At 43.0% G+C, this 47,543-nt stretch carries 32 protein-coding genes (1 of these 32 only partly in view); 12 read left to right on the forward strand and 20 right to left on the reverse strand.

Features of this window, described 5'->3' with window-relative positions:
• Together AC1XUD_RS19405 and AC1XUD_RS19410 are read left to right on the forward strand one after the other, a co-directional pair.
• Positions 1 to 1,027: the 3' portion of a glycoside hydrolase family 43 protein gene (locus AC1XUD_RS19405; RefSeq protein ID WP_483362702.1), read on the forward strand. Its footprint begins 548 nt before the window's first position; only the last 1,027 of its 1,575 coding nucleotides appear in the window; the start codon falls outside the window, past its left edge; the stop codon is at positions 1,025 to 1,027.
• Positions 1,028 to 1,042: 15 nt separating this feature from the next.
• Positions 1,043 to 1,957: a ThuA domain-containing protein gene (locus AC1XUD_RS19410; RefSeq protein ID WP_483362703.1), complete on the forward strand. Its 915-nt coding sequence runs from the start codon at positions 1,043 to 1,045 to the stop codon at positions 1,955 to 1,957.
• A 158-nt stretch (positions 1,958 to 2,115) separates the two neighbouring features.
• On the opposite strand, the gene hmpA is transcribed toward AC1XUD_RS19410, so the two are convergent.
• On the reverse strand, positions 2,116 to 3,327 hold the full coding sequence (hmpA, locus tag AC1XUD_RS19415; protein WP_483362704.1) for an NO-inducible flavohemoprotein: 1,212 nt from the start codon (positions 3,325 to 3,327) through the stop codon (positions 2,116 to 2,118).
• Between the two features lie 397 nt (positions 3,328 to 3,724).
• On the opposite strand from hmpA, the gene AC1XUD_RS19420 reads away from it, so the two are divergent.
• Entirely contained in the window at positions 3,725 to 4,162 is a 438-nt protein-coding gene (locus AC1XUD_RS19420; protein ID WP_483362705.1) for an RrF2 family transcriptional regulator, read from the forward strand.
• A gap of 262 nt (positions 4,163 to 4,424) precedes the next feature.
• On the opposite strand, the gene AC1XUD_RS19425 is transcribed toward AC1XUD_RS19420, so the two are convergent.
• The 4 genes from AC1XUD_RS19425 to AC1XUD_RS19440 form a co-directional block, all read right to left on the reverse strand.
• A complete protein-coding gene (locus tag AC1XUD_RS19425) occupies positions 4,425 to 5,390 on the reverse strand; it encodes an NAD(P)-dependent oxidoreductase (RefSeq protein WP_483362706.1) in 966 nt (321 codons plus the stop codon).
• Between the two features lie 84 nt (positions 5,391 to 5,474).
• A complete protein-coding gene (locus tag AC1XUD_RS19430) occupies positions 5,475 to 6,524 on the reverse strand; it encodes a response regulator (RefSeq protein ID WP_483362707.1) in 1,050 nt (349 codons plus the stop codon).
• Positions 6,517 to 7,710 (reverse strand): PAS domain-containing sensor histidine kinase, encoded by a 1,194-nt coding sequence (locus tag AC1XUD_RS19435; protein ID WP_483362708.1) that lies wholly within the window; start codon positions 7,708 to 7,710, stop codon positions 6,517 to 6,519. Before AC1XUD_RS19435 ends, AC1XUD_RS19430 begins: the two co-directional genes overlap by 8 nt.
• 217 nt (positions 7,711 to 7,927) lie before the next feature.
• Positions 7,928 to 8,203: a YtxH domain-containing protein gene (locus AC1XUD_RS19440; protein ID WP_483362709.1), complete on the reverse strand. Its 276-nt coding sequence runs from the start codon at positions 8,201 to 8,203 to the stop codon at positions 7,928 to 7,930.
• Between the two features lie 569 nt (positions 8,204 to 8,772).
• Between AC1XUD_RS19440 and AC1XUD_RS19445 the strand changes: the two genes are divergently transcribed.
• The 3 genes from AC1XUD_RS19445 (at position 8,773) to AC1XUD_RS19455 (ending at position 10,760) form a co-directional block, all read left to right on the forward strand.
• Complete coding sequence (locus AC1XUD_RS19445; RefSeq protein WP_483362710.1) at positions 8,773 to 9,351, forward strand: porin family protein; 579 nt, start codon at positions 8,773 to 8,775, stop codon at positions 9,349 to 9,351.
• Positions 9,352 to 9,499: 148 nt separating this feature from the next.
• The gene (locus tag AC1XUD_RS19450) at positions 9,500 to 10,174 is read left to right on the forward strand and encodes a BON domain-containing protein (RefSeq protein WP_483362711.1); all 675 of its coding nucleotides are present in this window, start codon (positions 9,500 to 9,502) and stop codon (positions 10,172 to 10,174) included.
• Between the two features lie 70 nt (positions 10,175 to 10,244).
• Positions 10,245 to 10,760, forward strand: coding sequence for a hypothetical protein (locus tag AC1XUD_RS19455; protein WP_483362712.1), 516 nt, complete (start codon positions 10,245 to 10,247; stop codon positions 10,758 to 10,760).
• A 34-nt stretch (positions 10,761 to 10,794) separates the two neighbouring features.
• Here AC1XUD_RS19455 and AC1XUD_RS19460 read toward each other — a convergent pair whose 3' ends face one another.
• From AC1XUD_RS19460 to AC1XUD_RS19500, 9 genes are all read right to left on the reverse strand, one after another.
• Positions 10,795 to 13,281: a cation-translocating P-type ATPase gene (locus AC1XUD_RS19460; RefSeq protein WP_483362713.1), complete on the reverse strand. Its 2,487-nt coding sequence runs from the start codon at positions 13,279 to 13,281 to the stop codon at positions 10,795 to 10,797.
• Positions 13,281 to 14,114 carry a universal stress protein gene (locus AC1XUD_RS19465; protein WP_483362714.1) on the reverse strand — a complete coding sequence of 278 codons (834 nt, stop codon included), beginning with the start codon at positions 14,112 to 14,114 and terminating at the stop codon, positions 13,281 to 13,283. Before AC1XUD_RS19465 ends, AC1XUD_RS19460 begins: the two co-directional genes overlap by 1 nt.
• Positions 14,115 to 14,122: 8 nt before the next feature.
• Positions 14,123 to 16,528 carry a phosphoketolase family protein gene (locus AC1XUD_RS19470; protein WP_483362715.1) on the reverse strand — a complete coding sequence of 802 codons (2,406 nt, stop codon included), beginning with the start codon at positions 16,526 to 16,528 and terminating at the stop codon, positions 14,123 to 14,125.
• A 12-nt stretch (positions 16,529 to 16,540) separates the two neighbouring features.
• Positions 16,541 to 17,731: an acetate/propionate family kinase gene (locus tag AC1XUD_RS19475; protein ID WP_483362716.1), complete on the reverse strand. Its 1,191-nt coding sequence runs from the start codon at positions 17,729 to 17,731 to the stop codon at positions 16,541 to 16,543.
• Between the two features lie 78 nt (positions 17,732 to 17,809).
• Positions 17,810 to 18,247, reverse strand: a complete 438-nt coding sequence (locus tag AC1XUD_RS19480) for a response regulator (RefSeq protein WP_483362717.1) — start codon at positions 18,245 to 18,247, stop codon at positions 17,810 to 17,812.
• 204 nt (positions 18,248 to 18,451) lie between these two features.
• Positions 18,452 to 21,124 (reverse strand): cation-translocating P-type ATPase, encoded by a 2,673-nt coding sequence (locus tag AC1XUD_RS19485; RefSeq protein ID WP_483362718.1) that lies wholly within the window; start codon positions 21,122 to 21,124, stop codon positions 18,452 to 18,454.
• A gap of 268 nt (positions 21,125 to 21,392) precedes the next feature.
• A complete protein-coding gene (locus tag AC1XUD_RS19490) occupies positions 21,393 to 22,832 on the reverse strand; it encodes a porin family protein (protein ID WP_483362719.1) in 1,440 nt (479 codons plus the stop codon).
• Between the two features lie 415 nt (positions 22,833 to 23,247).
• Positions 23,248 to 23,844 (reverse strand): alpha-ketoglutarate-dependent dioxygenase AlkB family protein, encoded by a 597-nt coding sequence (locus AC1XUD_RS19495; RefSeq protein WP_483362720.1) that lies wholly within the window; start codon positions 23,842 to 23,844, stop codon positions 23,248 to 23,250.
• A 15-nt stretch (positions 23,845 to 23,859) separates the two neighbouring features.
• Positions 23,860 to 24,663: an XRE family transcriptional regulator gene (locus tag AC1XUD_RS19500; RefSeq protein ID WP_483362721.1), complete on the reverse strand. Its 804-nt coding sequence runs from the start codon at positions 24,661 to 24,663 to the stop codon at positions 23,860 to 23,862.
• 97 nt (positions 24,664 to 24,760) lie between these two features.
• Between AC1XUD_RS19500 and AC1XUD_RS19505 the strand changes: the two genes are divergently transcribed.
• Positions 24,761 to 25,477, forward strand: a complete 717-nt coding sequence (locus tag AC1XUD_RS19505) for an ImuA family protein (RefSeq protein WP_483362722.1) — start codon at positions 24,761 to 24,763, stop codon at positions 25,475 to 25,477.
• A gap of 297 nt (positions 25,478 to 25,774) precedes the next feature.
• On the opposite strand, the gene AC1XUD_RS19510 is transcribed toward AC1XUD_RS19505, so the two are convergent.
• Entirely contained in the window at positions 25,775 to 27,166 is a 1,392-nt protein-coding gene (locus AC1XUD_RS19510; protein ID WP_483362723.1) for an SNIPE associated domain-containing protein, read from the reverse strand.
• A 296-nt stretch (positions 27,167 to 27,462) separates the two neighbouring features.
• Between AC1XUD_RS19510 and AC1XUD_RS19515 the strand changes: the two genes are divergently transcribed.
• From AC1XUD_RS19515 to AC1XUD_RS19530, 4 genes are all read left to right on the forward strand, one after another.
• Entirely contained in the window at positions 27,463 to 28,962 is a 1,500-nt protein-coding gene (locus AC1XUD_RS19515; protein WP_483362724.1) for a Y-family DNA polymerase, read from the forward strand.
• 310 nt (positions 28,963 to 29,272) lie between these two features.
• Complete coding sequence (locus AC1XUD_RS19520; RefSeq protein WP_483362725.1) at positions 29,273 to 32,500, forward strand: error-prone DNA polymerase; 3,228 nt, start codon at positions 29,273 to 29,275, stop codon at positions 32,498 to 32,500.
• Between the two features lie 273 nt (positions 32,501 to 32,773).
• Positions 32,774 to 33,949 (forward strand): PQQ-dependent sugar dehydrogenase, encoded by a 1,176-nt coding sequence (locus tag AC1XUD_RS19525; RefSeq protein ID WP_483362726.1) that lies wholly within the window; start codon positions 32,774 to 32,776, stop codon positions 33,947 to 33,949.
• A 358-nt stretch (positions 33,950 to 34,307) separates the two neighbouring features.
• Positions 34,308 to 35,273: an erythromycin esterase family protein gene (locus tag AC1XUD_RS19530; RefSeq protein WP_483362727.1), complete on the forward strand. Its 966-nt coding sequence runs from the start codon at positions 34,308 to 34,310 to the stop codon at positions 35,271 to 35,273.
• Positions 35,274 to 35,355: 82 nt separating this feature from the next.
• On the opposite strand, the gene AC1XUD_RS19535 is transcribed toward AC1XUD_RS19530, so the two are convergent.
• The 4 genes from AC1XUD_RS19535 to AC1XUD_RS19550 form a co-directional block, all read right to left on the reverse strand.
• Positions 35,356 to 37,119, reverse strand: coding sequence for a RagB/SusD family nutrient uptake outer membrane protein (locus tag AC1XUD_RS19535; protein ID WP_483362728.1), 1,764 nt, complete (start codon positions 37,117 to 37,119; stop codon positions 35,356 to 35,358).
• An 11-nt stretch (positions 37,120 to 37,130) separates the two neighbouring features.
• Complete coding sequence (locus AC1XUD_RS19540) at positions 37,131 to 40,733, reverse strand: TonB-dependent receptor (RefSeq protein ID WP_483362729.1); 3,603 nt, start codon at positions 40,731 to 40,733, stop codon at positions 37,131 to 37,133.
• 205 nt (positions 40,734 to 40,938) lie between these two features.
• Positions 40,939 to 42,138 (reverse strand): FecR family protein, encoded by a 1,200-nt coding sequence (locus AC1XUD_RS19545; RefSeq protein ID WP_483362730.1) that lies wholly within the window; start codon positions 42,136 to 42,138, stop codon positions 40,939 to 40,941.
• Between the two features lie 155 nt (positions 42,139 to 42,293).
• Positions 42,294 to 42,878, reverse strand: a complete 585-nt coding sequence (locus AC1XUD_RS19550) for an RNA polymerase sigma factor (protein ID WP_483362731.1) — start codon at positions 42,876 to 42,878, stop codon at positions 42,294 to 42,296.
• A gap of 546 nt (positions 42,879 to 43,424) precedes the next feature.
• On the opposite strand from AC1XUD_RS19550, the gene AC1XUD_RS19555 reads away from it, so the two are divergent.
• Positions 43,425 to 45,713, forward strand: coding sequence for an ABC transporter permease (locus tag AC1XUD_RS19555; protein ID WP_483362735.1), 2,289 nt, complete (start codon positions 43,425 to 43,427; stop codon positions 45,711 to 45,713).
• A 939-nt stretch (positions 45,714 to 46,652) separates the two neighbouring features.
• Here AC1XUD_RS19555 and AC1XUD_RS19560 read toward each other — a convergent pair.
• Positions 46,653 to 47,543 (reverse strand): hypothetical protein (locus AC1XUD_RS19560; protein ID WP_483362732.1); only part of this gene is annotated, 891 nt, incomplete at its 5' end.

Here is a 47,543-nt window from a genome sequence, read left to right on the forward strand (position 1 = left end):
CGCAGTTGAACAGGTTATTATAGAAAATGCAAATTTACCTTCTGGCACAGGAGGGGGATTGCCAGCTGAGGGTTCCCAGCTTTTTAAGGTTAATGGTAAATATTATTTATTTAATATCTCCTGGCCAAAAGGCGGGATGCGTACCGTTCTCGTCCATAGGGCAGATAAAATTACAGGTTCTTATGAAGGGCGCATTGCTTTACAGGATCTGGGGGTAGCACAAGGCGGACTGATCGACACTCCGGACGGGAAATGGTATGCCTATCTTTTCAGGGATTATGGTGCCGTTGGTCGTATTCCTTACCTGGTTCCCGTAAATTGGGAAGATGGATGGCCAGTATTGGGCAATCAGGGAAAAGTGCCGGAAACACTTGAGCTGCCTGCCAACAGAGGTTTAATCCCTGGAATTGTTGCTTCCGATGAGTTTTCCCGCAAGAAAGGAGAGGCCTCCTTGCCGCTGGTTTGGCAATGGAATCATAATCCGGATAATCAACTCTGGTCGATTTCGGAACGGAAGGGATTTCTCCGTCTCAAAACAGGGCGGATTGATACATCCTTTGTGAGTGCAAGAAATACGCTGACCCAGCGTACATTTGGGCCGGAGTCCTCAGCAATTGTTTCCATTGACGTTTCGCATATGAAATATGGAGACTTTGCAGGTTTGGGACTTTTACAAAAAAATTATGGTACTGTGGGCGTCAAAGTTGGCAGTGATGGTTCATCCATCGTTATGGTCAATTCAGTTTCGGGCAAGGCTGAGGAAGTTGAAAGTGTCCCATTCAATAAAAATATAGTCTTTTTCAAGGTGGATTGTGATTTCATGGAAAGAAAAGACGTAGCCAGCTTCTCTTATAGCTTGGATGGAAAGTCGTGGCTCCCCATTGGGAAGTCCATAAAAATGTCTTACACCATTCCTCATTTTATGGGATATCGGTATGGATTGTTCAACTATGCAAGTAAAAACGCGGGGGGGTATGCCGATTTTGATTTCTTCCGGCTGGGAGACAAGATTGAAAGACAAAATTAATTAAATGATACGGTTATGCTTAAAACTTGTGTTGCCTTCGCAGTTTGCGCTTTAGTCTCATTGAGTATTTTCGCACAGAAAAAGAAACCTGTCTCTGTCCTGATCGTCGACGGGTTCAGTAACCATGACTGGAAACAAACCACAGCCGTGACCAAATGGATACTGGAAGAAAGCGGACATTTTTTAGTAGATGTAAGCACGATTCCGGCAGATAGTATCGAGCGAAATAAGTGGAACCCAAATTTCAGCAAATATGCCGTTATTATTCAAAACACCAACAACATCCAAAATTCCAGATTGCGATGGTCAAAACAGGCCGAAAAGCAATTAGAAGAATATGTAAGAAACGGCGGTGGTTTGTATATACTTCATTCTGCCAACAATGCATTTTCGCACTGGAAGGAATATGACAAAATGATCGGACTTGGCTGGCGGCGGGCTGCCGAAGGCTATGCTTTGGAAATTGATTCACTAAAAAACATCACCAGAATTCAGCCGGGGATAGGGCAAGGAACCGGCCATGGCGAAAGATTTAACGCGTTGATCCAGGTGCTGACGCCACATCCTATAAACAAAGGATATCCCAATGATTGGCAAACTGCCAATACAGAGGTTTACTATTTTCCGCGCGGACCGGCAGAAAACATTACAGTACTTTCCTACGCCTATGATAGTACAAGTACCAAAAGAACCTGGCCGGTGGAATGGGTTGTGAGATATGGAAAGGGCCGGGTATACAATTCAAGTCTCGGACATCTTTGGAAGGGCGAGAGCTATCCACCCGCTTATCGATGCGTGGGTTATCAGACAACGGTTGTCAGAGCGGCGGAGTGGCTCGCGACAGGGAAGGTGACTTTTCCTGTACCAGCGAATTTCCCGACAGCTGGTAAGCAGAGCCTAAGGCCGGAAGACTCTTTCAAAATGCCTTAAACTACATGACGATCCATCTTGCCTAACAAAACAAATACCGTCGAGCTATATATCAGGCGTATTGAGGTTGGTACCTAGATTATGCTTGAGTTTATCAGACGGGAGTCACGGCTGACTCCCGTCTGATAAATTCAGGTCTCGTTTTAACTAAACTCTGATTATAACACTAATGTTTGCGGGCCAAATTCTTCGAAATAAATCGCTTCCTTTTTGATACCTCTGTCCAACAACTCCTTATAGTGCTTGGAAATAAACGCACCAGGCCCACAGATGTAATATTCTGCATTTTCAGATAGTACGTCGGGGGATATTAAATTTAGGTCAACCCAGCCCTGGTACATATTTTCAGAGGCTGATCGCTCATCGACCTGGTCATAAAATATGTGCTTTTTTATTTCTTCCTTTTCACCTGCCCAGTAATCAATGAAATCTTTGAAAGCGTGCACGCTTTCGTCACGGCATCCGTGAATCCAGGTTTTGTGTTTTTTGCTTCCTTCATTAATCAGGTTTTCAAGCATGCTGATCAACGGAGTTTGTCCAACACCACCGCTGATGAAAACAACCGGACTATCATTTTTAATATTGAGTGTGAAGTTTCCCGCAGGCGCTGAAACCTCAATGATATCACCTGTATTGACAAAATCGTGAAGCCGGTTACTGATAATCCCATCGGGATTAAGATTCGCTGAAACTTCTTTTTTTACAGAAATACGGTAGAATTCGCCATTTGGCGCGCTTGAAATACTGTATTGTCGGGGTTGAAATAAATTGAGTTCCGGTATGAAAAGACGAACGCTGATGTATTGCCCCGGCGTGAAGTCAGCAACCGGACCGTTGTCGGCCGGATATAAATGGAATGAAGTGATTTCGCTTGACTCAATAATTTTCTCTTTCACCACAAAAGGTTTCCAGCCCGACCAGCCGCCTTGTTTTTGAACCTGTTTGCTGTACAGTTTTTGCTCATGCCCGGACATGATCTGGGCAAGTTGGTTGTAGGCGACCTCCCAGGCATCCAGGATAAGTGGTGTTGCGGCCTCGCCCAATACTTCGGCGATGGAAGCGATCAGGTGTTTTCCTACTATCAGATAATGCTCTGGCCGAATATCCAGGCTGATGTGTTTTTGCCCAATCCCATCAATTGCCGGCATTAGAACCGCCGGATTTTCAATATTTTCCGCGTAGGCCAGAATGGCCATGGCGAGTGCTGTTTGTTGTCTGCTGTTTTGCTGATTGCCCATGTTGAAAACGTTTTTCAGCTCTGGATTGTGTTTGAACATCCGTTTGTAAAAATGGTCGGTCAATAGCAAACCGTTTTCCTTTAAAACTGGTACAGTGGCCTTTATGAGGCTTTTTTGATCTGTCGTCATCATATTTTGTTTGATCTAAATACTAAAAATTACAATTGGTTTCCGAAATGCCTATGCCTTTATGAGAATTCATTGGCTGTCTGCATTGGTTGTCTGAAATAAGTGTTCATGTTTGCTTATAAACGCTAATTAAAATATATAAACACCTTTTTGTCTTTTATTTGTATCCATTGAGCTTCACGATTGTTTCGTGCTGCAAAGGTAGTGACAAAACTCAATAATAAAAGACTTTTTTATCTTTTATTATTGAGCCGATCGGGTGAAGAATTATCCATATAAGCCTAATAAGGATATATAAGACTAACCCTGAACCGAATGCAAGCGGGCTAACGTTTCAAAAAAGAGTTTTATATCTTTATTTGAACGGATTCGTTACTTTTGCATTTAACTAAAATGAAAGATGGTTTTCTCCAAGACGTGTGAATATGCGATTAGGGCGGTAATTTTCATCGCTCAGAAATCGGAAAACGGGGCCAAAATTGGTATACGGGATATCGCTGCAGGTATTGATTCGCCGGTTCATTTCATTGCAAAAATTCTTCAGGATCTCAGCAAAAGAGGGCTTATACAGTCGGTCAAAGGGCCAAACGGCGGATTTTATATCGACAAAACTGCTCAAAAAAGAACCCTGGCCGACGTTGTAAAGGCAATTGACGGAGATAATATATTTATCGGATGTGGCCTGGGGCTCAAGAATTGCTCCGAAACAAAACCGTGTCCGCTGCATAACGAATTTAAAATTATCAGGTCCAAAATTCAAATTACCCTAAGCTCTGCTACGATTGGTGATTTTAATGAAAGTCTTAACCTTGGATTGAGCTTCATAAAAGAAAGATAGAAAACCGTTCTATTTGGGGCGGTACTCTTACTTTACATGCTTATATCCAGGTCGGTTTTTCATGGAAATTGGTAATTGGCATCTTTGGCGATGCGGTTGCGATATAACTGGATCAGATAAAAGCAATATTTTGAATTAGAGAGGCTGTCCAGAATATTGTGGGAAGCGTTATTAGGACAATATCTTTATGTGGGGTCGGCGCGTTGGGTGAAAAGGAAATGGGGTAAGGATGATTCGACTTCCGTACCAAACAGGATATGGGTTAATGACTCTTCGCTGCAGTTTCCCAGTCATTCAGATTTTGAATGGTTGTGGTTGCGATCTGTGCAACGGCTTCATTGGCGAAAAATGCCTGATGTGGCGTGATGATGACATTAGGGTATTTCAGCAACTGCATAAGCAATGGATTTTTATAGGTGTCTGTGGGATGAGCAGTGTAAAACAAGGAGTCTTCAAATTCATAAACGTCCATTCCGAGATAACCGATTTTCCCCTGATCCAGGGCGTGGGGTAGCTCCAGGGTATTGATTAACGCACCCCGTGAGGTATTAATTAACATAACACCGTCTTTCATGAGTGCTATACTCGATGCATTGATCATATGCCGAGATTCCGGCGATAGGGGCAAATGAAGGGATATGATGTCTGATTCATGAAATAAGGTTTCCAGCGAAACCTGGTTTACTTTCTCCAGATTGTTAGCCACAATGTCGTACCCTAACACTCGGCATCCCAGACCGTCAAAGATCGCGGCCGCAGCCTGGCCTGTGTTTCCCAGTCCGATTATTCCCACTGTTTTTCCTGAAAACGGAAGTCCGGTCGAAACATCCAAGTCAAAATTAAACCAATGGCTGTCCTCTTCGGCTTTTGCAAGGTTACGGTGAAGAGCAATAGCCATAGCAACTGCGTGTTCAGCAATTGAGGTCGGGGCGTAAGCAGGAACACTGGCCAGCTTTATTGCTCGTGATTTAGCTGCATTTTTGTCGATATGGTCTGAGTCGGTTGACCTTGTTGCAATGTATTTGATGCCCAAGTCAGCAAGCTTGTTGATTACTGGTGCGGAAACATCATCATTCAAAGAAACAAGAACTGCCTTTTTCCCGTCAGCGAAATCACAGGTGGTTATACTAAGTGCGTTGGATATTAATGTAATATCGTGCCGTTTATGATTGGCTTTGGCTAATGGCTGCTTTTCAAAGTCCTTTATGCTATATGCTATAACTTTCATGGAATGGGCTTTTTTAAGTGCCCAAATTTACCTACACCTGATTATGTGAATGGCAAATCATATCACGCCGCTATGTGATGCTCATCAGTTTTTCATTTTCTGCAGCTGTTCAAGATTTTGGATAAAAATCATACTTCCTTTTTTATCGATCAAACCCTCTTCTTTAAAATCGGTCAATGTTCGGCTGACAGTCTCTGAGGCAATACCGGCCATGGAGGCTAGCTCATCGCGGGAAATTTTGAATGCTGAGAACTGTTCATGGGTAGTGAGCCTGATAAGCACATTAGACAAGCGTTTCCTGACTGAATGAAAAGCAAGATCCATCAATTGTTGTTCCTTATAATGAATGTCATTCGACAAAATTTTAATGAATTGTCCTCCTATATCCGGATAACGATTAAGAAGTGAGATGACCGAATCTTTTTGTAGCAAACATATCGCGGAGTCTTCCAATGCTTCGGCGGTCTCGGTGAAAGTTTGCTCCAGAAGTAGGGCACTTATGCCCAGATAGTCGTCTGTCCTGAAAAGCCCGGTGATGAGTTCTCTGCCGTCGTCGGATCTTTTAGCTGTCTTGATGGAGCCGTCCAGGACCAGATAGATTCCAAGTGGTTGATCACCATCATAGTAGAGAATCTGACCTTTTTTAATCTGCCGGATTTTTCGTCCCGCAATCATTGCTTTCAGGTCTGCACTTCCACTTTCCGATGTGGCCGTCAGACTTTCCATTTTGAGAAGCGTTTTACTGTGAAACACTTTTTGCTTCTGTCCTTTTATTAGTCTTCCTTCAATGGCTTTTAAAAGCTCCATTTCATCAAAAGGTTTGGGCAGGTAGTCATCGGCTCCCATTTCCATTCCTTTTCTAAAGTCGATACGTTCTGTCTTCGCCGTCAGGAAGATGAATGGAATTGAGTCGGTCTCGGAGTTTTTACCAAGCATGTATAGCACGCCGTAACCGTCAAGTTCCGGCATCATTATATCGCAAAGTATTAGATCTGGCCTCTGCTGAAATGCCAATTCAACTCCTTTTTTCCCATTGTTTGCCTGTGTAACCAAATAACCGGAAAATTCAAGAATCTCGGCGGTGCTCTCCCTAATGTCGTTATTGTCCTCAATAATCAGGATTCGTTCATTCATGGCTATTTTGAAAGGAAAGGGTGAAGGAAGTGCCCTGATGCAGGTTGCTTTTGAATCTAACCTCGCCATTCATGAGCTTGACATATCTGCTGACAATGTTAAGGCCCAAACCTGTTCCCGGAATAGTCCCTGTATTATGAGCCCTGAAAAAAGCTTCAAATAAGTGTTTCTGATCTTCCAATGGTATCCCAATGCCGTTGTCTTTAATACACATTGTGACCATTGACGGCTTAATTTCAGTATTGAATTCAATAAAAGTATTCTCTCCGGAATACTTGATCGCATTGCTGATCAGGTTGATAATCGCATTTCTCAACAATGACTGATCGAGATTTACAATGGCAGATGTGCCGGTGTGCTGATAGATAATCTGCTGATTTTGTTTTGCGATCAGCTGCATATCCTCGGTAATTTCCTCTGAGAATTTTACGATGTTGAATTCACTTAACACCGGTTTGAAGGCACCCGCTTCCAACCTTTCCAGTGACAGAAAGTCGTTGAGGACGCTGGTAAGATGGGCGACCAAAACCTTTATTTTAGCCGTATGCCTGAAGATATTTGGAGTTAAATTATCACCGGAATATTTTTCTATCAAAATAGAAGAAAGCTGAATCGCACTCAGTGGAGTACGAAATTCATGTGAAGCCATGGATACAAATCGGCTCTTTAGCTGGCCAAGTTCCATTTCTTTTGCAAGTGACAGGCTAACTTTTTCTTTAGCATCTTCAAGTGCCTTCACTGTTTCATTCAACAGATGAGTACGTTCTTGTACCTGGCCTTCCAGATTTAGAGCATACTCCCTTAGTTTTTCTTCTGCTTGTTTTTCACGGCTAACATCATGAATGAACCCGGTATAGATCTTCCGTCCTGAAAATTGTACTTCGCTGACCGCTAATCGGAACGTGAAAATGGATCCTGATTTTTTAATACCAACGACTTCTCTTTCTATTCCTATGACAGACTTTTTAGAGGTTTGGTGATAATTCAAAAGGTAGTTATTATGTTTATTAGGGTCAGAGGGTGGCATAAGCATCGCTACGTTTTTCCCAATGACCTCGTCTTGTTCATATTCAAACAGACGACAGCACGACGGGTTTATTGTCTCAATTGTTCCGTTATCATCTATCGTAATAATCCCATCGATTGCGTTGTCAATGATCGCTTTTAATAAGGCAGTATTTTCCATGATTATTGCTCAGGTCGCACCGATTAATTCATTTACTATTTTAGTATATATAAATAGTGTTTTGTCAATTAGTATTTATGAAATTTTGTTCTACTTAGGTTTGTGGGTGATTCAAATTTATGTGACAGTATTTTGGAAATTAAACTCTCTTTTTTTTACCTTTTTTTAGCCCCATATGTCTGATAAATCAACCTTAATATCAACGTCGTAAATTGAATTATATAATGATTTTTGTTTTTTGATCACTATCGGCCCAGTCCTTTGGGTTGGTAGTACTTTGGATCAATAATAATTTACATATTTCATCAAGTTTGGTATTCAGAATGCCTATCTTTCGATTGTAACCAATAATTTTATCTTCACGAAATCTCTCTGCTTTTTGGCGAATTTTTTTTCGTGTATGCGCACCTTTGTCAGGAGCGAGCAAAAGCCCAACTATAAGGCCTGTAGAACTGGCAAGCAAAAGGCTGCAGAATGCTTGTTTTATTTTCATAACTACTTGTTGTTAAGTTATTTATGTAGAATATCTTTGGAAAATTTGATATGTATCTGTAAGTTGTTTCCTGGTCTTCTTATTCGAGGGCTATTTTCATAGTAAGTATAAATCTCCGATAGTTTTTGATCGAATGTCTTACATCTATTATGATAGATGTTATACTTTTCACATGTTTTCAATATCCCATCAGTTTTGACTTGATCTGCTGGGTATTTTTTAGACATCACTTTATCCAATCGACGAAATATAATAAAGTTCCAAGTTGAATAGTATACGTGCATGAAAGTTGCAATATCCAAAATACCACATTAAAAAAACATGTGATTGATGCAACTTATGCAAATTCATCTGTAACAATTATGAAGGCAAATTGTGCAAGATTTGTATGATAAAATATTAGTCAATACAACCGTGCCAATGGTCAGATTTTGTGATAATATTTATGAGCTAAACATAGTATTGCTATGCTGTGGAGAATATATGGAAAGCGACCGTTGGCGCAGGTCTTTACTAAGTTTTACAAGTGTTATGTTAAAGCCAATTTTGTAAATAAACAAGAATACCACATGAAAAAATTATCTTTTATTATACTGTTAGTAGTCTCTAGTACATTCTCTTTTGCTCAGTCATTCAGTTTTGGACCGAAAGCGGGTCTGAACATCAGTAATTATTCGGGAGGAGACATTAATTCAGATGCAAAAGTGGGTTTTCACCTGGGTGGATTACTTAATTTCGGTTTCGGAGAGATCTTTTCTATTCAACCCGAGGTTCTTTTTTCAACTCAGGGAGCCAAAGTTGAAAACGGTGGAAGCAAGAAAGATTTTAAAGTCAATTATATGAATGTTCCGATCATGCTGAAATTCAGAATAGCTAATGGATTTTACGTAGAAGGCGGGCCGCAGGCGGGTTTCAGGATTTCTGAGAATACTCCGGATCAGACAATCAATAATTTTTCGAAAAACCTTGATTTGTCTGCAGGTGCAGGATTAGGATACCAGTCGGATGCTGGCATTGGTGTAGGGCTTCGTTACATGGCTGGATTATCGAAGGTAGGAGACTTCTCCGGAGAAGAGATAAGCCCGAATTTTAAAAATAGCGTCGTTCAAGCGAGTGTGTTTTGGGTGATTCCGATTATTAAGAAGTGAGTTAAACATCATGAACTAATGGCCGGGTGATATCATGTTTCTTAAACCGGTGGCTCATGCAACGCTTAGTAATAGGAATGTAAATCGTCGGCCCTGAGTTTACGGACATCTTCATTGGTAATATGACTATTATGTAATTAAAAAGATCATGAAAACTAATTCAGATTTGCAGAAGGATGTACAAGACGCTATTAACTGGGAACCGTTGTTGAGAGCAGCCGAAATAGGAGTTACAGCAAAAGATGGTATTATAACGCTTTCCGGCACGGTTGACAGCTATGCCAAGAAAATGGAAGCAGAAGATGCAGCCAAAAAGGTGACAGGTGTGAAAGTGGTGGTAGAGCAAATCGAAATAAAGACTTTTAGTGATCTTTATAACCGTGACGATACTGATCTTGCCAATGAAGTACTAAATGCTTTTAAGTCGAATTGGGAAATTCCTGATGATAAAATTAAAATACAAATTGAAAATGGCTGGATTACGCTTGAGGGAGAAGTTCAGTGGAATTATCAAAAAGAAGCAGCGGCGGATTTTATCAAAAAGCTTATTGGAATAAGAGGTATTTCTAACAATATCACGATCAAAACTGAAAGTAGAGATGAGATTGAAAAAATCGAAATTGAAAGCGCACTGACCCGTAATTGGTCTGTTAAAGAGCAGAATATACAAGTAAATGTCTTAAACAACAAAGTGATCTTGACTGGTACAGTAGGCTCATGGTACGAAAAAGATGAGGCAGAGCGGCAAGCCTGGAAGGCTCCCGGTGTTGAGCTAGTTGACAATGATATTGTTGTTGAATACGACTATTCACTAACTGATTGAATGGTTTATCGGGAGGGGAAAATCCGCTTATTAACCATTTGCCTTCGCCTCCATTTCACTTTTAATGACCATGGATTTATTTTTTAGCCCATTTTTTTTGATGGCTGTTTATTTCGGATCCAATATTCTGGCGTTTTTGTCAATATTGGCGAGCATTAGATTCCCTAAACTTGCACGTTTGTTTTTTCTTCTGCTTTTCGGATGGGCTTGCTGGCTTAATTCTTCTATGGCTTTGGACACTCCCTGGGTATACCAGGACTATGCCGACAGCTCGATACCAGTTTATAAACAATTTATCATGGGAGCATTTCAATCTATCATCACGCCTATGGTTCTGATAATTGCAGCTTGTCAGGGACTGTTATCCATATCAATGCTCTTGAAAGGTAGGGTTTTCAAATTTGGTTGCTGGGGTGGAATTATATTTTGTGTGGCAGTATCACCGATTGGTTCATATGCTGCATTTCCTGCGACGCTATTTATGGCCGTTGCCCTGTTTTTGCTGCAGAGAAACCATGCCAATACCTACATGTGGGAACGAGATACAGTGAACCCAACTGACGCGAACCTTGCCCATTCCTCGTAGATTAATCGTTGGTAAGACATCCTGTCAGATTGAATTACAATCTCGGGGAAGCAATTCGATGATAAAATTTGACTCCTTCATACCATATTGTACATACAAATCCAACGGTCACGCTGACCAGCAACTGCCTGAGGCTTACTGTTTCAAGACTGAAAAACCGGGTAACGCCAGGTATAATAAATATAACGACTGAGAGCAGGATGGTAATGCCAATGATTAACGGCACCAGATTGTTTTTATAGCGCAGTGTCGTGAAAATCGAGTGAGAGAATGAACGGTTGATTAGCGTCAGGCAGATATTGGCTGACAATAGCCCAATGAAAACCATCGATCTGGTCAGTTCTTCATCGTAGGATTGCATGACCGCATATTGATAAAGCAGCAACATTCCGATTGTGATGACCATACCTTGCAAAATACTGACAGACAGTTCTTTTAAGGTAAAAAATGAGGATGTAAACGGCCGCGGCTTTTGCAATAAAAGATCTTTTTCCATCGGCTCATTTTCATAGATAATTGAGCATGTAGGACCCATAATCAATTCAAAGAATATGATATGTACTGGCGTGAAAATATTGGGATAAACCCAGCCCAGTGCTAAGGGAATGAATACGGTGAGGATAATCGGAATATGAATAGAAATGATATAGCGGATTGCGTTTTTAAGACTGATATATATTTTGCGGCCCATCGCCACAGCGTCCACCATTTTTCCGAGATCATCATCAACCAGTATCAGCGACGAGGCCTGCTTTGCTATTTCTGTTCCTTTTTTACCCATCGCAATTCCGATATGCGCGGCTTTCAATGCAGGGCCGTCATTAACGCCGTCGCCGGTCATGGCTACAATCTGTCCCTGCGCTTTAAGGGCATTGACTACCTTTAACTTTGCTTCCGGGAACATCCTGGCAAAAATGCCGGTTTGCATGACTTTCTGTTGCAATATATCGTCGTCCATTTCGACCAGTTCGTCACCCAATAAAACGTTTTCGGCTCCCTTGAATCCTATTTGCCTGGCAATGTTCTGCGTTGTAGCTGAATTATCGCCTGTGATGATCTTTACCTGAATTCCTGCTTTATAAAATGATTGAAAAACTGAGTTGATATTTACCTTCGGAGGATCGTAAAAAGCGACTAAACCAAGAAATTGAAACGAAAGCTGCTCTTGCTTTTCAGGGAATAAGTCACCTGAAAAGTTACTCTGGCCGACTCCCAATATCCGATATCCTTTGTTGGCCAGCTCATTGACTGCGTCGAGTATCTCAGTTTTCTGAATTTCCGTTACTCCTGAAAGTGCTATAATCGCTTCCGGAGCACCCTTGGCTGCGATGATGCGTTCACCTGCTGCATCCTCAAATACATGGGTCATCATAGGCGGTTTCCCTTCTAATGGATATTCATGTACAAGACTAAATTCCGGCCGTCTGTCGATCGGGATCAGCTTTCCGTAAGCGTCGTGCAACGCGGATTCCATAGGATCGAACGGTTCTGGTTCGCTGGACCACATTGACATGCTGAGCAGTGCTTTGCCATCGTCGCTCAATGTACTGTCTGGCAGCACAACAGCATGTTTGGCCATGACAAATAAATTAACCAACTGCATTTTATTTTCGGTAATCGTTCCGGTCTTGTCCGTGCATATCACCGTCGCGCTACCCAAAGTTTCAATGGTTTGTGTTCTTTTAACGATAATTCCCATTTTCATCAAACGCCAGGCGCCTAGTGCCATAAAGGTGGTGAAGGCCACAGGTATCTCTTCCGGTAAAATGCTCATGGCAAGTGTGAGTGCCTTTAAAAGGCTATCTAAAATCTGCTGCGTACGGACGTAGTTGATTCCCCAAACGACCAGGAATACGACACCGCCGATGATTGCCATTTTTTTGACAAAATTGGTGATCTGTGTCTGAAGTGGGGTGGGCTCCTGCTCAATTGATTCCAGACTGATCCCGATCTTTCCCAGTTTTGTTTTATCGCCAATCGCAGTAATTTCCACAGTTGCCCTGCCGGTGACGACAAGTGTCCCTTGATATACTTCTGTACTCGTTTCGTTTTTGGAAACAGCCATAGATTCACCTGTCAGAATGGATTCGTTCACAGAAAAATCATGTGCCTCCAGAATCGCTCCGTCGGCTGGGATTTTGTTTCCTTCTTCGAGTATCAGGCAGTCGCCTATAACAATTTCTTCCCTGAGAATTTCAACTTCCACGCTATTTCGTATCACTTTGCATTTAGGCTGGGTAAGTGACTTTAATTCAGCAAGGGCATTCCGGCTTTTTGTGTCCTGGTATATTGATATTGTGGAGATTACAAAAATGGCTCCCAGCATAAACAAGCCTTCCCCTTGAGAGCCGGTGAGGAAATAAATTGCGGCTGCGACAATCAGCAGTATGAGCATCGGTTCTTTAATCAGCCCCAACACTGCGGTCAGCATACCGTTTTTACTTTTATCTTCTACTTTGTTTTCGCCCCAGGTACTTCGGGCAAGAAGAACCTGCTCATCAGAGAGCCCTTTGTTTTCCATTATAATTTATTAAAAACCAACAGCGGGACTGTCGGATGATATGAGTACTCAGCTGCTTTACTGGATAGAAATATCTTTTCGAACAAATTTCTGTGATGATCTGTAAACATGATCAGCATGGAAGGTTTTGTCCTTAATATGGTTGCTTCAATTTGGGAAATCAGACTTTCGGCAGGTTCAAAAAGCTTGATATTTAAGTTAATACGCAGATGATCTGATTTTTTGTTTGCCTGCTCAATCTTCTTGGGGTCGACACGTGTCTCCAGAAATGTTGTGAAATGTAGCAACTGAACATCTGCACCGATTGGGGTAGCGAATGCGGCAACGATTTCAAGTTCTCTTTCCAGGTTTGCAAGGTCGGAAGCATAAAGTATACTCGTTATCTTTTTTGATTTATACGTATATGGTACTGCGATGACAGGAATTTCTGAGTTATTGATCAGATTGGCTGTGTTCGTTCCAAGCAGCCTTTTCAATTTGCCAGCTCCTCGTGTGCTGATGCAAATAAAATCAAAATGATGCTCAGAAGCATATTCCATAATATTACTTTGAGGAAATGCCGAACTTTGGATAACTAGCTGGATTTGTTTCGGTTTCAAGTCGAGCTCCTGATATGCGGATTCGACAAAGAGGTCTAGTTTCTCCTTGATTTTTGCAGATTCAGATTTTTCATAATCTTTTATCTTCGCAGCAGACCATGCCGTCGGCGACATAACATGGTAGGAATGAAAGAAAGTGAGGGCAAACTCACTCTGCGAAGCCAGTTGAATTGCGAAACGCAGGCCAGCTTTTGAGTCTGCGGAGAAATCCGTGGTGACAAGTATTTTTTTCATAATTGTATTTAAATCAGATGAGCTGGTAATTCCAAATTCCATTTCCAGTGCAGGATTTCGGGCATATCCTCTCCATGAATGTCGATATAGGCTTTGTGGTCGAGCAGCTTGTCGCGAAGATATTGTTTGGTATATGCACCTTTAGCGCCCAGGCCCGGGAGGCGGTCAATCACGTCGGCTACGAGATGGAACCTGTCCAGATCATTGAGTACGACCATATCAAAAGGTGTCGTGGTTGTACCTTCTCCTTTGTAACCTCGCACATGCAAATTTCTGTGGTTAGTCCTGCGATAGGTAAGACGGTGGATCAGAAGCGGATATCCGTGAAAGGCAAAAATAATGGGTTTGTCTTTGGTAAAAAGGATGTCAAAATCGCGGTCATTCAATCCGTGGGGATGCTCGCTTTCAGGCTGAAGTGTCATGAGATCCACCACGTTGACGACCCGCACTTTCAATTCAGGCAACTGTTGTCTTAAAATTTGGACAGCTGCAATAGTTTCAAGTGTCGGCACATCGCCGGCGCAGGCCATCACTACATCGGGTTCAAAACCTTCGTCGTTGCTGGCCCATTTCCATATACCCAAACCGACCGTGCAATGTTTGATTGCCGATTCCATGTCCAGCCACTGCATTTCGGGCTGTTTCCCGGCCACGATCACATTGATATAGTCACGACTTCTCAGACAATGATCTGTAACCGAAAGTAAGGTATTGGCATCGGGTGGCAGATAAATACGGACGATTTCTGCTGTTTTATTAGCGACAAGATCCAGGAACCCAGGATCCTGATGGCTGTTTCCGTTGTGGTCTTGTCTCCATACATGGGATGTCAGCAGATAATTCAGAGAGGCAACCGGTTTGCGCCAAGGTAGATTTCTGGAAACTTTCAGCCATTTTGCATGCTGGTTGAACATCGAATCCACGATGTGAATAAATGCTTCATAACAAGAAAACAACCCGTGCCTGCCCGTTAGCAAGTACCCTTCCAACCACCCCTGACAAAGATGCTCACTCAGCACTTCCATCACCCGGCCATCGGGTGAAAGATGGTTGTCACCCGGAATGATCTCAGCCGCTGATGTCCTTTCGGTAATATCAAATAAATGGGAAAGGCGGTTGGAAGCAGTTTCATCTGGCCCGAATATCCTGAAATTCCGTTCATGCCAGTTTGATTTCATCACATCTCTTAGAAATTCACCCATGACCGACGTGGCTTCGGCTGTGATATTTCCGGGTGCAGGAACAGCAATCGCATAGTTTCTGAAATCCGGCATTTTCAGGTCGACCAGCAATGATCCGCCATTGGCACTTGGATTTGAGCCCATCCTTCTGTTCCCTTCCGGAGCCAGTTCAGCCAGCTCTGCGACCAGTTTTCCATTTTCGTCAAAAAGCAACTCGGGTTTATAGCTTTTCATCCACTCTTCCAGAATCTGCACGTGTTCAGGTTTGGCGGCCAGTTCAGCTAACGGTACCTGATGGGATCGCCACGTTCCTTCAATCTGGAGCCCGTCCACTACTTTCGGGCCGGTCCAGCCTTTAGGTGTACGGAAAATAATCATTGGCCAAGCGGGTCTTTTCGAAAAACCGTTTGAACGTGCATCACTTTGAATCTTCCTGATTTCTCCAACTACAATATCCAGCGTTGCAGCCAACAATTCATGCATCGTGTCAGGATCTTCACCTTCTACAAAATAAGGATTGTAACCATATCCACGGAAAAGCTGCTCCAGTTCTTCTTTTGGAATCCTTGCCAGAACAGTCGGATTAGCAATTTTATATCCATTCAAATGAAGGATGGGAAGTACCGCGCCATCATGGACGGGATTCAGAAATTTATTGGAGTGCCAGCTCGTTGCCAAAGCACCTGTTTCGGCTTCTCCGTCGCCAATCACACATGCGGCGATCAGGCTCGGATTATCGAATACCGCCCCATATGCATGAACGAGAGAATAACCAAGTTCACCCCCTTCGTTGATAGAGCCCGGTGTTTCCGCTGCAACGTGGCTGGGGATGCCGCCGGGAAATGAGAACTGTTTGAAAAGTTTCTGCATCCCTGTTTCATCCTCACTGATGTTCGGGTATACTTCACTATAACTTCCTTCCAGATAGGTATTGGCTACCAGTCCAGGGCCACCATGCCCGGGGCCGGTAATGTAGATGATGTTTAGATCGTACTGTCTGATAATACGATTAAGGTGAACATAAATGAAGTTCAGGCCCGGTGTGGTACCCCAGTGGCCCAGAAGTCGCGGCTTGATATGTTCGAGGCTCAACGGCTCTTTCAGCAAAGGATTACCATAAAGATAGATTTGGCCGACAGATAAATAGTTTGCTGCCTGCCAATAGGCATTCATTTTTTTTAATAATTCGGGTGCTAAAGTTTTCGTTTCAGAACCAGTATCTTCCATTTTCATAATCACTGTTGTTTAATGGCGTAATTTCAAAACCTGGGTTACAAGCAAGGCGATCATTAATTCTTCGTTGGTCGCAATCACCCTTACAGTCACATTCCCAATATCTGTGGAGATAACTGGCTCATTATTCAGATTTCGAGCTTCATTCAGTTCTATTCCCAAGAAGCCGAGATTCTGGCAAATGCGGCTGCGGATCTGCGGAATGTTTTCTCCGATTCCTCCCGAAAAAACGAGAGTATCAACGCCACCAAGCGCGGCAACAAATGAACCAATCGTTTTTTTTATCTGATAACAAAACAGCTCAATAGCTTCTTCTGCCCGTTGATCTGACGTTGCAGAATTAATCAGTTCCCGCATATCGGAAGTTGTTTCTGATATACCCAGAAGTCCCGACTCGTGATTGATCATATGGTTGTATTGGTTGGGGCTAAGCTTTTCGAACTGCATCATATACCACGCCACACCCGGATCCAGATCTCCGCTGCGGGTTCCCATCATCACGCCCGAAGCAGGGGTGAAGCCCATGCTGGTGTCGATACTTTGACCATTCTTGATAGCTGCCAAACTTGCTCCGTTTCCAAGGTGCGCCAAAACGATTCTTTGTTTTGCGGCTTCTTTGCCTGACAGGTTTTCAAGCTCCTGCATCAGATATGAGTAGGAGAGACCGTGGAAGCCATAACGTTGCAGACCTTTTTTGCCAAAACGACGTGGAACAGACAACCGTTTGGCAACAGCGGGCATATTGGCATGAAACATTGTATCAAAACAGGCCACCTGTCTCAAATCCGGATTTCGCGTGGTCAAAAGCTCTATCAGTTTGATTTCTTCGGGTAAATGCTCAGGATCGTAGGGGCTGATCTTTTTAAGGTAATCAAGCAATTCAGGGGTTATTTCCTGTGGATCTGTTTGTTGCATACCATAAACGATCCTATGACCGATGGCCGTGATGTTGGAAAATTCCGGTCGTTTTTCCAGCCAGTCAATTAGAAAACTGGCGGCATGCTCATAGGTATTCTCAGGAATTTTGAGACATTCCGGTGTATCAGAAGAAGTATTTGTCAGAACCGGTTCGGTGCTTTTATTTCCAATATTGGCAAGCTTTCCGGCAAGTAGTAAAGTAGGAGTTGGATCAACTCTATAAAAAGCAAACCTTATGCTTGATGAGCCGCCATTGATAACAAGTATTGATTTTCCGGAGCTCATGGCAATAGGTATTTACGATTAGTTAAAAAGTTTCATTGAGCTTTGGCGAGTTTCTGGCTCATTCTGATGCCAAAGCGGCTACTGCTGCACATTCTTGATATATTTCGGTGACTCGCATTCCTGCCAGTATTCCACAATGATCGTCATAAGCTTTTTGAGTTTGTCATATGCAGCTGGTTTAACAAAAAATCCCTGAATGGATCTTGAATATGCGTCGATCACATGTTTCTGCTCTGCACTGGTGGAAAAGAAGAGATAGGGAATCGACTTTAACCTCAGATCTTCATTATTGTGAATTTTTTCTCTCAATTCTATGCCATTTAGTTTGGGCATATTGATGTCGGACAAAACAAGAAACGGCTCGATGTTGGTACTTGAGAGATATTCCAGTGCCTGCTCGCCGTCATTAAAAAATACAAGTTTGTTTTTGTAACTGAGATCGTTGAAAATTTCCGTCAATAGTTCCTGGTCATCCATATCGTCTTCAATGATCACGATTGGTCCTGTTTTATTCATAGTGAATTTTATTATTAGATAAGGTCAAGAATTTGAGGGTAAACAACCGCTTCATTGAAATTCATGAGAGATCTATTGCTATTTATTTGATTGAAAATTATCCAGAAAGCCATGGCACCTAACAGCAGACAGTGATTATAAAGTTGAGCTATTTCAGGCTTAATATGTTACATATGCTTTGATGCAAGTTGTATCAATCACAGATCAGACATGTTTATATTCCTTTATCGGGAAAAATCCGCGTACAGTTTGAATTGCCAAAACAGGAAATATACCGGCCACCAGTATCAATTCAAGAGATTGTATATCAATTATTTGAATAGAAAGTATTTGCCGTAAGAAAGGAAAATAATTAGTTGCAAACATAATTAATACACACAAAATCAGCGCCATCCAGATAAACTTATTCCGGGTAATTTCGTTGTTGAAAAATTGCAGTTTGCCCGAGTACATGTTAAACACATGCAGCAGCTGGGCAAGTGAAAGTGCGTAAAAGGTTATGGTATTCCCTTCCTGTGGACCTAATCCCAATTGCTTAATGGCATACCAGTAAACACCGAGAACGGAGGCGGTCATCACCAGGGCATAAAATACAATTCGCTTCCAATCGTCCAGTTGTAAAATGGGCTGTTTGGGATCCCTTGGCTGTGATTCCATCAGGTTTTTATTTTCCTTTCCAACGCCCAGTGCAAGTGCCGGGAAAACGTCGGTAATGATATTGATGAAAAGGATTTGCAAGGGTAGGAGCGGACTGCCCACATTCAGAAAGCCTGCAAAAGTGACAACGAAAATTTCGCTCATATTACAGGACAACAGAAAGACAATAAACTTTCTGATGTTTTCAAAAATGACTCTTCCCTGCTCAATGGCATGGACGATGGACGCGAAGGAGTCATCTTTCAAAACCATATCAGCAGCTTCGGCGGCAACTGCTGTTCCGCGAAGTCCCATTGCTATACCGATATCCGATTTTTTTAAAGCAGGTGCATCATTAACCCCATCGCCGGTCATGCCCACTATATCTCCCTGCTTTTGATAAAAATCAATCATATTCAGCTTTTGAGCCGGATTTACACGGGCGAATACGTGGCAATCCATCATCTTCTTCTGATCTTCCGCTGAAGTAAAATCAAATGATTCGAGGTCTTTTCCGGTTAAAACCAGCTGCTCATCAGGTCCTACCAGGTTGACCTGCTTGGCGATTTTCAGTGAAGTAGCCGGGTGATCTCCGGTAACCATTATAACCTTAATTCCCGCCTTGTGACACGCGATTAATGACTTTGTTACTTCCTTTCGCGGGGGATCTAAAAATCCGATCAGCCCGGCATAAGTCATTTTTTCTTCTTGTGTAAAGTTATCTCCTGGTTTCTTATCCGTTTTTCGGTAAGCAAAAGCAAGTGTTCTTAATCCATCTGCCGCCATCAGCTCCGATATTTCAAGCTCTTTGTCTCGGTCTTCCTGGCTCTCCCAACTGCAAAGTTCGGACACTTCTTCCACTGCTCCTTTGGCTCCAATAAAATAATCGGGTCCTACCGTGTCGAGTGTGGCCATCATACGCGTGTCTGAACTGAATGCTTGTTCGGCTTGCCGTTTGTAATCGCGGTGTAATTTATGAAGGTCAATGCCAGCAGCGCGTGCATAGGTCAGGAGTGCAATTTCGACGGGATCGCCCAGTTCTTTGCGGTCAGATTTCTTTGAATCAAGCTGTGCATTATTCACCAAAGCACCTATACGGGCTAGGATTTCAAATTGAGGCGAATGGATCAGGTCCGGGTCTCCATTGGTTATGTCAAGCCTCAGTCCAGCCTTGTCTGAGGCAAAGTGGACGGTGAGGTCATTGCCAGCCGCACGCAATGCGTGCACTTCAATTTTATTTTGGGTTAGCGTTCCGGTTTTGTCGGTAAAAATAACGTTAGTTCCGCCCAGTGTTTCAACTGCTGACAGCCGTTTTACAATTACTTTTTTCTCGGCCAGACGAAGCATTCCGTAAGCCAGCGCGACAGTAGCAACCACCGACATGCCTTCCGGAATGGCCGCAATAGCCAGCGCTACAGCTGTTTCTATCAACTGTTTAATTTCCTGTCCTCGTACAAATCCTACGATTAAAAATAGGCTCGCCATACCAAGTGTAACCCATATAAGTACTTTCCCCAGGGCGTCCAGTTTTGTTTCCAAAGGTGTAGCAGTACGCTTGGCTTCGCTCACCATGACGGCTATCTTACCGAGTTCTGTGGCTTGCCCGATACCTGTGACAACAGCTTTTGCATTTCCGTTGGTTATGGCAGTCCCTTTGAATAGCCGGTCATGACGGTCGCCTAAGGGCGCATCTTCCGAGGATGGATCTGTGGTTTTTGCGGATGGTACAGATTCGCCGGTAAGTGCGGATTCGTCAACGGCTAACTGGTTTACCTCAATGATAAGGGCGTCTGCGGATATCAGATCACCAGCTTCTAAAATCAGGATGTCGCCCATAGTGAGCTGATCGGACGGGATCTCTTTTATTTTTCCATCGCGCAATACTCTTGCGGGTGTGGTGTCCAGTTTGCGCAAAGCCTCCATGGACTGCCGGGCATTGTATTCGAGCACAAAGCCGGTAATTGCATTGATCATAATGACCGCGATCACTGCGAAACCTTCCAGATTGTCGCCAAGAAAAAAGGAAACGATTGCCGCTGCTGCCAGGATCCAGACGATGACACTATTGATCTGTCGTAAGAGGATGGACCAGATGTTTTCTGGCTTTACTTGCTCTAATTCATTCAAACCAAATTGCTCCAGGCGCAATGCGGCTTCCTGGCTGGTGAGCCCGGTTTTTATATCTGTAATATCAATGTTTCCTGACTCTTTAGACGCAATTCGGCGGGGTTCTTCTGACATGATGCTACTAGATTTCTAAGATTTTTGAGGCACTTTTGCTTATATCTGAACTAGTTCGTTGCATGAAAACCTGTGTTTCTTTCTAGAAAACACAGGTTTAGGAATTTATGTAATGTGTATCAATTATTTTGGTGTAAATAGATTTCCGAGTTGACAGGATCTGAAAATTCAAGATACTTTGTTACGTTGCTTTAATTGTAATTTCAGCAAACGAGATATGATCGGAGTACTTCATCATCCTTTCCAGTTCTTCCAACAATTGGATGTTTTACAATTTAAGTCCAACAGTTGCTCTTAACACATTGTTTTTTATACTGTTATCTTTAAAAAGAGGGCTCATTCCCCATTCGTGCGAAAAATCGAGTGTAATCAGTCCAAACTCCAGTCCAAGACCGGCATTTAAGCCGTAAGAATATTCTTCGATGTTTTCTTTTGAAAACTGAGCGATTTCATTTTTATCCACTGCCAGCACATAGGTGCCTGTCGCGCCGGCTTTTATATTCATTTTGAAAAAGCCCTTATTGGCTCTGGTAAGATAAAGGCCCAATAAAACCGGGACTTTAAGCGAATGTATCCGCGGACCCGACAATAGTGGCGCATTGGATATGCTGTCTTCACTCGTTATGCGCATCGAGGAGCTGAAATAATGTGCACCCGGCTGGATAAAGAAACGTTTGGCATGAATACGGAAATCTAGTCCGGCGTTCCAGCCAGTACGGCCATCTGCTTTCCCCTGGCCAATGTCGGTTTTGAAATTAGAGGCGTGAATCCCAACCATCGGTATAACCCATAGACCGGAGTTTCGGGGCGGTTTTTCACCAAATCGCTGACGGAACCCTAACCGTTCGGAAGCTTCACCACCATTTCGCGTTTCAATATGATCTTGAGCGGGTGAATCACTTGCAAGAGAGCCGTTTCGACTTTTATCAAAACCGTTTTCTCTCTGAGCCTGATACACTCTTCTCCATTTTTTAAAGTCTTCAAACTCCTGTCTGTCTTGTTGATCTGAAACCAACACGTTCTTTTCTGTCACGGCAACCGGCGGGTGTGCTGTCCTGTCGTAATTTGGAGTAATGATATTGTTGATGATTATGGTAGGTTGCCCTGGCGTTTGCGGATAGCTGCGGTATGTTGACTCTACCACTTTTTGAGCCATTTCCGGTACCGCTGAAATGGTTGCTTCTTCGGTAATAATGGTTGGCGACGGGTATGTAACGGCCCGGGCTTGGGTTACATCTGAAGTAATGGGAACCTGTGGCGTTTGCACGCTGGCGACGCCCGATGCGGATTGTTCTTCGGCGATTTGTCCCTTCAGGGTGTTGATCTCCTGCGTAATGTCCTCAATTTCCTCATTGGCTCTACGCGCTGCTTTTGCACTTCGCTGTGCATTTCGTGCCGATTTTGAAGCCTGATTGGCGAGGGTTTTGTTTTGAGCATCTTTTTGGAGGTTTTCGGCTAATGCTTGATTCTCGTTTGCCATGATTTGAGCGTCATAGGTCTTCTTCCCGGCATCAACACTTTTTTTGGCAAGCTCCTCTTCAAGTTCCGCGAGCTCGATTTTTTGCTTGTTCACTTTCATGTCGACTTGAATATTCTCCTGCCGTTTCTTGAGGACATCTATCGAATCCTTTGAAACTACCTGAGCGGTAGCCGACAGTCCTAAAATCAGGATAGCGAAGCTGTATATTAAAATAAAGTTGATTTTCATGATTTGGTTTTTATAATATTGATTCAGTTTTACCCCGGGGTTAGTGTGCGAAAATGAAGCTTAATTCGGTCGGGATGTATAACAAATTTCGGCATAACTGTACCCTGATATAGTGACGAGCATCATATTTTTAGCTAATCTTATGCACTTTGAACTGTGTTTTTACACAGATTTATATCAGCAATTAATAGCATTTCTGAGGCTGTGGTAGCAAATTATGTGATCTGAAACCCGTGCTTTGAATACAAAATGGTAGTTGTTTCTAAAACTCCGGAATATTCAAATTTTCAAAAAAAGGTAGGTGCTAGAAGAGCAAAGGGATTAAGGCATTCGAAGATCGAATTCCCACAATTGACAGAACAAGGATCAATTAGTTTTTAAAATCAAAGCAGATTTTGCCTGATCTATTTTCCATTTACACCACCTTCCGGAAAGTCAGATTTATCCTCGCTTTCATCGGAGTCGTTGACTTGGCGATTCGGTGTTCCCAACATTTTTGCAAATCTCCCTTCATTAATAAGAGTGAGCCGCTTTGGAGTTCCAGTGAATATTGTTGGGGGTGATTTTCTTTGTTCCTAAAATCGAAATTTCGGGGTTGGCCGAAACTTACTGAGGCAATTTCTGTTTTTCGGCCCGGTATGGTGTCTTTGTCGCTGTGCCAGGCTACTGAGTCGTTGCCGTCGCGATAATAATTAAGCAGGACGTCGTTGAAGGTGATTCCGGCATATGCTTCCACTTTTGATTTGATTTCCAGCAACTCATTCGTCCATGGAATGGGCGGTCTTTTGTCGCCATTACGGATGGGTCTATCTCCAAACCACGCTGATAATCTGGGTGTCAGTACTTCCTTTTCATACATCATTACTTTGCTCTGCCCCCATTGCACGGTTTTCAGGAAAGTGGCGAGATACCGCTCGCTTTCGTTTCTGTCAAAAAACTCGGGCATATACTCCATCAGGTGCTCGGGGAGAGCCAAATATTCACGGTCATCAAACAACTTCAGCTGTTCCATCTCACAATCCGTTTTTTACGCCTTCTTTTTTATTTCTTTTAAATCTTCCTGCAAATCTCTGACCGCCTTTGCGAGCGTTCGCAGATCCGTCTGTGGTTCAGGAAATTCTTTAGTTTGGTAGCTCTGAAACTGCCATATTTCCAATACATCCGATACCGCCACTGTATAGGGGTCATAGGCTGGATTAAGCGATTTTAATTGGACTTCATGGCCTGCCATACTTACCATTTTGAAAACAAATTCCTGTTCTCCTTTCAATATAACTATGCACGGTGTCTCAGGTTTAAGCTTTTTCCAATCTTCCACATAGCTGGCGATCACATCACTGCCATCCGGAATAGGCAACATCGAATCACCCGTGATCGGAAACATCCGGTGGGTTCCAGTGGGCAGGTTCGGCATCGAGAATTTAGGAAGCGTAGCCAGATATTCCGGATCGGAAAAGCCTTTCGGATATCCTGCTTTGGCTTTTACGGGCACATATTCGATATTCTCCTGATTGTCGTTATTGACCGTAATGGCCAGTACCCGAATATTGGTTCCAGTCATATATACATCGTTCCCGGCCTCCAGTTCCCTGATTTTCAATTCCGACAATCTTGTTAAATCCACTTTAAACAGACTATCCATGCTCACCTTGAAATACTCTGAAAACTTGACCAGATCAATCGCCGAAGGATTTCTGGTTTTACCAGATTCCAATGCCTGTAACTTGTTCCGCGAAAAGTCCAGCGATTCCGACAGTTCTTCCTGACTATACCGCCGCCGCTCTCTTAAAAACCGGATATTGCTATGAAAGAAAAGTGTTGGAGTTGTCATACCGATATGTTATAATTGGAAACAATATATTGTTGCTATTAACAACAAATATACTATATTATTTTGAACGACAATGCTGGAGGCTTTAAAAATCGATATGCGCGAAAAGCTGCAGAAGGAAATTCTTTCTTTGCAGGGTTTTCGGACTCCGTACGGAGGCCAGCGTATTGATTTTGGGTTGGGGGTTATTGAAAAAGCTTTTCCAAATCATACTTTTCCGACCGGTGCTGTTCACGAATTTTTAAGCAATGAACCTTCGGGCACCGCCGCTACTTCCGGTTTTATAACCGGACTTTTAAAAGGTTTGATGCACAAAGGCGGCGCTTGTCTCTGGATTGGCACCAGGCGAACTGTTTTTCCACCTGCACTCAAAGCTTTTGGTATTCAGCCGGATAAGATCATTTTCATAGATCTCAAAAAAGAAAAAGACGTGCTTTGGGCGGTGGAAGAAGCATTGAAATGCGAGGCATTGGCGGCTGTTGTGGGTGAATTGAATGAAATCACTTTCTCCGAATCCCGGCGCCTTCAGCTCGCTGTGGAGCAAAGCCGCGTCACAGGGTTCCTCCATCGAAATAATCCCCGAAGCATCAATACCCTCGCCTGCGTTTCTCGTTGGAAAATAACCGCTATTCCTAGCGAATTGGAAGACGGAATGCCGGGCGTTGGTTTTCCCCGTTGGCAGGTAGAACTATCCAAAGTCAGAAACGGAGAACCCGGCTCATGGCAACTGGAATGGTCAGAAGGCCGGTTTCAACATGTGGAAGAATGTGTTGAAGCTGCTGAGGTGGCGTTTGATTTGTTGGCGGTTGGGTAGTGGGTTGTTATTTCTGGGCCTAGCTCTTCTTTCCCAGTGCCTGAATATTTTTTGATCATTCATTAATTGGAACGTTTTTCTTCCACATTTTGGAATAAGCTCCCATTCTTCATTAATTTGACCTCTAAACTTAAACTTCGGAATATTTGATATATTCTTAAAAATTGTGTGTATGTCATCCGGCTTTTGAAGTTCAATTTTTTTTCATAAAATAAATTTGAGTTTTCTGATAGCATAATTTAGATACTTAAACAAGTTTTTACTGTATATTAATTTCAAAATTAGTTGTGATTTTAACTAAGCTGATTCAATGTTCTGATCCCATAGATTCATTAAATTACTAGGGAATTCATCCTCTATTAATTCGTCCATACTCTTGAGGGTTGTTTTGGAGTTAAGCTTTTCAAGAATAGCCAAGGTCTCTCTATACTGCATAGCTTCCGGTAAAACTGTAAATTCAGCTTCGAAACCTAATTCATCAATTTTTGATTCAATTTCTTCAAGGCTTACGTTAAAGAACTCTTTTCTATAATTCAGCATGTTAACTTTCTTATTAGAAAATGCTTTATGTAATTCATTTTCTAAAGTTCTCGCTTCATCTGAATATATCATTGCGTGGATGTCAAATTGAAAAGGAACAGAAGCATCTCCTAGTTCCTTAACACGATCTGTTGGTTCCAGTCGCCTTGTCATTCCAATTTTATATACATTCTCTCCAAATGATCCAATATTTGAAATTATATAAACATGTCCACGCTTGGTTTGTTGAGCCATGGATAATGCCCTTTCCTTCTTTTCTTGGGCTTCTCGAAGTTCTTGCTCAAGCTTCTCAATCTGGCCTTTTAAGCTCTCTTGTCTATCTCCACTAGCTACTTGAATTTCTTTTCTTGCTTTGTCTAGTGCTTTTTGATACAGAACTTCTTCTTTTTCTGCTTCCTTTTGAGCTTGTTCTAGCTCTCTTCGAACCTTTTCCTCTTCTCTTAATTCTTCTTGAATCGCTCTCATCTCTTCTTTCTCCTGTTGTCTTTTTGACTGGTATTCATACTCAAGAATGAGTTCCTTCAATTTTAGATCAAAATATTGGTCACTGATATAGACTTGAAAACCCTTTCCTAGTTTGTTGATAGCGTCAAATAATTTTTGCATGCGCTCTTTCATTTGGTTGATATTATTCCACTTCACTTTGGATATCAACGCGTCACTTTCTCCGTTGAATGCTCTAAGCATGAGTTTTTTGTAAACCTTGACAACAGCCCTCCCTTTCGCCTCGCTTCCTTCAACTGTCCAGTTGGCATTACAGATCGCAGCTTTATCATTTGCAATCTGTTCTTTCTGATTTCTAATTATTTTGTTTTGTTCATCACGGTATTCATCGGATTTCTCAAAGTCGTAAACTGGTTCATAAATTCCGAATTCAATAAGATCCAGTTTGTTCTCAAATACGGAAATTTCTTTTCGAAGATTTTTATAAGTTGTAAGCGCTGTGTAATAATTTGAACTTAGTGAGGCAAATTCCGCATTGATACCCTTTATTTCCTCTTGTTTATTTAATATTGTTTGGTCTAACTCCTTCTTTTTATTTTTTACTTCTTCTTCAATATCAATTATTGATGAATATCTGTGAAGTTGCGACTTGAGTTGTTCTATTTGTTCAAATTCTTTTTTCTTTAAAAAATCGAATAGTCCCATTGTAGTTATTTGGTTGGGTTAGTTGCTTTTAATCTATCTAATGAGCGAATTTTGTTAATTGGTTTTTATTTGTACTTCGTCACGAATGTGCTATCAGAATTCTATATATCTATAGAATTCTCAGAACCTTAGTTCAATGCAGGTAAGTCACACCCCTAATAAACCAATCTCCCCCCAAATCTACCACCCACGTCCGCCAACTACTTATTAAACGGTAAGTCCAGTCACAAGCTTGAGGTTTAAGTCAAATTTTGTTATTATTAACACCACAATATTGTTGCTAATAATAACAATCCATGTCAAAACGCTTCCTGGCCATATGGTTTCGGCATTTAACTACTGATCAGATGATTGTTCGTCGGCCTGTGTTGAGGGATATGCCTTTTGTTTTGGCTTCTCCTGAGCGGGGGCGGATGGTGGTTCGGGCTGCGAACGTGCTGGCGGAGGCGAATGGGGTGGGGGTAGGTATGGTTGTGGCGGATGCGCGGGCTATTTTGCCTTCTTTGGAGGTGATTGATGATAAACCGGAACGGGCGGGAAAGTTGTTAATTGCGCTGGCGGAGTGGTGTATACGCTACACGCCCATTGCGGCTGTGGATGGTGCTGATGGGTTGCTATTGGATATAACAGGTTGTGCGCATTTGTGGGGCGGGGAGCGTCCGTATCTGAAGGAGATCATCACCAAGCTACGAAATTCTGGATATGATGTGCGGGGTGCCATTGCCGATACGATCGGGGCGGCTTGGGCTATTGCCCGATATGGTCAAATCAGGCCTATTATTGAGTTGGGGCGACAGGCGGATGCTTTGCTTAATTTGTCGCCGGCGGCGTTGCGTCTGGAGCCGGATACTTTGGCGCGGATGTCTAAACTTGGTTTCTATCAGATTCGGAATTTTATCCATATGCCACGCTCGGTACTGAGAAGGCGGTTTGGCCAGTTGCTGCTCGACAGGCTGGATCAGGCACTGGGGCCATCGAATGAAGTAATTACGCCGGTTCAGCTACAGGAGCCATATCAGGAAAGATTGCCTTGTCTCGAACCGATTGTTACCGCCACCGGTATCAAAATTGCATTGACAAGATTATTGGAAACCCTTTGTCAGCGACTGGCTTCGGAAGGAAAGGGACTGCGTTCGGCGGTTTTTCGGGGATATCGTGTGGATGGTAAAACGGTTCAAATCGAGATCGGTACCAATGGCGCTTCCTGTCATGTAGCGCATTTATTCAAGCTTTTTGAACTCAAAATTCCGCTGATCGAACCGGCTCTTGGGATAGAGCTTTTTGTGCTGGAAGCTCCAAAAGTAGAGGATATGCCCGCCGTTCAGGAGTCGCTGTGGGATATCACGGGCAGCCATGAAAACACAGGAATATTAGAGCTGCTGGATCGACTGGCTGGTCGCGCGGGAATGAATGCCATTCACCGGTATTTGCCAGCGGAACATTACTGGCCCGAAAGGTCGGTCAAGACGGCGTCTTCGCTTCAGGAAAAACCGGAAACCGCCTGGCGAACAGACCGCATGAGGCCTATCCATCTTTTGCCTAATCCGGAATTAATCACCGTCAGTGCCCCGATTCCGGATTATCCGCCGATGCTGTTTAGATATAAAGGCAAGGTTCATAATATCAAAAAAGCTGAAGGTCCGGAGCGGATCGAACAGGAGTGGTGGCCGGAGCAAGGTCTGCACCGCGATTATTATTGTGTGGAAGATGAGCACGGTGCGCGGTACTGGATTTTCAGGCTCGGGCATTATAATGAGAACAAGTCTGAGTGGTTTTTACATGGGTTTTTCGCTTAGGAGTCAGAGGTTTCAGTATAGTGCTAATGGTGATTTGTTAGGCGCTATCACCCCTTCGGGGTTTTTCGAATATATATGAATTGTGACATCTATAATGATGTCAGCCTTTCAAGCTTTTACGAAAAGGGTAATTGACAGAAGGCAGGTTTTAATTGTTTTCAAAATCCCGAACGGGTGAAATGATTGTAGAAAGAATATGGAAACAGCACATGAATCCCGAAGGGATGACATCATTGTCGAATTTTAACAAACGGGTCAATTTTATCTTACCCGTTTTGCGTGACACACTTTTTGAAAGTCAATTAAACAGATGAGTTACACTGAATTACAAGTCACGACCAATTTTAGTTTTCTGCGGGGCGGGTCGCATCCGGATGAATTGGTGGAGCGCGCTGCGGAATTGGGATATACCAAAATAGCGATTACCGATCATAACACACTGGCGGGCATCGTTCGTGCGCATGCGGCTGCTCGGGGAAAGGATATCAAGATCATTCCGGCTTGTCGCTTGGATCTGCTGGATGGCGTCAGTCTTTTGGCATATCCAACTTGTAAAGAGGCATATACCCGTCTTTCCGGCCTGCTTTCGGAAGGGAATCTTCGGGCAGAAAAGGGGGAATGTCATTTATACAAGGCGGATGTATACCGATATGCAAAAGGTATCAAATTTATAGCTATTCCGCCCCCTACATTGAATACCTCGTTTGATTTTGAACCTACGTTTTGTGCTGATTTACAGGAGTATAAGGAAGCTTTCTGGAGCGATTTGTATATAGGTGCGTCGCGGTCATATCAGGGCGATGATACCAAAAAGCTGTATCGGTTGTCTCAATTGGCTACCCGGCTTGATATCCCGCTGGTGGCTACGAACGATGTCCATTATCATCATCCAGCCCGACGGGAATTGCAGGATATTGTTACCTGTGTTCGGGAAAAGTGCACCATATATAACGCCGGTTTTCGGCTGCATCAGAATGCGGAAAGGTATCTGAAGCCCGCTGAAGAAATGAAGAGAATATTCCTGCAATATCCAGACGCCATCCGACGGACACAGGAGATTGCCGAGGCGTGTCAGTTTTCTCTGGATACTTTGAAATACGAATATCCGGAAGAAATCACACCGAATGGACGTTCACCGCAAGAAGAGCTGACCTTTCTGGCATGGGAAGGAGCCCGTGAACGTTATGGCGAGGAAATTCCCGAAAAGGTCTCATCCGCAATACTTTATGAGTTGAAGTTTATAGAGGAAATGAACTACGCGCCATACTTCCTTACGGTATATGATATTGTCAGGTTTGCCCGTTCACAGCATATTCTTTGTCAGGGACGGGGTTCGGCGGCCAATAGTACGGTCTGTTTTTGTATGGGAATTACCTCCGTGGATCCGACCAAATTTGAGCTTTTGTTTGAGCGGTTTATATCTTCCGCGCGTAACGAACCGCCCGATATTGATGTCGATTTTGAGCACGAACGGCGGGAGGAAGTGATCCAGTATATCTATAATAAATATGGCCGGGACCGGGCTGCGATCGTTGCCACCGTTACGCAGCTGCATCAGAAAGGAGCTATCCGTGATGTGGCCAAAGCCATGGGTTTGTCGGTTGATGCGATCAACCGGCTTTCGAGTTCTATCTGGGAGTTTACGGACGAATGGTTTGACGGGAAGCGTATTTCTGAACATGGTTTTAACCCCAACGACCCGCATCTGCGCAAGGTTTTGAGCCTTACCGAACAATATATGGGTTTCCCGCGTCAACTTGGGCAACATACCGGAGGCTTTGTGATCACCCGTGGAAAGCTGTCGGACTTATGCCCGATCATGAACGCCCGCATGGCAGACCGGACCTGTATTGAATGGAACAAGGATGATATAGATGCGCTGGGTTTTTTGAAAATCGATATCCTGGCGTTGGGTATGCTGACCTGTATCCGAAAGGCTTTTGATCTGGCAAAAAAACATTATGGTCTGGATCTGACGCTGGCAAATATTCCACAGGATGATGAGAATGTATATGAAATGATAAGCCGTGCCGATACAATTGGCGTTTTTCAAATCGAAAGCCGTGCACAGCAATCCATGCTTCCCCGTTTGAAACCCAAAACATTTTATGATCTGGTCATAGAAGTGGCGATTGTGCGACCGGGGCCTATTCAGGGTGATATGGTGCATCCATATTTGCGCAGGAGAAACGGGGAAGAGCCAGTGGAATTCCCATCGAAGGAATTGGAAGATATATTGGGCCGTACGCTCGGAGTTCCGCTTTTTCAGGAACAGGCGATGAAAATTGCGATTGTCGCGGCTGGTTTTACGCCCGCCGAAGCAGATGGTTTGAGACGGAGTATGGCTACTTTTAAAGCCAAAGGATTGGTGACACAGTATCAAAAGAAACTGGTCGATGGCATGGTCGCGCGGGGATATAAAGAGGAATTTGCCCTAAGGGTATTCAAGCAATTGGAAGGTTTTGGAAGTTATGGATTTCCGGAAAGTCATGCGGCCAGTTTTGCTTTGCTGGTTTATGTATCGTCGTGGATCAAGTGTTATTATCCTGATGTTTTTGCAACGGCTTTGTTGAATAGTTTGCCGATGGGTTTTTACCAACCTGCACAAATCGTGATAGATGTCCGAAACCATGATGTTGAAGCACTTCCGGTTGATATCAATTACTCTGATTGGGATAACCTTTTAGAAAATAAAAATGGTAAATATTGCCCTATCAGGCTGGGCTTCAGGCAGATCAAAGGCATGCGGGAAGAGGATATTGAGGCGCTGATATCGGCGCGGGAAAAGCCATATACAAGCATCCATATCTTGCGGGAAGTAGGCGTTTCGCAGGCTGCGTTGGAAAAACTGGCTGATGCAGACGCATTCAGATCTATTGGTTTGGACAGGCGGCAGGCATTGTGGGAAGTATCTGCGTTGAACGACAGACCGGTAGGTTTATTCAGTGGACAGGAATCAGAAAGTGCTTTTGAGAAGGATGTGGAGTTGCCTAAAATGAGCGCTTCAGAACATGTTGTTCAGGATTATACATCAATGTCTTTATCATTAAAAGCGCACCCGGTGGGTTTTGTGAGGGAAAAACTGGCACTGTTAGGAGCGGTTCCATCGGGGGACCTGAGGTTATATAATGACGGACAAATCGTGAAAGTAGCAGGGCTTGTATTGGTACGTCAACGGCCCGGAACGGCAAAAGGTGTTTGTTTTATTACAATTGAGGATGAATCGGGCGTCGCCAATCTGGTGGTTTTTCAAAAGCTGTTTGAGCAATACCGAAAGGAAGTATTGAATTCCAAACTATTGATGGTGGAAGGCAAGCTTCAAAAAGAAGGGGAAGTGATCCACGTGATCGTCAGGCGTTGTTTCAATGTATCCGGACTATTACGCAAAATGCACGAATCAGAAGAAGAACCGCCATTACTTACACTTTCCCGAGCAGATGAAAAGGATGAATATGATTCTCAAAGAGTCAGCAGAAAAGCACCGGTTCGGAAGACGGTTCAAACTGAGATCTTCCCGGGAGGGAGGAATTTTAAATGAGGTGGTGTTAGACTTCCGTCCGGCACTCGATTGAGTCAGACTCTGCGGCAGATATTTGGATCTGTTTTGACAAGGCAAGGGGCAAATATGGAGCTAGCGGCTTCTTTTTTGGTTTGAATGAAGCCTTTTAATTTTCTGGCCTTCTGAGGATCAAATCGCCGGAATATGTTTTCCGGACAATCCCTTTTATAAAATAAAACGTGTTATCAGGTGTTAGAATAAAGTACCAGTATCTCTTTTGCATATTGACATACTAACTAAACCTGTCCTCATATGAACCGGATATCCCGAAAATTCATGGTTGGCGTATTGCTGCTTATCGCATGCAAGTCCTCAGTGCCAGATAACCACGGGCTGATGGCCAACGAAACGGTTAAGGTCATAGCGGCATTTCCTCGTTTGCAATTTGAGGTGCCTGTCGATTTAGCGCACGCCGGAGACGGGTCAGAAAGGTTATTTGTGTTAGAGCAGAAAGGTGTAATCCGGGTTTTTGACAAAAATAATGCGGCCATATCCCACCAGTTTTTGGACATTCGAAAGAAAGTGAGCTATGGTGGTGAGGCTGGACTGCTGGGATTGGCATTTCATCCTGATTATCAACACAATGGATACTTCTTTTTGAATTATACGCGAAAATTTTCTGGAAAATTAAAGACGGCTATTGTCCGCTATAAAGTAAGTGCTTCGGACAAAAACAAGGCTGATCCGGCCAGTGAGACCATTTTATTTACTTTTGATCAACCGTTTGATAATCACAATGGCGGTGCCGTAAAGTTCGGTGGAGATGGTTATTTATATATTTCAACGGGAGATGGCGGGAGCTGGGGTGATCCTGATAACAATGGCCAAAATAAGCGTTCTTTTTTGGGAAAGATATTGAGAGTAGACGTGAATGGTACTGAGAAAGGAAGTTATGGAATTCCGAAAGACAATCCTTTTGTAGGCAATAAAGATGGCTTTAAAGAAGAAATCTATGCATACGGACTCCGTAACCCATGGAGAATCAGCTTTGACAAAACAACAAATACTCTTTGGGCGGGGGATGTCGGACAAAACTCGCGAGAAGAAATTGATGTGATTGTTAAAGGTGGAAACTACGGCTGGCGTAAAAAAGAGAGTGTAGACTGCTACAATCCAAAAAAAGATTGTGACGGCGGCGATATGATTGACCCAATACTGGATATGCCTCAGTCAAAGGGAGAACATTCCATTACTGGTGGCGTTGTATACAGGGGCAAAAATGTCCCGTCGCTCACGGGTAAATACGTTTTCGGTGACTATGTTAGCGGACGTGTTTTCGCATTGGAAACAAAAAATGGCAAGTTCGTCAGGAACACTATAATAGCCGAAGGAGTTGGACAAATCTCGGCTTTTGGTACAGACGAATCCGGTGAACTTTACATCTGCGAACACGGGTCAGGCAAAATTCTGAAACTGGAACGCAGATAACGACGAAAGCGAGCGAATGGCGTCGGTATATCTTTTCATACATCCTTATTTTGCCCTGTCCCCATTGCACTGTTTTCAGAAAAATGGCGGGATATCGCTCTTCTTCCAACAATTTCAGGCGTTCCACCTCACCTGCATTTAAGCTTGATATTATTAATCGGAAGATCAGGGAAGGTATGCAGTGGTTGAGGGGTTATGTGAGGACTTATTATTTTCGAATGTCTATTGATTAAATGGTTATGATAATTATCTTTATATTAAAGTTAATTATATAAACTCATTTTCTTTTAATGTCGCAATCTTTAGAGGTTTAATCCCCATCGATTTGGCATTAAGCGATAATAAAACGAGCAACTCAATGATCTCAATTAAAAACGTCTGGAACGCAATCAAACTATCTTATTTTTTAATACTGCCATTCGAAATATACGCCCAGGATGTGAACCTGGAATGGATTAATAAGAATGCCAATGAACTGACAACGGATTCTGCTTTAAAGGACCTTAACTTTTTATCGAAAAAATTAGCAGGCAAGACGGTCATCGGACTGGGTGAGGCTTCGCATGGCACACAAGAGTTCTATTTTCAGAAAAGGCGCATCGTGCAGTATCTGGTGGGCGTTGAAAACATCAGGGTAATCGCTTTTGAATCCCTGGCAAACTATATTGAACCCATCAACAATTACATTCAAACTGGAGAGGGGAATTTAAAAAATATGCTGGTCTCGATGGGACTGTATAACTCGGACGAGATATATAAACTCGGAGAGTGGCTGAAGTCGTTCAATATGTCGAAACCTGCAGATGAAAAAGTGAAAATCATTGGCTTTGACGACGAAGAGTACTGGGGTGATCCGTTAAGTCGTGATGAGCTGATGGCGCAAAATTTCATTAAAAAACACAGGACAGACAATCGGAAGAGCATCCTGTGGTCTCACAATCTTCATCTTGCAAAGGACACGACCATGGCGCAATACAAGGCAATGGGTTTCCATATCAAAGAAGCATATGGGGGACAATACTACGCGATTGGCTTTGATACTTTCAAAGGAAGTGTGAATGTCCTTAATGACGGTCAGTTTGAAAGTCACGATTTTGAAGGGACCGAAAATACATTTTCCGCATTATTCAGTAAGGCGAAGTTCGCGTCTTTTTTTATCGATTTTCATATTGTTTCAAACCCATTGGCAAATACTACAAACCTCATTACGAACCATTATTCTAATTGGCGCGATCCAAGACCGCTACCCATAATTCCGGGACGCGATTTTGACGCTCTTGTTTTTATCAGAGAGACAACTGCTTCAAAATCAGCGCAGGAATAGGCCAGAAATCAAAAGTCATCTTTTTCACGAATAGCTGAAAAAGATGACTTTTGATGGTTCACAGTTTTATCAGTTACCAGAGTTATTCCAGCGCAGGGTTAAATGTTCCTCCCCATTCTTTGTTTTGCTCCAGACTCTTGTTTCTGTCAAGATAATCTTGCTGAATTGGGAAAAAGTAATACTTGTCAGGAACTACCGTAACCTGTACACCGGAACGCGGAACTTGCAGAACGCTATATTTGAAATCAGATTCAACTAGCTCATATTTATCGGCTTTCGCCCGGGCATCGCCAATTGGCATATCCTGACCGTTTGGCAGAATAGCTATCGCTTCAACACCGTGTTTTGTTATACCGTTGAGTCTGTCTAACATACGCAATCTGCGAAGATCCCAGAACCGGTGACCTTCAAAACCAAATTCAATATTACGCTCCGACAATATCGCTTCCCTTAATTCTGCGCGCGTTTTGGCCGTTATTCCATAACTGTCATCCAGCCCCGGTTCAATACCTGCACGCTTACGGATTTGCTTCAATATATCCAGCGCCTCTTTCATTTTACCTGTTTCGTTAGCCGTTTCGGCATAATTGATCATTACTTCCGCAAAACGCATATACACGAAATCAACGTCATATTGCTGTACTTCGGCCTGAGCTAATTTTAGCAGGCTATTTTTCAATATGAAAAAACCAGTGTATCTATCGAGATTCGTGGAATTGACCCCCGCTTTTGGATTAACGCCGAAATCGTCGAGTTCATGAGCGATGCCAAGCGCGGTATATTGCCGTTTTCCGGTTTTCCCGGAAACCTCATAAACTTTACCATTCCAAACAATTGATTTGTCGAAACGCGGGTCACGATCTTTCCAGAAACTTTGCAAAAGGTCGGCTTCTGACTTGAAATATTTGCTACCTGGATCATTGAACATTTTTCCGTCCTTCATCGGAAACTCTTTGATATACTCCCAAGTTGGAACGGCCGACGCAGGACCACGGCTTTCAGAACCAGGGCGAACACCATTGTCCCACGAAGCAACCTTGTTCGGGTAAGAATTGATAACCGTAAAAATTGACTCCGGGCCACGCTCCACCAGCGTGATGTCTTCGAAATTTGTGGCCAGCGCATATCCCTGAGCTTTCAGGCTTTCATATGCTTGTTTGTTGACCGTATAGGCATCGCTCCAATACTGATTATCCCAAGGCGTCACAGGATTGAACTGAGGAGAAGCTTTGTTTAGCAAAACCTTTGCCTTGAAAGCCAGCGCAAAATTACCATCGATTTTCCCGAAATTCTTTGAACTTGCAACAATACGGGTTGGTAACTTGGCAATCGCCTCATCCAGGTCTTTGATAATCAGATCAAAACATTCCTTTGTCGAGTTTCTCGCCACATACAAATCGTCTTCATAACGGTCCTGAGGAACAGTGATATACGGAACTCCACCGTGATATCGAACCATATGAAAGTACGTGAATGCCCTCATAAACAATGCCTGCGCGGTGATACCGGCTTTTACTGCTTCCGGAAGCGTCCCTTTGTTCACGTCCACGATAGCCTGGTTGATCAGCCTGATCCTATTATAACTCCATAGCTTGAATTCGGAGTTGGTAATCGTGATGCGGTCAGAATAAAATGGAATTCCGGCCAATTGTTGGCTGAAGGCATCTGCTCCTGTGTTCCAGTTCTCAAACATGGGGTATAAATTGGCCATATATGCGTTGGCCAGGTTTTCATCGTTCCAAACCAGTTCCGGATTGTAATTATTAATGTCTTCTATATCAAGAACATCATTGCAGGAATACAAAAATCCTGTCAGGCAGATTACTAAATATAATATCTTTTTCATATCGTTTTTCCTCAAAATTTAAAGTCTAAACCGACCGTGAATGTTTTCATAACCGGGAACGAATCATAGTTTTTCTGCTCTGGATCGTGGAATTCTTTTACCTGAGATATTGAAAACAAATTGGTTCCGTTCAGGAAGATCTGCGCACTGGCCAATTTAACTTTGGAAACCCATGATTTCGGTAAATTGTACGCTACATTAAGAACCTTAAGGCGCATATAAGCACCATTTCTGATCCAGAAAGAACTTGAACCTGTGCCCGATTCATACCAGTTTTGACCGATAGGCCTTGGATATGCGGCGCTGGTATTTTCTGGAGTCCAAACATCTGATGCCCATATTGGATAGTAGGGGCGCACAGTTCCTCCATGCTGGCGCATACCTGCACCTTCCTGGTTGCTTATGATTCTGTCGTAAGCGCCAACACCCTGAAACTGAGAGTTAATTGAAATACCCTTATATGAGATATTGATTCCTATGCCGTAGTTGATTCGCGGCGCAGCGTTGTTAGACAAAACCTGAACATCGTTATCATCGACTTTGCCATCCGGCCCGCTGGAGAATCCGTCCCCTCTAACATCTTCAAAATAAAGCCCGCCCAGATAAGGTGTTCTTCCATATTGCTTCAGGCCTGTAGCCAGAATATTATCAAGCTGGTCTTGCGTACGCACCATCCCAAGGGTTTTCAAACCTATGATACGGTCATTTGGGTGACCAATCTGGTTTTGAAAATAGCGGTTACCACCTTCCTGATAGGCAGCGCCCTGATCCAGCACGTCCCAACGGTCGATCGCGTATCCGATATTGGCTGACACAGAGTAGTTTACCTTACTATCCACCGCCTTGTCGCGCCATTCGATGAAAAACTCACCTCCGCGCCACGATCTTGCCGCGTAATTTTCCGGTGCCAGACTTTGTCCGTAATTATCAGGAAGCGTCACTATTCTTGATCCGAGTATATTCTTTTCCTTTTTGAGGAACATATCAAGTGTTCCATATAACCTGTTTTTCAAAAAACCGAAATCGAGCCCGATATTATAAGTTGTCGAAGTAGCCCACGTCAGATTCGGATTGGGTGTTGCTCCCGGAGCAATGCTTTGATAAAGTTTATCTCCGAAGATATAACTGCCTGAGTTTGAATAAACAGCATTGTAGCTAAAGGCGGTAATTTTTTGGTTCAGCACGTTGAGGTCATTACCGGTTGTTCCGTAAGACGCTCGGAGTTTGAGATCATCGAAAATGGAGGTTTTATCTTTCAGGAAAGATTCTTCCGAAATTCTCCACGCAGCCGAAACAGAAGGGAAGAATCCCCATCTTTTATCTTCTGGAAATAAAGTGTTTCCATCATATCTAAACGAGAACTCAGCGATGTACCGGCTGTCATAATTGTAGTTAAAACGGCCGATCCATGAACGTCTGGCCCCGATCAGCTCTTCGGCGCTTCCATTACGGCGTTCGGTATCAGTTGAATATACAAACGACTGGTCATATGATGTGAGCGGATCTTCGAGCTGGGCCGTTGCGGAATATCCTCCATTTTGCGCCTGTTCGAAAACGAGAAGTCCTTCTACTCCATGCTTATTGAAAGTCCTTGAATAGTTGGCAAACCAATCAAACTGATAGCTCCAGCCAGTGCTGATGTTGTAGTTCAGGAATGGCTGATTTTGACTAAAAGTAAAGATATTGGTTTTGTTTTCATCGGGTGCGCCGGGGACAAACCTGTTGCCATTGGGATCGGCCTGATTGAAAACATAATTCTTTTGGAAAGTAAGGTATTTCTTTCTCATAAAATCTTCCGCCAGATAGTTTCCAACAATTTTAGTGGACAGACCCGGAATGAGCTTATCCAGCTTGATGTCAACCGACAATATGGAATTCATATTTCGTCGGCGGGTCTTGATATACCGGTCGCCGATCACCTGATCGATTACACTCCATGCCTGCCAGCTTCCCATCGGAGTTTGAACCGGGTATTTTGTGACGTGGTTAACCGGCGTACCGTCTTGTTCAGTATAAAATGGATATGTCTTTGGCCAGTTGAATGTTACGCGGTACAAATCCGACACGTCGAAATCATCCTCGCCTGTAAAAGGCCAGTAAAAACGGTCGTGATTTTGTTGAGTGGCAGATACATTCAGGTTGACTTTTATGGCGTCAGAAATTTCTGCAGTTACGTTGGTTCGCATATTGAACTTGTTATGTTCTAGGCTTTTATAAGAGCCTTCTTCACCACGATAACTGAGAAGTGAGTAATAGGTAATCTTTTTATCTCCGCCGGATACGCTCAGCGAATGTCTGTGACTGTAAGGGTTTTGCCATATGAAATCGTTTACGTTATATTTTTTGTCCTTGAAATAATCAAACTCCCGTTGGCCGTTGGGAATCGGTGTTTTATTAAATTGAGCAACACGGTTTTGGTAAATCAGCTCGTCTTCTGCGGTAGTTAGGTCAGAAAGAAGGGTTTGGGTGGGTCTGCCCGTCGTATAGTTTGACTGAAAATTGAAGGTCGGTTTTTGTTTAACACCGCCTTTGGTGGTTACCATTACAACCCCGTTTCCAGCTCTTGAACCATATATGGAGGCCGTAGCGGCGTCTTTCAGAAAGGTAAGCTGATCCACTTCCGCGGCTTCAAGCATATCAAAAGCCTCTTTGTCTCTCACTATTCCATCGATCACATACAAAGGGTCACCAAAACTCCCGCGTATCCTGATCGATGAAGACGCCCCGGCAAGACCTGAAGTATTGGTTACATTCACGCCAGGTGCGCGGCCAGCAAGCGTATTGGACAGGTTAGAGGCCGCCTGTGTGTTAAGCTCGGTAGCGTTAACGCTGCTGATTGCGCCGGTCAGGTTTACTTTTTTTTGCGTTCCATATCCCACTACGACCAGTTCTTCAAGACCTTTAATATCCGGCGTCATCGTAATGTCGAGTACCGTTTTATTTCCGACCGGAACCTCCTGAGGATTAAATCCCACAAAACTAAAAACCAGTATGCTGTTTGGGTCTGCAACAGATAGCTGCCATTTTCCCTCAACGTCAGTAAGGGTACCAAGGCTGGTGCCTTTTACGAGAATGCTCACGCCCGGCAGACCGTCGCCCTTATCGTCTTTGACAGTTCCTGCCAGATGAATTTCGGCTGATGGAATCCTAGCAGGAGCTACAGTATTTGCTTCTTCCCGCGGCCTAGGTGTGATTAACTCATTTCTTCGTATCACAACAGTCCCTTCCACAATTTTATAAGCCAATGGAAGCCCGAGAAAACATTCTTTCAAAGTTTGATCAATCGAGGCATTTTTCAGGGTAAGGCTGACATTCATTTTTTGAATATCATGACTGTCGTAGAAGAATACATATCCCGACTGTTTTTCAATTTTTTGAAGTACTCGTTCCAGCGGGGCATTGCGCTCGCTTATCGTCACCTGCTGGCCGAAGCCTGTTGCTTCTACTCGCGCAAGGATTACCGTTAGAAAAAAAGTGACAAGTTTCATTTGCATAATCAGCCGTCTTTTAACTTGGGGGGATACCCAGGTCTTTTTTCGGATATCATAAAGAAAAGGCTCCCCGAAAAACCGCTGCGCGTTAGGCACAGCTTTCCCGTTAGAATGAAAATTCATACTTTTACATGATTTGGGTTAAAACATTGATTGTGATTGTCGGATTACTTCCCGTTTACGGGCGTGTTGACTCAGATTTTGCCGTGGATGTGGTTCGAACACGTCTGCGGTTTCTTTTGTCAACGATTTCCAATTTCAAGGGCCTCGCAGATGTTTTTTCATTGGGTGAGAGCGGTTTATATAGGTTTAGAGTAATTATTTGATATCAGGGCATAACGACAATCTTTCCGGAAGCCCCTGTCTTTTCGCTCGCTTCAATTCGGAAGTTGACCCCGACAAATTTGAGGATCTCCAGTATTTGAGAAGCGTTCACGTCACGATGAATTTTGCCGGAAAACGTCTTTTGAGGTATGCCTTTTTCATAGGTAACTTCCACATTATACCAGCGGGCAACCTGTCGCATGACCATTTCTAGACTCGTATTTTGAAATTGAAAGAGCCCGTTTTTCCAGGCCACTACCTCATTCAGATGGACATTTTTTACATGGAAGGTGCCTGCATATGCCATAGAAGATTGTTCTCCGGGTTTCAAAGTCAGGGTTTCTGGCTTTGATAAACTTCGCACGTTCACACTTCCCTCAAGAAGCGTAGTTTTGATTTCAGGTTCATCTTGGTAGGAATTAATATTAAAGTGCGTTCCGGTTACAAAAACCTCCTGTTTCCCTGCTACGTCGACAATGAATGGCTTACTTTTGTTTTTGGCAATTTCAAAATAACATTCACCGGAAATGATCACTCGCCGCTCACTTCCGGCAAAGAATGTGGGGAATTGCAACGAAGATCTGGCATTCAACCAAACCTTGCTGCCATCTGGTAAGATGATCCTGTATTGCCCACCCGCTGGCGTGGAAACCGTATTCATCTGTGGAACCTGATCTATGTCCGTATTATTTTTAGAAGAGTAACCGTAGACTAGTTGCCCTTCCTCATTTTTATTGATTTCGATGAAGCCCTGATCTGCAATATGACCATTGGATTTTCCATCCAAAGTAATGGACGAGCCGTCGGCCAAGGTTAGTATGGCCTTGTCTTCTCCAGGGGCAAAATCGGATGGCGTTTCAGGACGTTTGATTACTACTTCAGTTTTCTTTTGATCGAAAACAAATAGTGCGGCACCTACACATCCAAGAATGAAAAGAGACGCGGCGGCGGACCGGAACCATGCTTTTCTCCAGATTGGTATTGCCTGTTTTTTAGACTTTTCTATATGGTCAAGAAGAAAAGATTCCATTTGATCTTCAAGATCTTCTTTCGATTGGTCGCTGAATTGATTTAAGATTTCAGGCTCATTTTCCAGATTATCATAGTGGGTCTCGAGGAATAGCTTTTCTTCCGGGGTGGCTTTCCCGTCCAGATAGTTCTGCACCATTTTTAAAAAATCCAGCCTGCCGTTAAATTGTGTCATAAAATGGTATCATGGAAACCTTTCTTGCGAGCGCAGATTTCGAACGGTAAGGCGCTCTATATACCATGTACCAGAAATGTCGAGAACTCCCAAGCGTGACCGCGAAAAATGTGATTTTTTTTTCTAATCGGCCAAATTAACTGCTGAGCTTGTCGTTAATCAAAGAATATTGAGAAGGCGATCATGTCAAGAAACAGAATTCTTTCCAGACGTGATCTGATTGCACTGGCGGCGGTATTCAGCTGATTCTGTACGGTTTTCTGTGAGATATCAAGTAGTGCGGCTATCTCGTTTGTGGGGTGGTTTTCAAAATAATGGAGTAGGAAAATTTCTCTCCGTTTTTCGGGTAACGCGGCAATCCACAGTTTTAGTAAATGAAGGGCTTCGTTTTCCAGTAACGCATCGTCAGCCTGACATGACGCCGCGATTGTTGTTTCAAAAGTGTTAAAAAGACTGGAATTATCCGGTTGCCTGCTGGACTGTTTGAAAACCTGAAATCTGACAGCCGTATGCAGATATGCCTGAATGTTTTCAATATATACGTCACCCTTTCTTTCCCATAAGTCAGCAAAGATGTTCTGAACAATATCCTGCGACTGCGCGGTATTTTGAAGTCTCTTATGGGCAGAGTTGAACATGTTCTGCCAATGCCTGCGATACAATTCTGTAAAAGCTTTTTCATCTCCCTCAATCAGGAAGATTACTAATTCCTCATCACAAAATTGTTTATATCCCGGCATAAGTTTTTGAAAAAAACGAATATAGAATAAAATGAACTATTGTTAAATAAATGTGTGCGTGTTCGACAACATTAAATAATAATAACTTTAAATTATTGTGCTTTAAGTTGCCAAAATGTGATATTTCTATGACTAACTTCTTAGTACAGGATGTCATACTTGTATTTGCATAACGGGCTGTTAACGTATTATTTTTCAGTGAGTTATTTTGAACTTTCAGAATTGGTTTTTGGGCCTCGGAGTGGTAAGGCAGGATCGATGAGCTTAGTCTGTCGCCCTTCGCTCGTAAATGATAAAAACTTGCTTTTAATGTATATCAAATAAAAAGTCAGTGAGCGCTGCGTACATAGGTTTCAGAAATCCGAAAGCAGCCAAGTAACAATCTTTTATTACGGCCTTTTCTTATAAACTGTACACATAATCAGCATGTTTCGAAATTACTTTAAAATAGCCTGGCGAAATCTTGTTGGTAACAAGATATACTCCCTGATCAATATTGGTGGGCTTGCCGTTGGCATGGCAGTCGCTATTCTGATTGGTTTGTAGATTTATGATGAACTCTCATTTAATCATTACCATAAAAATTACCGGCGCATTGCGAGGGTAATGCAGCAGCAGACTTTGGACGGTGAAGTTAATACGGGATATAACGTTCCGGCTCCTTTGTACAAGGAATTGCAAACCAACTTCGCCTCGGATTTTCCGCGGGTGGTCATTACATCATGGCTCCAACGGCATTTGCTGACATATGGTGGATCTAGTTTTACAAAGCCTGGCAACTTCATGTCACTCGGTGCCGCGGAAATGCTTTCCTTAAAAATGATTAGCGGAAGTGCTTCGGGGCTAAACAATCCTGCCACGATCCTGCTCTCCGAGTCCGTGGCCAGGTCGATCTTCAAGAACGCCGACCCGACAGATAAGATGATGAAAATCAATAAGGATCTGGATGTTAAAGTGGTCGGAGTCTATGAGGATATTCCTTACAACTCTGAATTTCATGAATTGGGATTCATAGCGCCATTCGATCTTTTCGCTTCTAATACTGAATGGGTGAAAAGTGCGATGGATAATAATGAGTGGGAGAGTAGTTCTTTTCAAATGTTGGTGGAGCTCGCAGAAAACAGCGATTTGAATACGGTTTCGGATAAAATAAAAAATATCAAGTTGGGGAAAGCTGGCGTAAACGAATTAAAGTTTAAGCCGCAAATCCTGCTTCAGCCGATGAACCGCTGGCATTTATATTCTGAATGGGTTAACGGAAGCAATGTAGGAGGGCGAATTCAATTTGTATGGCTTTTCGGTATTATTGGTGCTTTCGTATTGTTTCTGGCATGTATTAACTTCATGAACCTGAGTACCGCCCGTTCTGAAAAACGAGCAGGTGAGGTAGGAATCCGAAAAGCAATGGGCTCGGTAAGAATTCAACTGATCAGCCAATTTTTTTCGGAATCTATTTTGATCGTATTCCTTGCCTTTTCCCTTTCACTGGTTTTGGCAAGGTTGGTGATGCCGGTTTTTAATGAAATTGCAGATAAGCAGATGCATATTCCCTGGACCGAGCCTATTTTTATGGCTAGCGGTATCCTGTTTACCCTCTTTACGGGGCTCCTCGCGGGGAGTTACCCGGCTTTATACCTGTCGTCATTTCAGCCCATCAAAGCTCTTAAAGGGAAATGGACGCCATTGGGACTAAGCGCAACCTTGCCCCGGAAAATTTTGGTGGTGCTGCAATTTACAGTGTCAATCACCCTTATTATTGGGACTGTTGTCGTTTACAGGCAGATCCTTCATGCAAAAAATCGCCCGATTGGGTACAATAGACAAGGTCTTGTGACGATGCTTTCGACTACCCGGGATATCCATTCGCATTTCGATGCGGTATCAGATGAGTTGTTAAATACCAGGAGCATAATGTCACTGGCAGAATCAGCAGCTCCGCCCACTGAAGTTTTCTCGGCCAATGTAGGTTTCAACTGGAAAGGGAAAGATCCCGGCCTGCAGTCCGAATTCGCGACCATCGGTATTTCTCATGGTTATGGAAAAACAGTCGGTTGGGAGTTTATGGCTGGTCGTGATTTTACAAAGGTATTATCCAGTGATTCAGCCGGATTTGTCGTGAATGAAGCGGCCGTGAAGTTTATGGGATTAGGAAATCGGGATATAAATGACGCAGTCGGGAAAACAGTGACCTGGGACGGCAGGCGTTTTCAGATCATAGGCGTGATCCGGGACATGGTCATGGAGTCGCCGTATGACCCAGTCAAAAAGTCGATATTTTTTATTGCTCCCAAAGGAGGGAGGTTTATTACGGCCAGGCTTAACCCGAATACAAATGTGAGCGCGGCACTAAAAAATATTGAAACCGTTTTCAAGAAGTATGATCCTGATTCACCTTTCAACTACCAGTTTGTGGATCAGGAATATGCATTAAAGTTTGCGGCAGAAGAAAGGATCAGCAAGTTGGCTTCTGTGTTTACAGGGTTGGCCATATTTATCAGCTGCCTTGGTCTGTTTGGAATGGCATCGTTCACGGCCGAGCAGCGGAAAAAAGAAATAGGTATTCGCAAAGTGCTGGGCGCTTCCGTTGCCAATTTATGGCAGTTGCTTTCCGGAGATTTTGTGATACTTGTTATCCTTTCCTGTCTTTTAGCTTCACCCATTGCCTGGTATATCATGGCAGGCTGGCTTGCAAAATATACATATCACACCCACATTTCATGGTGGATTTTTGCGGTTGCCTGTTTCGGCACACTCGCCATCACCCTTGCGACGGTCAGCTATCAGGCAATTCGGACAGCGCTTTTGAACCCTGTTAAAAGTCTGCGTGGGGAATGAGTTACCTTTGTGTTATTTAAAATACTAACCTTCTGGAAGTCAATTCAAATTACGATGGTTCGCCCCGGCGCTTATAAATGCGATTTTTGATTTGACTTGGAAGAGGATTAGGAAACTGGCGTTTAGTTTGGGGGCAGTTTAGGGGGTAAGTTTTCTCGAATTATTAAGGAATAGTTCTAATTGGGGACGGTTCTTTTTTGTTATTGAGATTTCCGAACGACTGGCGTGCATAAGTGGGCCATGAAAATCTCACAAATAAATTTATAACATATTAAAAAAGTGAGAAAATAAAGAAGATATAGAAGTTTATGACGAGATGCCTTAGTGATATTATTGCACACAAAATCAAAATTCTCGAAGTAGATTAATTACATACCAATTCGCTTCATACTAAATGGATTTATCGTTAATATTGAATGGACTGAACACGAATATCTTGCCATAAATATTTTTAGTTTTCGAACTTTATTCTGAAGCTTATTTTTTGTTACGATTTAATATTGCATATATCCGCCTCCCAAAATAAAGTTAGAACGATAAAAAAAACATCTCGATTATCAAGTTAATCAAGATGTTTTTTTTCTTTATTTTAGTCAACCAAACAAGGTTCTTTGTAAGGTAAGGAATATTTGGGATCGAAAACGTAATTCCTCCAGTCCCAAAATTTCAATGGATTGATTTTGAACGTTCTATATAATACAGTATCAGAAGGATTTGATTTTTTGTATTTTTCAAATTCAGTTATTAATTCTGCATGATTTTCAAAAAAAATACCTTTGTTTGAAAATCCACACATACCGCTTGTGTAATGATAATCATATCCATAAAAAGTCTTATCTTGGAAGAGAAACCCCAATAAGAAAGAAACTGGAGTCGTATTCGATATAAATATTAAAGCCAGCGAAATAATACCTATAATTTTCCTTCGTTTCCTGGTCATTAATTGCAGTTTGTGCTAGAATGAGACTTTGCCCCATTGCTTAGGTTAAATTTTCTATTTTCTGTAACTCCCCAAGTTGATTTTAAGCTTTGCCCAAACTGAGCCGGGGTCTTTCCTGTGCCCAAAGGCCCAATTTGCTGATCAGCATTAGGTAGCCCGCCGTAATATGGAGCAAAGATCTCTCCAAATATACTATAAATCATGGAAACACAATTGTTATTGAGGAGGTTGTATTGAGGTCGACCTGTCTGCTTTAAGGTTTGGACCAAGGTGTCAAAGGTAGCGGAACTAACTGTCGTTTCGATGGACATATCATATGGCGTATTACCATCGTCACCCCAAACACTTGACGTGTTTATTCCTTGAACTGCTCTAAATTCACTTTGTACATAAAAACCAAACACTAGTCTAGTATATTTATTCAAAGTGTAGTCATAAACTTCTAATTCGATATATGAATGACCCAACCGTCTGCCACCTCCGCCAAGTTTAAACAACTGATTGGATCCATTAACCGGCTGGTCAACATAAAGTCGGACTATATTTTGATACCTTCGACCTGGAACCCTTGGCTCCAAAAAGCAGTCTAATCTGGCCGCCAGATTATTAATTGGCTTTTCAGGGCCGTTCAAGACATAATTGCTATAAAATGTGGAAGACGGAATCGGAAAATAAGTGTCCGGACTATCGTTGCAAACGGTTTCTCCACTGCTGTCACTAATTTGCCAAGATCCTATAATTCCATTGGTGCAGTTTGGATTGTAAGAGGGGTACGGACAAAGGCCTGCCCCAAAAGTGACAGTAACGAATACCCCACAATCATAGCTGTACCAATTGCACGTATAATTGGTGATACAACCATTGGTCTTCAAATTCTTATTATCCGCGGC

Source organism: Dyadobacter sp. HNCC25DJ184, from assembly GCF_056895215.1.

Coding starts and splice junctions, on each gene's coding strand:
- AC1XUD_RS19410 (WP_483362703.1), top strand. CDS start 1,043: ATGCTTAAAACTTGTGTTGCCTTCGCAGTTTGCGCTTTAGTCTCATTG.
- hmpA (WP_483362704.1), bottom strand. CDS start 3,327: ATGATGACGACAGATCAAAAAAGCCTCATAAAGGCCACTGTACCAGTT.
- AC1XUD_RS19420 (WP_483362705.1), top strand. CDS start 3,725: ATGGTTTTCTCCAAGACGTGTGAATATGCGATTAGGGCGGTAATTTTC.
- AC1XUD_RS19425 (WP_483362706.1), bottom strand. CDS start 5,390: ATGAAAGTTATAGCATATAGCATAAAGGACTTTGAAAAGCAGCCATTA.
- AC1XUD_RS19430 (WP_483362707.1), bottom strand. CDS start 6,524: ATGAATGAACGAATCCTGATTATTGAGGACAATAACGACATTAGGGAG.
- AC1XUD_RS19435 (WP_483362708.1), bottom strand. CDS start 7,710: ATGGAAAATACTGCCTTATTAAAAGCGATCATTGACAACGCAATCGAT.
- AC1XUD_RS19440 (WP_483362709.1), bottom strand. CDS start 8,203: ATGAAAATAAAACAAGCATTCTGCAGCCTTTTGCTTGCCAGTTCTACA.
- AC1XUD_RS19445 (WP_483362710.1), top strand. CDS start 8,773: ATGAAAAAATTATCTTTTATTATACTGTTAGTAGTCTCTAGTACATTC.
- AC1XUD_RS19450 (WP_483362711.1), top strand. CDS start 9,500: ATGAAAACTAATTCAGATTTGCAGAAGGATGTACAAGACGCTATTAAC.
- AC1XUD_RS19455 (WP_483362712.1), top strand. CDS start 10,245: ATGGATTTATTTTTTAGCCCATTTTTTTTGATGGCTGTTTATTTCGGA.
- AC1XUD_RS19460 (WP_483362713.1), bottom strand. CDS start 13,281: ATGGAAAACAAAGGGCTCTCTGATGAGCAGGTTCTTCTTGCCCGAAGT.
- AC1XUD_RS19465 (WP_483362714.1), bottom strand. CDS start 14,114: ATGAAAAAAATACTTGTCACCACGGATTTCTCCGCAGACTCAAAAGCT.
- AC1XUD_RS19470 (WP_483362715.1), bottom strand. CDS start 16,528: ATGAAAATGGAAGATACTGGTTCTGAAACGAAAACTTTAGCACCCGAA.
- AC1XUD_RS19475 (WP_483362716.1), bottom strand. CDS start 17,731: ATGAGCTCCGGAAAATCAATACTTGTTATCAATGGCGGCTCATCAAGC.
- AC1XUD_RS19480 (WP_483362717.1), bottom strand. CDS start 18,247: ATGAATAAAACAGGACCAATCGTGATCATTGAAGACGATATGGATGAC.
- AC1XUD_RS19485 (WP_483362718.1), bottom strand. CDS start 21,124: ATGTCAGAAGAACCCCGCCGAATTGCGTCTAAAGAGTCAGGAAACATT.
- AC1XUD_RS19490 (WP_483362719.1), bottom strand. CDS start 22,832: ATGAAAATCAACTTTATTTTAATATACAGCTTCGCTATCCTGATTTTA.
- AC1XUD_RS19495 (WP_483362720.1), bottom strand. CDS start 23,844: ATGGAACAGCTGAAGTTGTTTGATGACCGTGAATATTTGGCTCTCCCC.
- AC1XUD_RS19500 (WP_483362721.1), bottom strand. CDS start 24,663: ATGACAACTCCAACACTTTTCTTTCATAGCAATATCCGGTTTTTAAGA.
- AC1XUD_RS19505 (WP_483362722.1), top strand. CDS start 24,761: ATGCGCGAAAAGCTGCAGAAGGAAATTCTTTCTTTGCAGGGTTTTCGG.
- AC1XUD_RS19510 (WP_483362723.1), bottom strand. CDS start 27,166: ATGGGACTATTCGATTTTTTAAAGAAAAAAGAATTTGAACAAATAGAA.
- AC1XUD_RS19515 (WP_483362724.1), top strand. CDS start 27,463: ATGTCAAAACGCTTCCTGGCCATATGGTTTCGGCATTTAACTACTGAT.
- AC1XUD_RS19520 (WP_483362725.1), top strand. CDS start 29,273: ATGAGTTACACTGAATTACAAGTCACGACCAATTTTAGTTTTCTGCGG.
- AC1XUD_RS19525 (WP_483362726.1), top strand. CDS start 32,774: ATGAACCGGATATCCCGAAAATTCATGGTTGGCGTATTGCTGCTTATC.
- AC1XUD_RS19530 (WP_483362727.1), top strand. CDS start 34,308: ATGATCTCAATTAAAAACGTCTGGAACGCAATCAAACTATCTTATTTT.
- AC1XUD_RS19535 (WP_483362728.1), bottom strand. CDS start 37,119: ATGAAAAAGATATTATATTTAGTAATCTGCCTGACAGGATTTTTGTAT.
- AC1XUD_RS19540 (WP_483362729.1), bottom strand. CDS start 40,733: ATGAATTTTCATTCTAACGGGAAAGCTGTGCCTAACGCGCAGCGGTTT.
- AC1XUD_RS19545 (WP_483362730.1), bottom strand. CDS start 42,138: ATGACACAATTTAACGGCAGGCTGGATTTTTTAAAAATGGTGCAGAAC.
- AC1XUD_RS19550 (WP_483362731.1), bottom strand. CDS start 42,878: ATGCCGGGATATAAACAATTTTGTGATGAGGAATTAGTAATCTTCCTG.